48 protein-coding genes (1 of these 48 running past the window's edge) are annotated in these 57,671 nt (G+C 43.7%); 25 read left to right on the top strand and 23 right to left on the bottom strand.

Annotated elements, in window-relative coordinates:
• Together DVG78_RS28415 and araD1 are read left to right on the top strand one after the other, a co-directional pair.
• Positions 1 to 60 carry the 3' portion of an SRPBCC family protein gene (locus DVG78_RS28415; protein WP_114464397.1) on the top strand. Its footprint begins 372 nt before the window's first position, so the window shows 60 of its 432 coding nt (coding positions 373–432); its start codon lies beyond the left edge, outside the window; it ends in the stop codon at positions 58 to 60.
• A 124-nt stretch (positions 61 to 184) separates the two neighbouring features.
• Positions 185 to 1,141, top strand: coding sequence for an AraD1 family protein (gene araD1, locus DVG78_RS28410; RefSeq protein WP_114464406.1), 957 nt, complete (start codon positions 185 to 187; stop codon positions 1,139 to 1,141).
• A 234-nt stretch (positions 1,142 to 1,375) separates the two neighbouring features.
• Here araD1 and DVG78_RS28405 read toward each other — a convergent pair whose 3' ends face one another.
• The 3 genes from DVG78_RS28405 to DVG78_RS28395 all read right to left on the bottom strand — a co-directional run bounded on the left by DVG78_RS28405 (position 1,376) and on the right by DVG78_RS28395 (position 4,097).
• A complete protein-coding gene (locus tag DVG78_RS28405; protein ID WP_114464396.1) occupies positions 1,376 to 2,719 on the bottom strand; it encodes a Gfo/Idh/MocA family protein in 1,344 nt (447 codons plus the stop codon).
• A 62-nt stretch (positions 2,720 to 2,781) separates the two neighbouring features.
• On the bottom strand, positions 2,782 to 3,639 hold the full coding sequence (locus DVG78_RS28400; protein ID WP_114464395.1) for a sugar phosphate isomerase/epimerase family protein: 858 nt from the start codon (positions 3,637 to 3,639) through the stop codon (positions 2,782 to 2,784).
• Positions 3,640 to 3,857: 218 nt separating this feature from the next.
• A complete protein-coding gene (locus DVG78_RS28395) occupies positions 3,858 to 4,097 on the bottom strand; it encodes a DinB/UmuC family translesion DNA polymerase (protein ID WP_229598342.1) in 240 nt (79 codons plus the stop codon).
• 106 nt (positions 4,098 to 4,203) lie between these two features.
• Between DVG78_RS28395 and DVG78_RS28390 the strand changes: the two genes are divergently transcribed.
• A complete protein-coding gene (locus DVG78_RS28390) occupies positions 4,204 to 5,391 on the top strand; it encodes a tyrosine-type recombinase/integrase (protein WP_114464393.1) in 1,188 nt (395 codons plus the stop codon).
• 126 nt (positions 5,392 to 5,517) lie between these two features.
• On the opposite strand, the gene DVG78_RS28385 is transcribed toward DVG78_RS28390, so the two are convergent.
• From DVG78_RS28385 to DVG78_RS28370, 4 genes are all read right to left on the bottom strand, one after another.
• Positions 5,518 to 6,567 carry a sensor histidine kinase gene (locus DVG78_RS28385; RefSeq protein ID WP_114464405.1) on the bottom strand — a complete coding sequence of 350 codons (1,050 nt, stop codon included), beginning with the start codon at positions 6,565 to 6,567 and terminating at the stop codon, positions 5,518 to 5,520.
• Between the two features lie 20 nt (positions 6,568 to 6,587).
• A complete protein-coding gene (locus DVG78_RS28380) occupies positions 6,588 to 7,352 on the bottom strand; it encodes a LytR/AlgR family response regulator transcription factor (RefSeq protein ID WP_114464404.1) in 765 nt (254 codons plus the stop codon).
• Positions 7,353 to 7,508: 156 nt separating this feature from the next.
• Positions 7,509 to 8,570, bottom strand: a complete 1,062-nt coding sequence (locus DVG78_RS28375; RefSeq protein WP_114464392.1) for a response regulator — start codon at positions 8,568 to 8,570, stop codon at positions 7,509 to 7,511.
• Positions 8,548 to 10,140, bottom strand: coding sequence for a sensor histidine kinase (locus tag DVG78_RS28370; protein ID WP_114464391.1), 1,593 nt, complete (start codon positions 10,138 to 10,140; stop codon positions 8,548 to 8,550). Before DVG78_RS28370 ends, DVG78_RS28375 begins: the two co-directional genes overlap by 23 nt.
• Positions 10,141 to 10,315: 175 nt before the next feature.
• Here DVG78_RS28370 and DVG78_RS28365 point away from each other — a divergent pair, with 175 nt between their 5' ends.
• A complete protein-coding gene (locus DVG78_RS28365; protein WP_114464390.1) occupies positions 10,316 to 10,636 on the top strand; it encodes a YbbN family protein in 321 nt (106 codons plus the stop codon).
• Here DVG78_RS28365 and DVG78_RS28360 read toward each other — a convergent pair.
• Complete coding sequence (locus tag DVG78_RS28360) at positions 10,633 to 11,073, bottom strand: pyridoxamine 5'-phosphate oxidase family protein (RefSeq protein WP_114464389.1); 441 nt, start codon at positions 11,071 to 11,073, stop codon at positions 10,633 to 10,635. The genes DVG78_RS28365 and DVG78_RS28360 overlap by 4 nt on opposite strands.
• A gap of 33 nt (positions 11,074 to 11,106) precedes the next feature.
• Positions 11,107 to 12,771 (bottom strand): alpha-glucan family phosphorylase, encoded by a 1,665-nt coding sequence (glgP, locus tag DVG78_RS28355; protein WP_114464388.1) that lies wholly within the window; start codon positions 12,769 to 12,771, stop codon positions 11,107 to 11,109.
• A 517-nt stretch (positions 12,772 to 13,288) separates the two neighbouring features.
• On the opposite strand from glgP, the gene DVG78_RS28350 reads away from it, so the two are divergent.
• The 11 genes from DVG78_RS28350 to DVG78_RS28300 all read left to right on the top strand — a co-directional run bounded on the left by DVG78_RS28350 (position 13,289) and on the right by DVG78_RS28300 (position 24,659).
• Positions 13,289 to 13,918, top strand: coding sequence for an SDR family NAD(P)-dependent oxidoreductase (locus DVG78_RS28350; protein ID WP_114464387.1), 630 nt, complete (start codon positions 13,289 to 13,291; stop codon positions 13,916 to 13,918).
• A 197-nt stretch (positions 13,919 to 14,115) separates the two neighbouring features.
• Positions 14,116 to 14,922, top strand: a complete 807-nt coding sequence (locus tag DVG78_RS28345) for a sulfite exporter TauE/SafE family protein (RefSeq protein WP_114464386.1) — start codon at positions 14,116 to 14,118, stop codon at positions 14,920 to 14,922.
• A gap of 105 nt (positions 14,923 to 15,027) precedes the next feature.
• Positions 15,028 to 16,443 (top strand): MBL fold metallo-hydrolase, encoded by a 1,416-nt coding sequence (locus tag DVG78_RS28340; protein WP_114464385.1) that lies wholly within the window; start codon positions 15,028 to 15,030, stop codon positions 16,441 to 16,443.
• Between the two features lie 188 nt (positions 16,444 to 16,631).
• Positions 16,632 to 18,053 carry an MBL fold metallo-hydrolase gene (locus DVG78_RS28335; RefSeq protein WP_114464384.1) on the top strand — a complete coding sequence of 474 codons (1,422 nt, stop codon included), beginning with the start codon at positions 16,632 to 16,634 and terminating at the stop codon, positions 18,051 to 18,053.
• A 154-nt stretch (positions 18,054 to 18,207) separates the two neighbouring features.
• Complete coding sequence (locus DVG78_RS28330) at positions 18,208 to 18,804, top strand: class I SAM-dependent methyltransferase (RefSeq protein ID WP_114464383.1); 597 nt, start codon at positions 18,208 to 18,210, stop codon at positions 18,802 to 18,804.
• Between the two features lie 20 nt (positions 18,805 to 18,824).
• Positions 18,825 to 19,040, top strand: coding sequence for a hypothetical protein (locus DVG78_RS28325; protein WP_114464382.1), 216 nt, complete (start codon positions 18,825 to 18,827; stop codon positions 19,038 to 19,040).
• Positions 19,041 to 19,213: 173 nt separating this feature from the next.
• Positions 19,214 to 20,296: a c-type cytochrome gene (locus DVG78_RS28320; protein ID WP_114464381.1), complete on the top strand. Its 1,083-nt coding sequence runs from the start codon at positions 19,214 to 19,216 to the stop codon at positions 20,294 to 20,296.
• Between the two features lie 99 nt (positions 20,297 to 20,395).
• On the top strand, positions 20,396 to 22,066 hold the full coding sequence (locus DVG78_RS28315; protein WP_114464403.1) for a bifunctional metallophosphatase/5'-nucleotidase: 1,671 nt from the start codon (positions 20,396 to 20,398) through the stop codon (positions 22,064 to 22,066).
• Positions 22,067 to 22,179: 113 nt separating this feature from the next.
• A complete protein-coding gene (locus DVG78_RS28310) occupies positions 22,180 to 23,538 on the top strand; it encodes an OprD family outer membrane porin (protein WP_229598341.1) in 1,359 nt (452 codons plus the stop codon).
• 11 nt (positions 23,539 to 23,549) lie between these two features.
• Positions 23,550 to 24,125, top strand: coding sequence for a YeeE/YedE family protein (locus DVG78_RS28305; protein ID WP_114464379.1), 576 nt, complete (start codon positions 23,550 to 23,552; stop codon positions 24,123 to 24,125).
• A 30-nt stretch (positions 24,126 to 24,155) separates the two neighbouring features.
• Entirely contained in the window at positions 24,156 to 24,659 is a 504-nt protein-coding gene (locus DVG78_RS28300; protein WP_114464378.1) for a DUF6691 family protein, read from the top strand.
• A 95-nt stretch (positions 24,660 to 24,754) separates the two neighbouring features.
• On the opposite strand, the gene DVG78_RS28295 is transcribed toward DVG78_RS28300, so the two are convergent.
• From DVG78_RS28295 to DVG78_RS28265, 7 genes are all read right to left on the bottom strand, one after another.
• Entirely contained in the window at positions 24,755 to 28,606 is a 3,852-nt protein-coding gene (locus tag DVG78_RS28295; protein WP_114464377.1) for an ExeM/NucH family extracellular endonuclease, read from the bottom strand.
• A gap of 129 nt (positions 28,607 to 28,735) precedes the next feature.
• A complete protein-coding gene (locus DVG78_RS28290; RefSeq protein WP_114464376.1) occupies positions 28,736 to 29,974 on the bottom strand; it encodes an SGNH/GDSL hydrolase family protein in 1,239 nt (412 codons plus the stop codon).
• 110 nt (positions 29,975 to 30,084) lie between these two features.
• A complete protein-coding gene (locus DVG78_RS28285) occupies positions 30,085 to 31,068 on the bottom strand; it encodes a ThuA domain-containing protein (protein ID WP_114464375.1) in 984 nt (327 codons plus the stop codon).
• Positions 31,069 to 31,131: 63 nt separating this feature from the next.
• Complete coding sequence (deoC, locus tag DVG78_RS28280) at positions 31,132 to 31,899, bottom strand: deoxyribose-phosphate aldolase (RefSeq protein ID WP_114464374.1); 768 nt, start codon at positions 31,897 to 31,899, stop codon at positions 31,132 to 31,134.
• A gap of 53 nt (positions 31,900 to 31,952) precedes the next feature.
• A complete protein-coding gene (locus tag DVG78_RS28275; RefSeq protein ID WP_114464402.1) occupies positions 31,953 to 33,746 on the bottom strand; it encodes a PQQ-dependent sugar dehydrogenase in 1,794 nt (597 codons plus the stop codon).
• Between the two features lie 219 nt (positions 33,747 to 33,965).
• Positions 33,966 to 34,919 carry a ParB N-terminal domain-containing protein gene (locus DVG78_RS28270; RefSeq protein ID WP_114464373.1) on the bottom strand — a complete coding sequence of 318 codons (954 nt, stop codon included), beginning with the start codon at positions 34,917 to 34,919 and terminating at the stop codon, positions 33,966 to 33,968.
• 7 nt (positions 34,920 to 34,926) lie between these two features.
• Positions 34,927 to 35,883, bottom strand: coding sequence for a ParA family protein (locus tag DVG78_RS28265; protein WP_114464372.1), 957 nt, complete (start codon positions 35,881 to 35,883; stop codon positions 34,927 to 34,929).
• 1,065 nt (positions 35,884 to 36,948) lie between these two features.
• Here DVG78_RS28265 and DVG78_RS28260 point away from each other — a divergent pair.
• Entirely contained in the window at positions 36,949 to 37,896 is a 948-nt protein-coding gene (locus DVG78_RS28260; RefSeq protein ID WP_114464401.1) for a replication initiation protein, read from the top strand.
• 92 nt (positions 37,897 to 37,988) lie between these two features.
• On the opposite strand, the gene DVG78_RS28255 is transcribed toward DVG78_RS28260, so the two are convergent.
• Entirely contained in the window at positions 37,989 to 39,008 is a 1,020-nt protein-coding gene (locus tag DVG78_RS28255; RefSeq protein WP_114464371.1) for a zinc-binding alcohol dehydrogenase family protein, read from the bottom strand.
• A 265-nt stretch (positions 39,009 to 39,273) separates the two neighbouring features.
• On the opposite strand from DVG78_RS28255, the gene DVG78_RS28250 reads away from it, so the two are divergent.
• The 6 genes from DVG78_RS28250 to DVG78_RS28225 all read left to right on the top strand — a co-directional run bounded on the left by DVG78_RS28250 (position 39,274) and on the right by DVG78_RS28225 (position 47,183).
• On the top strand, positions 39,274 to 39,999 hold the full coding sequence (locus DVG78_RS28250; RefSeq protein WP_229598340.1) for a 3-keto-disaccharide hydrolase: 726 nt from the start codon (positions 39,274 to 39,276) through the stop codon (positions 39,997 to 39,999).
• Positions 40,000 to 40,064: 65 nt separating this feature from the next.
• Entirely contained in the window at positions 40,065 to 40,985 is a 921-nt protein-coding gene (locus DVG78_RS28245; RefSeq protein WP_114464370.1) for a sugar phosphate isomerase/epimerase family protein, read from the top strand.
• A 69-nt stretch (positions 40,986 to 41,054) separates the two neighbouring features.
• Positions 41,055 to 41,858 (top strand): carbohydrate-binding family 9-like protein, encoded by an 804-nt coding sequence (locus DVG78_RS28240; RefSeq protein WP_114464369.1) that lies wholly within the window; start codon positions 41,055 to 41,057, stop codon positions 41,856 to 41,858.
• Positions 41,859 to 42,044: 186 nt separating this feature from the next.
• Positions 42,045 to 44,099: an alginate lyase family protein gene (locus tag DVG78_RS28235; RefSeq protein ID WP_114464368.1), complete on the top strand. Its 2,055-nt coding sequence runs from the start codon at positions 42,045 to 42,047 to the stop codon at positions 44,097 to 44,099.
• Between the two features lie 27 nt (positions 44,100 to 44,126).
• Complete coding sequence (locus DVG78_RS28230) at positions 44,127 to 46,187, top strand: alpha-galactosidase (RefSeq protein WP_114464367.1); 2,061 nt, start codon at positions 44,127 to 44,129, stop codon at positions 46,185 to 46,187.
• Between the two features lie 240 nt (positions 46,188 to 46,427).
• Entirely contained in the window at positions 46,428 to 47,183 is a 756-nt protein-coding gene (locus DVG78_RS28225) for a ThuA domain-containing protein (RefSeq protein ID WP_114464366.1), read from the top strand.
• Positions 47,184 to 47,218: 35 nt separating this feature from the next.
• Here DVG78_RS28225 and DVG78_RS28220 read toward each other — a convergent pair whose 3' ends face one another.
• Positions 47,219 to 48,088 (bottom strand): AraC family transcriptional regulator, encoded by an 870-nt coding sequence (locus tag DVG78_RS28220; RefSeq protein ID WP_114464365.1) that lies wholly within the window; start codon positions 48,086 to 48,088, stop codon positions 47,219 to 47,221.
• Positions 48,089 to 48,299: 211 nt separating this feature from the next.
• Here DVG78_RS28220 and DVG78_RS28215 point away from each other — a divergent pair, with 211 nt between their 5' ends.
• The 3 genes from DVG78_RS28215 to DVG78_RS28205 all read left to right on the top strand — a co-directional run bounded on the left by DVG78_RS28215 (position 48,300) and on the right by DVG78_RS28205 (position 52,479).
• Positions 48,300 to 49,148: a fumarylacetoacetate hydrolase family protein gene (locus tag DVG78_RS28215; protein ID WP_114464364.1), complete on the top strand. Its 849-nt coding sequence runs from the start codon at positions 48,300 to 48,302 to the stop codon at positions 49,146 to 49,148.
• A gap of 1 nt (position 49,149) precedes the next feature.
• Entirely contained in the window at positions 49,150 to 50,730 is a 1,581-nt protein-coding gene (locus tag DVG78_RS28210; RefSeq protein ID WP_114464363.1) for an aldehyde dehydrogenase (NADP(+)), read from the top strand.
• 96 nt (positions 50,731 to 50,826) lie between these two features.
• Positions 50,827 to 52,479 carry a UxaA family hydrolase gene (locus DVG78_RS28205; protein ID WP_114464362.1) on the top strand — a complete coding sequence of 551 codons (1,653 nt, stop codon included), beginning with the start codon at positions 50,827 to 50,829 and terminating at the stop codon, positions 52,477 to 52,479.
• Between the two features lie 79 nt (positions 52,480 to 52,558).
• On the opposite strand, the gene DVG78_RS28200 is transcribed toward DVG78_RS28205, so the two are convergent.
• From DVG78_RS28200 to DVG78_RS28180, 5 genes are all read right to left on the bottom strand, one after another.
• On the bottom strand, positions 52,559 to 53,746 hold the full coding sequence (locus tag DVG78_RS28200; protein WP_114464361.1) for an NAD(P)/FAD-dependent oxidoreductase: 1,188 nt from the start codon (positions 53,744 to 53,746) through the stop codon (positions 52,559 to 52,561).
• Positions 53,747 to 53,956: 210 nt separating this feature from the next.
• Entirely contained in the window at positions 53,957 to 54,592 is a 636-nt protein-coding gene (locus DVG78_RS28195) for a hypothetical protein (RefSeq protein WP_229598339.1), read from the bottom strand.
• 105 nt (positions 54,593 to 54,697) lie between these two features.
• The gene (locus DVG78_RS28190; RefSeq protein ID WP_114464359.1) at positions 54,698 to 55,462 is read right to left on the bottom strand and encodes a LytR/AlgR family response regulator transcription factor; all 765 of its coding nucleotides are present in this window, start codon (positions 55,460 to 55,462) and stop codon (positions 54,698 to 54,700) included.
• Positions 55,463 to 55,492: 30 nt separating this feature from the next.
• A complete protein-coding gene (locus DVG78_RS28185) occupies positions 55,493 to 56,554 on the bottom strand; it encodes a sensor histidine kinase (protein WP_114464358.1) in 1,062 nt (353 codons plus the stop codon).
• A gap of 86 nt (positions 56,555 to 56,640) precedes the next feature.
• Positions 56,641 to 57,591, bottom strand: a complete 951-nt coding sequence (locus tag DVG78_RS28180) for a fasciclin domain-containing protein (protein ID WP_114464399.1) — start codon at positions 57,589 to 57,591, stop codon at positions 56,641 to 56,643.
• Positions 57,592 to 57,671: the final 80 nt, after the last annotated feature.

Here is a 57,671-nt window from a genome sequence, read left to right as displayed (position 1 = left end):
GACCTTGAAAAAGATATACAGTTTTGGCTAGAAATGCTCAAAAAAGAATGTGAAAAATAGGGCTGGCTTTAGACTTTGTAAATACCCGACTAAAAGGGTAAAGTTTTGGAATAATGAGTAATTTTTGGGTTAACCGACATTATGTAAAAAAATGGTAACCAACCCTTTAAATCTCAACATAACAATGCGATTAATTCAATTTATTCATTCCGATAATCAACCCCACGTTGGCATTGTCAAAGAAGACAAAATTCAAGTTTTGTCGGACATAAACTCTGTCTATGATTTGTTTCATGATGCTGCTAAAAATAATCTAAGTCTGGAGGAGAGAGCTACAGCGTTGGCTGGAGAACAGTTTGTTGAATACGAAACTTTAATAAAGACAAATAGACTTTTGCCGCCGTTAACCCACCCAGACCCGTATCATACGTGGATTTCTGGCACGGGGTTAACGCACTTAGGCAGTGCTGCTTCCCGCAACGCGATGCACGATAAAACCAACGTGACCGAGCTTACCGATTCGATGAAAATATTCAAGATGGGAGTGGAAAACGGGAAAATGCAAGCGGGTATTCCTGCCTCTCAACCCGAATGGTTTTTCAAGGGAAATGGCCTGATGGCGGTCAATCCAGGGCAGGATTTAACGTCGCCAGCGTTTGGAATGGACGGAGGCGAAGAGCCTGAAATGGTGGGTTTGTACATCGTAGATGCGCAAGGTACTCCGCAGCGCATCGGCTTTGCGGTGGGAAATGAGTTTTCAGACCACAAAATGGAGCGTATCAACTACCTGTATTTGGCCCATTCCAAACTGCGAAATTGCTCCTACGGGCCAGAGTTGTTGTTAGGCAACCTTCCCGAATCGGTCACTGGAATCAGTCGCATTATTCGTGATGATAAAGTGTTTTGGGAAAAAGAATTTTTGACGGGAGAGGCACACATGAGCCATAATTTGGCCAATTTGGAACACCATCATTTTAAACACAAATTGTTTAGACAGCCAGGAGATGTGCATGTTCACTTTTTCGGAACGTCGGTGTTGAGCTTTGCTGATGCCATCGAAACGCAAGAAGGCGATATTTTTGAAATCACGGCGGAAGGTTTTGGAAAGCCTTTACGCAACCGATTGATTATCGAAAAATAATGAGAATCGATTTTAGCTTACTTTGTTGAGTAAAATAACTTAATATATTGAGTAAAATGAATAAACCTGTGCAAATTATTGATAATCAAGTGCTTGATTGAGAGAGCCTTCAGCGCTTAAAGCCAGAATAACGAAAAAATACGACCTCCCTGATGTTCAAACTTTAACAACAAACGCGTCAAACCAAAGAAATTAGTCTTTGATTTGACGCGTTTTGTAATGGTGTTAATCTCCTTAAATCTTGGGTTCCCAGCCTTTTTCGTACTCACGTCCCCACAGTTTCATGGCGTCGCGGTCGCGGATGTGGCCGTTTTGTGGGTCAACTTCAAAAGATTTATTGGTACGATAAGCGATGTTGGCTAGGTGACAAAGTAAGGTACTTTTAGCACCTTCGTCAATGGGTGAGGCTTGTTTTGCCTTGCCCCGTACGGCGTCAAAGAAATTGACCACGTGGCGCGTGGTCATGTCGCCACCACCGCCCAAGGCCGTGCCTGCTTCCGAGCCAGTCGACTTGCTGTCTTTGATTACTTTGCCGTCGCGACTAAATAATTTATAGCCGTCGCGGTCAACGTATACACTTCCGTTGCTGCCATAGATGACCGTTCCACGGTCGCTTCCGTAGGTTTTGTGGCCGTTGCGGCTTTTACCATCCCATTTGATTACTTTATTTCCGGGAAAGCGGAACATGGCATCCATAGTATCGTACATGGTCCAACCGTCGTCCAAGAAAGAGCGTTTGGCGGCCTCCACCATGACAAATTCGGGAAATTCTACCTGTAAAGCCCAACGCGCCACGTCCAACTCGTGCGTGGCGTTGTTGCCACTTTCGGCAGTACCGTAATCCCAGCCGTACCAGTGCCAGTTATAATCCCAAGTATCGTGCGTGTATTCTCTGCGAGGTGCTGGCCCTTGAAACAATTCCCAATCCAAACCATCGGGAACGGGGGATTTTTTAGGAACAGGAACCTCCCCGCGTGAGGCGGCGTAGAAAGCCACGGCTTTGTAGGCCGTTCCGATGGCGCCGTTATGAATTTGGTTAATAATGTCAATCGACTCCAACGACGAACGTTGCTGATTGCCCATTTGAATCACTTTGCCGTATTTTTTCTGGCATTCCGCCAAAATTTCACCTTCACGAGGATTATGGCTACAAGGTTTTTCGACATAAACGTGCTTCCCAGCCTGCACGGCCATCCACGTACCGGGTGCGTGCCAGTGGTCGGGAGTTGCGTTTATGATGGCATCTACTTGTTTATCCGCGTATATCTTGCGAAAATCATTTTCTAATTTTGGCGCATAAGTAATGTGCTTTGAAAACTTTTGGGCCGCCGATTCGCGCTGTTTTTTCATGACATCGCACAAATAAATCAACTCTACGTTGCTGCTTTTGAGTCCAATAGGCTCATAATAAGCCCCTAAACGTCGCCCCAAGCCCAAAATGGCAAGGTTGATACGGTCGTTAGCCCCGATGATTTTGGCGTAACTTTTGGCCGACATGCCGTTTGCCAACCCGCCAAAGGTTAAGCCAGCGGTGCTGAGTGCGGCTTTCTTTATAAATTCTCTTCTCGAATTTTCCATTTTAAATTTGGTTAAATACTTGTCTGTTAGCAATATAGATTATTTGAACCCGGTGATTATGTCTACACTTTCCGTTTGCCTTTTTTAGAGGCCTCACAAACCCCTTTGAAATACCCTACCGACTCGGCAATGCCCGCCAACGGGTCTTTCATGTCTTTTTCGTATTCCAGACTGCAACAGCCGTCGTATTTTACTTTACGAAGCATGGCCACAAACGCAGGCACATCAATCACCCCACGGCCCAATTCGCAGGTTTTCCCGTCTTTTGAAGCGGCGGTTACGTTTTTAAGGTGAATATCAAAAATCCGTTTGTTGTATTTTTCCAAATCGGCAATGGGGTCATCTCCAAAGCGCATGTCGTGACCCATGTCAAAACAAAGGCCGATGCGCGGATCAAGATTTTTGACGGCATCAATCACCGACGAGGCATTGGGCCAAAGTTTAATGTCTGGGCCGTGAATGTGAATCGCATAACGCATGTCGTACTCTTTCACTTTCTTGTCAATGTAAGGCAAAAGGTCTTCATTGGGAACCCCAACGATGAGTTTTACCCCTACACGCCGCGCATAATCAAAGCCATTGTCGATTTCTTGCGTTGTTTTCATATAAATTGGACCCACGGCGTAGCCCGTTACCCCAGATTTTTTTAGGGTTTCGTGAAAAGCCGTAATCTGCTCGGCGGTACTATTAAAAGGCAAATGGAAGTCTTTGATACACAGGTAGTGCACGTCCACTTTTTTCATCATTTCGAGGGCTTGGTCCAGCTTGAAATGCACGAAACTGTAGCCAGCAATTCCCAATTTAAACAGGTCTTCGTTGGCCTGAGCGTTGGTTTGAGATGCGCCAAAGGAAGCCGCTGCTGGGCTCGCCAAAGCGATGGTCCCCACGGCATTTTTAAGGAATGATCTACGGTTGGTCATGAAAGTGGATTATTATGTGCCTGCGCACGGTTGATGGTTTTTTGGGTTCTTTAATCAATGCTTATAAAGTGTCCTTTTGGGGATATGCCGTTCGAGCAACTCCTTATTTTTTAAAGAAGGGGCTTGTTTTTCTCTACTTACTGGCATTTTCTATTAAAGGTTGAAAGGGTGAGGGAGCATTGGTTACGCAAACGTTTTCGTTAAAAGGTCAACGTAAGCTATTGACTATCTGCATGATGCGTAACTTGCAGATTATGAATGGATACCCCCAAGAATCGCATAGGCTTGTGTGTCGGGGATTTTTTTTTCAATAATTCAAAAATAATTTTTCCATAGAGTGCTTTATCCCTCATGGGTAGTAAAGCTGAGCGGCTGCGGGTGATTTGCTGAAAATCGTTGAATTTGATTTTCAGGGGAGCAGTAAGTCCGTAAATCTGCGGGTATGTACACCATTTCAATAGAAATATGTGGAACCATCAGGTTTTAATTTTCAACAATTTATGCAAAACATCATTTGTATAACGTTGAAAATATACATATCTTTAAAATGATTAAATCAGACCTATGAAGCTTCAACAAATTTCGCCCAAGCAAGAGATAGCGCCGTCAGTGGGTAAAGTGGTGTTAACCGTCAGTCAATTGATTAGTTATTTTGGGGCTTCTTTAAAAAAGCCCAACAACTACCCGCGCATTGCCCGCGCCTACGTTGAGTATTGCCTAAACAATCAATTTGGGATGGATGTCGTCAGTCTTAATTTCTACGCTGCTGGAAAAAAAGGGAATCTGGTTTCGCCTGTTCGTAAGTTTTTGAAGTTTTACGCCGAACAAGGCCAGCCGCAAGTGGTCTTGGACCCACCCACCACGAGCAAAATTTCGCCCGCTGCCAACGAGTTGATTCTGGGTTATCTCAACGATGCCACTCATTTGCGCGGCGATCAAAGTCGGGAAAACTATACCAAAGCCCTAAACGCTTTTTTTGAATACACCGAAACAGAAACCATGTCTGGTCGGCCCGCCTCTTTTTCCAGTCGCACCGTTGGGCAATACGTTAACTTTCTGCGAACCAAAAACTTATCGGCTTTTACCATCAATTTTTATTTATCAGTGATTAAACAATTGACGGTTTGGGTCATCAAAAATCGCTCTCGGTTGGGGCTGTCGGCAGAACAATTGGAAGACTTACACGAAATTTCGGGTATCCGTGGACTGAGAATTGAGCGGGGTTTCTACAAGGAAAGTTTGAACGAAACCGAGCGGGCCGACTTGCTTGCCTCCATCGAAAACCCCACCGACCGCGCCATTGTTGCGTTGTTGGGTATCGAAGGCCTCCGCACGGTAGAGGTATGCAGGTTGCAGGTTGGTGATGTTGATTTGGAGCGCGGTCAATTGTGGGTATTAGGGAAAGGAAAACATACCAAAAAAGTCATTAAACTTTTTGAAACTTGTGCGGAGGCATTGCGCCAGTATAGTATACATATAGGTGATCAAACCACCAAAAACACCCCGCTTTTTCCAGATTTAAAGACTGCCCAAATTCGCTATCGGGTTGATAAATACTTGAAAGCCCTGGGACTGAAAAGACCAAAAATATCGGCTCATAGTTTACGTCATACAGTGGGGCAATTGTTGATTGAAAAGGGGGTTGAACCGATTCACGTTCAGCGGCATTTACGGCATGAGTTGTTTGAAACCACTCAGTTTTATATAAAAAAACAAACGGAGAAAGAGTACCTAAACAAAATGCCTGATTAGGTATATTTAATCATCCCATGCTGTAAACGGTTTTATCTCTATTAAAGGAATTAATTTGTTGGTATTTTTTAATATAAAAACGGAATAAAAACGTTATAAAACCAATAAATGTCAGTTTACATACAATTAACAATGAACAAGCTCATACGTAAAATTGGGTTCAATAAGCGGAAGTATTACCTGAAACCTAGTTTCTTCCTGAAACACCGAAACGGCGGGCTGATTCAGAAGTTGATACTTCGCCATGATATTATTGAGACCGATTTTGTTAGAAGCCACGGCCAGACGTTTTTTTTGAAGGTTATTCTCAACACACAAAGTATTATCAGCCGCATAAATCCGAATATGCAGCGGTTTGGAAGCAGAAACAATATTGTGTTTTACGGCATTTTCAAACAATAATTGAAGCGTCAAGGGTGGAATGAGAAAGTACAAATACTGTTTTGGAATATCAATACTGAGTTCAATCCCTTTTCCATGACGGGTTTTGAGAAGGTTAAAATACGCTTTTATAAACGCTATTTCCTCCTCCAAGGCACACAATTCACGGTTGTTTTCCCGCAGTAAATAGCGATAAACCGACGAAAGTTCGTCAATAAAGTCACTCGCTTTTTCGGGACTCGAATGCACCAGAGACGAAATAGAATTTAAACTGTTAAACAAAAAATGTGGGTTAATCTGGGCCTTCAATGAATCAAGTTGACTCTGTAAATTGGCCTTTTTTAATTCCTGTGCTTCTTTGTAGGAAACCCGCCATAAACGATACAAATAAAAGCCCTCAAAGACCGTAGCAATCTGAATCGTGCCGACCAATGACACCAAAGCATTGAAAAAATAGGGCTTAAAATGGGTATAATCTACATAATCCCAGACGGCAAAAAGTTGATAAAAATATGTTTGTACCACCCTAATCGCAAAAGAGCCAATGGTAAACCAAACGGCTTGATACAAAATACGTTGCCGGGTATGAATGAGTTCTGGGAATTTTCGGCGGGAATAAATAATACCGATGCGGTTTACTTCCCACACAAAAACCGCCCCCAAAACAAAGAAAAAAGGGATTTTCCAGTCCTTTGGATAAGGAACATTGGTGTAACCGTACATGACCCACTGCCCAAAAAGAGCAATAAGCGGAACACCCGCCAAACGGGTCCATTTATCGTTTAATTTTTTCATCAATTTCCGATACGAATCCCCTATTTGCCCATCCATTCTTTAAAATCACCGACACGTTCACGGCTTACCGTAACTTCTTTCTCGACGGAAGGTTTTAGGTCCAGTTTTAGTTTTCCATTAAAATAATTATGAATCTGATCCACTGATTTTATTCCCAGAATATACTGACGATTGATTCTAAAATAGTATTTAGGGTCAAGTTGTTGTTCGAGTTCATCAAGGCTGTAATCAATCACATGTTTAACCCGGTCGCGGGTCATTAAAAAAGTAATCCCTTCATCTGTGTAAAAATAAGCAATATCCATGATTTCAACTGGAATCAGGCGTTGTCCGAGTTTCACCAAAAAACGGGAGCGATACTCACGGAGTTGGTTATGACGCTGCAACTCCGAAACCAATTTAGATATATCAATCGTCTGTGTCTGAGCACTGTTTATCTGCTCATATTTTCGCAACGCCCTTTCGAGTTCTTCTTTCTTTATGGGCTTAAGTAGATAATCGACGCTGTTTACCCGAAAAGCCTGAATGGCATATTCATCGTAAGATGTTGTAAAAATAACCGGGCTTTTTACCTCCATTTGGTTAAAAATCTCAAAACTTTGCCCATCGCACAGTTCAATATCCATTAAAATCAAATCAGGATTTGGGTTGGCTTCGAGCCATTCAACGGTGCTTTCAATACCGTCTGTTATACCAGAAATTCGGAGTTCAGGAGCAACTTCAAGCAGCAATTTTGATAATTTTTGTACTGCTAAGGGTTCATCTTCAACGATAAGCACGTTCATGGATTTGTTCATTTGAGAATGTAAAATGACACAAAATTACCGCAACAGTAAAGAGAGGAATGATTGAAGTGTTAAAAAATGCCAGTAAAATAAATGAAAACTCACTTGAATTGAAGGACCTGTAATACTTGATAGTCAGGAATGGCTAAAAATACGTTACCGAACGTTAATGCGCAGTTTATCTGGTTGCACCACCCGAAAACCCTGAGGGGTGACTTCAATAAAGCCATCATGCTTGAATTCACTGAGCGTTCGAATCAGCGATTCAGACGTCGTGCCAATCATCGCGGCCAGATTTTCGCGGGAAAGCTGAATTGCGCTTTCGGGTTGTTGGGCCTGTAAAACCAGCAACGTATCGGCCACGCGGCGGCGCAAAGAATTGTAAGCCATACCGAGCAGTTTTTTTTCGTGGTCATTTACACGGCTAGACATCAACTTGATAAATTTTAGGCTTACCTCCAAATCATCAGAAATCACTTTTAAGAAATCGGCTTTAGGAATATAGATTAATTCTGAGTCAACAATGGTCACGGCCGAATCGGTATAATCGGTGTGCATAAATAAGGAAAGATACCCAAAGAAATCGCCCGGCTGATAAAGCCCCGTAATAAACTCTTTGCCGTCACCATTGGTACGAACGGTTTTAACTTGCCCTGATTTGAGATAAAACAATCGAATAGGCTCATCGCCCTCCAAATAAACGTATTGCTTTTTGGGGATAACGTGCGGCTTTCTGTCGGTTGTGAAGCTTTGAAATTTGCCTTCATGATAAGTTTCCTGTAAAAAACGGTTCAGACTATCCTCCTGTACTCGGGGAGCTGGTACGAAATCAGCGGGTGGTGTGAGATGTAAAATCCTGTTTAAACGGACCTCAATAGACCTCAGCAAATCACTTTCATCAAAGGGCTTCATCAAATAATCATCCGCCCCCAAATCCATGCCTTTGCGCAAATCAGTGCGTTCAGTTTTGGCCGTCAAAAAGATAAAAGGGGTTCCAGTAAGTTGAGGATTTTTGTTAAAAATTTGCAACACGCCATATCCATCCAATACAGGCATCATAATATCACAAATCACCAAATCGGGCTTAACGGCAAGGGCTTTCTCAACCCCAATTTTTCCATTCTCGGCCACATGAACCTCATAACCAGCTAATTCAAGAATATCGGCGGTGTTTTCACGAATGATTTCGTTGTCTTCAATCAATAAAATTGTTTTCATAGGGTAAAGTTATGGTAACGGTCGTTCCTTGATTCAAGACACTCGCCAGTGTAATATGTCCCCCCAAAAGATTAACGTATTGATTTACAATATGTAACCCCAGCCCCGTACCCGAAATATTGGCGGCGTTTTTAGCCCTAAAGAAACGTTCAAACAAATGTTTTTGGTCTTCTTCCGAAATGCCAATACCGCTGTCCTGCACGATGAGCGTCAACAGACCGTCTTTACAAGTTCCCTCCACTGTGATGCTCGATTCAGCATCGGAGTATTTTACGGCATTTGTCAGAAGATTCAGGATGATATTACGCAACAACGTAACATCAATAATGATGACATCGGCGGAAGAAAAAAAGGTCTGAATCGTTTGTCCTGGCTTCAATATCCCTTGCATCACCTCCAGAATTTCCTCCACCAGTTGGGCCAAATTCACGCGGTTGGTATGAATTTCAACTTTTCCTTCTTCTAACCTGCCCAATGACAAAAACTCTTCTAGGATTTCGTTGAGGTGGTTTACCGACGCACGAATTCGCCCCAAATGTTTGTGGATTTTATCCTGCTGGGCTCCATCCACGTACTTTTCAACCAATGTGGTGGAGGTTAAAATCGCCGTAAGTGGTGTTCTGAACTCATGAGAAGCCAATGAAACAAAACGCGATTTTAATGCGCCCAACTCACGTTCTCTTTCCAAGGCTTTTGCGAGTTCTTCTTTGGATTTTTCAAGTTGTCGGAGCGTGTTAATGAGGGCGTGGGTTCGATTGGCCACCTTTTGTTCCAGCTCAACGTTAAGTTGATTAATCAGTTCATGTTGGGCCTTCAGTTGCAGCTTGGCTTCTTTCTTAAAGACAATGTTGTTGATAAAAGCGATGGCATAAAGTTCATCATTCAGGCGAAAGTAACTAAGACTTACTTCGACAGGAAAGTCAACGCCCTCTTTATTGACGGCTCTCAGGTCATACCCGTTACCCATTTCCCGCGTTTGGGGGTTGACGTTAAAATTTTTGCGGTGTTGCCGGTGAACATCAATGCGGTCGGCGGGTATCAATTGCTCAATGTCCATTGTCGTAAATTCAACCTCCGAATAGCTGAACAGCTTTTCCGCCATTTTATTGGCCGAAATAATCTGTCCATTTTCATTACAAACGATGATTCCAATGGTCGCATTCGAAACGATGGTTTCGTATTGACGAATGGATTGCAAAAGAGCAAATTCAGCTTCATACAACCGATTCAGATTGACAATACGAACCAAGGCAGTACTTGTACCTCGGATAAGGGTAATTGTAATACCTCCTCGAAATACCTGCCCCGAAAGGCACTTTACTTCAACTTCTTCATAATGATGCTCCGACTCCAAGAGCTTTGCTATTTTTGTAGTAATCTCTGTATCTTCATCATGCGTCGCACGAAACCAAGGGTCCCTAAAGTCTGAAAATTTTTGATTGCTCGAAAAACCCATTAATCTAATTCCTGACTGATTAATACGGAGAAAATGAAATCGCTGTAAATCATAAATTCCTAAGAAATCATTTTCCTGTTCAAACAGTAAATTCGATAAGTCATTAAAAAGCATATTACTCGGTTTTCAAGTGGTATTTTTCAGAAATTCCTGTTTAAAAATGATACTATAACGAAGAGGCTGCGGGTAAAACACAGGGGCAGAGTTGACGAAAATCAATTTCGGGGGGCGAGAAATCATTACCTTTGCCCAAGTTAATGATTCGTTTTTATTTTAAAAATAAGCAGGCATGGAGTTCACGGTTTCGCATCCGATTCAGATTCCCTCGCAGTCCGCTGATTTACTTATTTTCATACCTTCAGCCCCGGGAGAAAACACCTTAATTGCTTCGCTTCATTCGTTAGCCGATTTGCTGCAAAATCTGCTCGGTACGACTGTTCATGTCTTTAAAATTGATGAAATGACCTATCCTGGGATTGTTAAGAGTTTTGACATCTTCAAAACCCCCACCTTTGTACTAGTGCAGCGGGGCGTTGAAGTTTGGCGTCAAATTGGCATGACGGATGCCTCAACTATTATCAAAGCGGTCAAAAATCAGTTGACCGACTAAAGTCTGAGACTACGGCCTGCTTTGGATTTAATATGAATTCGGTACACGATAGGATGCACCGTTTTCTCGGCTTCCGTTGGATTTTGAGTTAAAGTTCCAGGTTTTTCATTGGCAAACACGGGCACTTTTCGGTTTTTGAGCAAATAAAGGGCGGAGTCGCGGACCTCACCTTGTAATTCCTCAAACTCTCCTTCAATCAACACGCTATGCCAAACGCCCGGGTTGACCATTTCATCAATTTCGAAAGCTACATTTGGGTTTTTTCTTACCATATCAATTTTGGTTCCTGCCCGCGTAATTCCGTAAATGTAGAGCCCATCGTAAAAAAACATGACTGGTTCAATCAAAATCCTATTTTCAGCCGAGCACCCAATTCGCCCGAAATATTGATTGTGCAGCATGTGGTCTATAATTTCCGTTGAAAGTTCAGTCAGCATGGTAGATGGTTTTTAGTAATAGGTTGTATCAAATTAGGACTTATAAAGCCGTTCGTAGTACTCCGTCGCCAACCGAAGCGCATCAAAACGCGGGCTTATTTCATTGATTCCAGCTTTTACTGTAGTCCACCAAGCATCGGGGGTTTCGTAATAAAGCGGCAAAATCTTGTTTTCAAGGTAATCAAACAGATTTTTGGCATCAAAATCATCTTGCTCGTGGGTCGGGGTGTCTACATCGGCTTCAGGTAATATAAAAGCATTCTGGCCGTTCATGGCAAATTCAGGTACCCAGCCATCATTTGTCGAACACAACAACGCACCATTCATAATGGCCGTCATGCCGCTGGTTCCAGAGGCCTCGTGGGTGATGCGCGGCGTATTCAGCCACACATCACCGCCTCTTTTTAGCATTTTAGACAACGAAAGTTCATAGCCTACCAAAACAGAGCAGTTTACGTAGCGCTTTGACAAATGCACAAGTCGGTCAAATTGGCTAATGCCTACATAATCATAAGGGTAAGGCTTACCCGCCCAAATCAGCTGAATGGGATAGCGGGTATTGGAAATCAAACGCTCGAAACGCTCCATGTCATTGAGCAATAAATCGGCGCGTTTGTACCCTGTCAGTCGTCTTGCCCAAACAATCGTCAGGATGTTTGGGTCATACATCTCGCCCGTTTGGTCGGCTACCACTTCAAACAACTCCTTTTTCCAATCAGATTTTTTATGCTTTAAGAATTCATCATTGTCCGTTTTTGCGGCTTCAATGAAAGAAGTATCCGCCCAATAAACCTGACTTTGGGCATTGGTAATGTGAATAATAGGACTGATATCAGGCGTATGTTTCCACATAGTGTTACTTATTTTCTCGTGCATCACTGAGACGGCATTACTGAGTCGAGCCAGTCGCAAAGCCCCCAGTGCATGGTTGAAAGCATCCCCCTCTACCCCCGTCAAACTTCTTACTTTGTCTAAAGGCAAATAATAAAAAAAGCCCATGCGGTCAAGCAAACGAATATCCGATTGCGGATTGCCAGCTTCTTCGGGCGTGTGCGTGGTAAAAACAACGCGCTCTTTGACCGCCTCAACACTGCTAAATTTTGAATACAAATAAAAAGCCAACGGCAAGGGGTGGCTTTCATTCAAATGATATACATCAGGGGTTAAATTGAGGGCATCCAGCAACTTTGCCCCCCCAATCCCCAGTACTGTATAAGCCGCAATTCGGGTTTCTGGATTGGGGTCATAAAGCCGGTGCGTAATGGTTTGGGCCAAATAATCATTTTGCGGCAAATCCGTGGTCAGCAGAAAAAGGGGCGCAGTTCCAAAGACCGAAGGAGGCAAATAGTACGCCCCCACCCACACGGGTGCATTGTTAATCAGCACCTGCACCGTAACGTTTAGTTTTATGAGAAAACCATAATGTTTCTCCATAAACAAAACATCCATGGTCTGGTCAGCTTTTCTGATTTGATCATAGTAGCCGTACTTCCATAGTATACCAACTCCGATGAGGTTTTGCTTAAGCGCATAGGCCCCCCGCAGGTGCGAGCCCGCCAAAAAGCCCAACCCTCCTGAGTACGTTTTTAAGGGTTGATGAATGGCAAATTCCATCGAAAAATACGCCACGCGCTTGGAATACTCGGCCGTAAAGCCACTGAAATCGTCGGCGAAACTTGATAATGAATATGTACTCATGCTATTTTGGCCCAGATTTGAAACTAGGAAAAGTGTCCAAACGCTATTTTTTAGAAAAGTAAAGTACTAAAAAAAGAACCTCCTTCACATGAAGCTAATCACTTAAAAAACTGACTTTTCTCACTCCTAAAAATCAGTTTTCTGAGGAGTACTAAATCCCATTGATCATTTATTTGACAGGGTTTTACGCTAAGCGTTCAAATTATTTTAGAGGTTAATTCAACATAGGATAGTGGCCTAATGTGGGAATTTTATTACGCAACGAGGAATATTTTACCCACTCTTAGATGATTCAAAAACCTTAAAATCAACCTTAATTAGCTGTTTTTAAGGTTTTTTTGGGTGAGTACAAAAATTTAAGTGGGGAAATAATCTCTAATGGGAAAACCCATCTTAAATCATATTAAACATAAAACCTCAATATTTATCGAACATTTTTTACGCCGCTTTTACAATGAGAAAGACTGGTTAGAAAAATAGATTTCTGGCCAATTGATAACTTTTAAACGGATTAAAAATGAATAACTCCACGTTAATATATGCACTCATCACCCGGGCTACGGGTAAAATTGGAGAATCTTTTGCGCGCATTCTGGCACGAGAAGGATACAGTTTGGTATTGGTAGACACCAAACCAGATTTATTACAAAGAGTACTTAACACCATCCAACAGGAATTTCCTTCCACCCACACGGTTTGCATTGACAAAGATTTAGCCCCTGAATCGGCCTCATACGAGCTTTATAAAGAGATAAAAAAGCAAAACTTGACCATTGAGTTATTAATCAATAACGAAGAAATCGAACACCTAAAACAAACTCCTGCCTTAAAGCATAACAATGGTTTTTATGGAAAGGATGGCATACCCACGACCAATACATTTTTAAAGCACCCCTTAACCATTCTTTTTCTAAAAGAAATGATGGCACAAAATACGGGGAAAATAATGCATTTTATGTCAACAATAAACCGCGCCCGAAACGTCCGATTTTCAACGCATAACTTTGATAAACCACTTATATTTTCGCTCATTGAGGTATTTCAAAATACCATCCAAGAAAGCCTCATTGAGCTCAATATCCTGAATTCGCAAAAGTATTCCCTGTCTTTTACGTCGTTGGATGATTTGGATTTAAGACATAATTAGGGGCCGTACTGGTATGGTATTTTAATTTCTTGATAAGGGCTAGCAATCCAAGCACACCATCACAACGCTCTTGTATCTACCCATAAAATCCCTCATTTTTCTTAAAACTTTCCTGACCTATGTGACAATTATCACGGTAAGGCCCTTTTTGACCTTCTACTTTTGCAGAGTCATTCAACAACTCACTGCAAAAGAAAATGAGCTCAATTGAAATTTTTGGTTTTTCAGCCTCCATTTTTATCGGAATAAGTCTCGGGCTTATCGGTGGCGGCGGTAGCATTCTTACTTTACCCGTTTTGGTTTATTTATTGGGCATCAACCCTGTTCTTTCAACGGCGTACTCCCTTTTCGTGGTCGGTACTACTTCATTGGTTGGTTCCGTCAATTATATGCGCAAAGAATTGGTCAATTATCGCGCCGCGCTGGTCTTCGCCGTTCCTTCTTTTATCACCGTTTTTCTAACCCGCAAATACCTCGTTCCTGCCATTCCTGACTCGTTATTTTCGGTGGGTGGATTTGAGGTCACCAAAAACATTGGCATCATGATATTCTTTGCCATTGTGATGTTGGCCGCTTCGTATTCGATGATTAAGGAGAAGAAAAAGAATAAAAACGAAGAAGCTGGCGAATTGAAATTCAACTATCCCATCATCGGGCTTGAAGGGGCCGTTGTGGGAGCATTAACAGGCCTTGTGGGGGCTGGCGGGGGTTTTTTAATTATCCCTGCCTTGGTGGTTTTAGCGCATTTGCCCATGAAAATGGCCGTGGGTACTTCACTGCTTATCATTGCGGCAAAATCACTCATCGGTTTTATCGGCGACGTATCCAACCTCCCCGTCGATTGGCCATTTCTGCTTGAATTTACGGGTTTCTCCGTCGTCGGAATCTTCGTAGGCTCTTACCTTTCAAAATTCGTTCCGAGCGAAAAACTCAAAAGAGCGTTTGGCTGGTTTGTACTCGTGATGGGAATCGGGATTATTTCAAAAGAAATTTTCTTTAAATAATCAAACAAAATGTGACTTATGTAATAATTGTCACAGTACGGAGCATCCCCTCAATCTAACTTTGTATCATTAATTCAACAATACTAATCTTAACACAACACAACCATGTTCTTTCAACACATTTATGACAAAACCCTAGCCCAAGCAAGTTACCTTATCGGTTGCCAAAGAACGGGTGAGTCCATGGTCATTGACCCCAAAAGAGATGTAGATACGTACCTTGAAATTGCCAAACAAAACGGTTTGCGCATCACCCATATCACCGAAACCCACATTCACGCCGATTTTCTTTCGGGAGCCCGCGAATTGGCCGCAATCACTGGCGCCAATATGTACCTTTCTGATGAAGGCGGCGAAGGTTGGGAATACGAATTTGACCACATCGGTCTAAAAAACGGGAACGTTATCAAGGTCGGAAACCTTACGTTTGAAGTCATTCACACCCCCGGCCACACCCCAGAAAGTATTAGTTTCTTACTGACCGACAAACCCGCAAGTGCCAAACCAGTGATGCTATTTACGGGCGATTTCGTTTTCGTAGGTGACATCGGTCGTCCAGATTTATTGGAAAAAGCCGCAGGCATGAAAGGAACACAAGACGCAGGTGCGCTTCAAATGTACAATTCCATCCAAAAATTTGCCGCTTTACCCGATTATTTGCAGGTATGGCCCGGCCATGGAGCGGGTTCGGCCTGTGGCAAAGCCCTCGGCGCGGTTCCTAGCTCAACGGTGGGTTACGAAAAAATCCGAAACTGGGCGTTTCAGCACGACGATGACCAAAAAGGATTTGTGGATTACCTGCTTGCTGACCAACCCGAGCCGCCCAAGTACTTTGCCATGATGAAAAAACTCAACAAAGTAGCGCGTCCGTTGCTTACGCAGGTACCCACACAAACAAAACTCTCAGGCGATGCTGTAAAAACCGCCATGGAAAAAGGCATCAAATTGATTGACACCAGAAATAAAGTTGATTTTGCCCAAGGTTTTATTCCTGGAAGCATCAACATTCAGGGCAACAATGCCTTTGCCACGTGGATGGGCTGGTTTGTGAATTACGAAGAGCCGTTTATGTTGGTAGCCAACGAAAGCCAAATCGAAGACCTCACCCGCAAATTGATGCGCATTGGTTTAGACAACGTACTTGGGTACATTGACGACGTAAACGCCCTCGAAATCCCGCTCCAAAAAAGCGAAATCATCGGAATCGACGAATTCAAATCTTACCTCGACCGCGAAGATACGCAGGTAATCGACCTGCGCGGGGTGTCGGAATACAATACCGAACACATCGAGGGAGCCGAGAATATTTTTATCGGAACGATTCTCTCCAATTTGGATAAAATCAGTAAAGATAAGCAAGTGGTCATCCATTGTCAGGGTGGAGACCGGGCCGCCATTGGGTATTCACTTTTGGTGAAAAACGGATTCAAAAACGTAAAAAACTATTCGGCAGGAATGAACGAATGGGTCGCTAAAGGAAACCCTACCGCAACCGAATTGGTCGAAGCCGCCGCTTGTTAACCCACTTTATTTTCACTAAATCCCCGTTGCTACCGCGTCGGGGATTTTTTTATGGGTTTTTGGTTCTATTAAATGACTTAAAAGCTGACATCAATCAGTATTTCTGTGTGCTAAAAGTTACAGAAAAGGCTACCAAAGGGCGGTAATTTTGTTCTATTAAATCAGCAAAAAAAACTTCCTCAAAAGACATGAAAGTAGAACAAATTTACACAGGTTGTTTGGCCGAAGCCGCCTATTATATTGAATCCAACGGCGAAGCCGCCGTCATCGACCCCCTTCGTGATACCAAAGCCTACGTAGAGCGCGCCAAAAAAGAAGGCGTTGACATAAAATACGTGTTTGAAACCCACTTCCACGCCGATTTTGTCTCGGGACACATTGATTTATCCAACGCTACGGGCGCCACCATTGTTTTTGGACCCACCGCCAAGCCCGCATACACGGCCTACGTTGCCAAAGATGGAGAAGAATTTCAGTTGGGCAATGTAAAAATCAAGACCATCCATACGCCCGGCCATACGATGGAATCAACCTGCTTTTTGTTGATTGATGAAAACGGCAAAGAAACGGCCATTTTCACCGGCGACACCCTGTTTATCGGGGATGTAGGTCGTCCCGATTTGGCGCAGCACGTCATCAGCGATTTGACGGAAGAAAAACTGGCGGGGCATCTTTACGATTCTCTCCGCACCAAAATCATTCCGTTGGCCAACGACATTATCGTCTATCCGGGCCACGGTGCGGGCAGCGCTTGCGGCAAAAAAATGAGTAAAGAAACCACCGACACCCTCGGCAACCAGAAGTTGTTCAATTATGCGCTCAATTTGAATCTGACCAAAGAGCAATTCATAAAAGAGATTTTGACGGGGTTGGTTCCTCCCCCCGCCTATTTCCCTCAAAATGTGTTGATGAACATTCAAGGCTACAAAAGCCTCGAAGATATCATGCAGCGCGGTAGTCAGGCGCTGACACCCGCCGCTTTTGAAGCCGCCGCCAACGAAACCGAAGCCCTGATTTTGGACGTTCGCGAAGCCCAAACTTTTGCCAAAGGATTTATTCCAAACGCCATCAATATCGGCCTTGACGGGCAGTTTGCGTCGTGGGTAGGTACGCTTATTCCCGATTTAAAACAACCGATTTTATTGGTGGCCGAAGCGGGCAAAGAGGAAGAAACCATCACGCGTTTGGCACGTGTAGGCTACGACAACTGCATCGGCTACTTGCAGGGTGGAATGGCCGCTTGGCAAGCGGCAGGTCTTGAGTTGGACAGCGTCACCTCTATTTTTGCCCAAACGTTTTCGGATTTATTTACCGAAAATCCATCGCTGACGGTGTTTGATGTGCGTAAAAAGAGCGAATACGACGCCGAGCACGTGGTGGGCATTGAAAATTTGCCACTTGATTTTCTGAATGACCACATGGCCCAAATTCCATCCGACAAGACCTGTTATATTCATTGTGCGGGTGGGTATCGCTCTATGATTGCCATTTCAATTTTGAAAGCTCGGGGCTTTGATAATTTGGTGGACGTAGCGGGTGGTTTTGCAGCCCTCAAAAACGCGGGAAAGCTCCCATTGACCGAATACATCTGCCCTTCTACTTTATTGTAAATCAACCACTTCCTTTGCAAGAGAGAGCGAATAATTCGTTCTCTCTTTTTTTGTGTAACATATATCACGATGTAAGAAAGTAATAACCCCGATTTTTGTGATAAAATCAACCTAATAGGTCTTTTCTGGCCTATTCAGTATACATTTAAATACCATGAAAGAGTTTTGGAATACGCGTTATCAGGAACCTCAATTTGCATACGGTACCCGACCCAATGAGTTTTTTCAGGAAACCATTGATAAATTACCCGCTGGAAAAATCCTGTTACCCGCCGAAGGCGAAGGCCGAAATGCCGTTTATGCCGCTCGCAAAGGCTGGGAAGTGACCGCCTTTGATTACAGTATTCAAGCCATGCTCAAGACCTTTCAGTTGGCCGAACGCCACGGTGTTACGTTGCAATACAGCGTTAAAGACGTTCAAAATTTCGAGCCTGAAACGGCGATTTACGACGCTATTGGCTTGTTTTATACCCATTTTCCCATTCAAATACGCCCCGAGTTTCATCAAAAACTGGTGCAAGCCCTCAAACCCGACGGATACGTTATTTTGGAAGGATTTCACAAAAATCAACAATACTACACCTCCGGCGGCCCCAAAGACGAAGCCCTGCTTTTTTCGTTGGAAGAACTGGAGGCTGAGTTTAAAGACCTGCGTATTTTGAGTCTGGAAGACAAAGTGATTGAACTCGATGAAGGGCTTTATCATCAAGGGAAAGCACACGTTGTTCGCATGATTGCGATAAAATCTTAAATCACCTTAACCATAGAACAATGAAAAATACGATCAACAATTGGCAACTTTGGCTCATGGCAAGTTTGACGTTAGGATTGGCTCCTTTTCTCCCCGAGCCGCACTTATTTGGTAAAATTCGGTGGATACTCGGCGGAGCCGTGGGTATGAAACCCATGGATTGGTTTGATTTTTTTTTACATTTAACCCCTTGGCTTTTGCTCCTACGAAGTATCGCGCTAAAATGGATAAAATAGCGCAACCTTAACCACTCGTTAGATGAAACTCCCTACATTTAACTAACTATTTTAACACTGTACATATTCATTTTTTTATTCAATTTTTTCATTGATATGTAACATATATCACATTGAAAGAGATTGAATACCGCTAATTTTGTCCCACCGCCTTTCACAACAATTTGGCAATCATGGAGTCCAACAACCTCGTAGAAACGTTATTACGCTCGCTCAAAATTCTATTAATCTTACTGCTGACCTCGGCCAGTTTAATGTTCTTTTTAGGATATATTCTGGTCGTTGGTGATTCCAATTCAAAAGATAATGCACCCATTGTTGAGCAAAACAATTATGTAAAGCCCGATTCAAACTTTGTGGGTCTTTGGCCTGGCCCCGCCGACTGGCAAAAGTCAAAATTCAACCCAGAACAACAAAAGTTAATCAATTATGGCAAAGAGCTCATTGCGCATACGGCTGATTATCTGGGGCCCAAGGGCAGCGTAAAGCCCATTTCTAACGGTATGAATTGCCAAAACTGCCATTTGCAAGCGGGCGCCCAGCCTTGGGGCAACAACTATTTTGCCGTACAGGCTACCTATCCCAAATTTCGCGAACGGTCGGGAACGAGCGAAAATCAAGTAAAACGCGTCAGCGATTGCTTTGAGCGTAGCCTCAACGGAAAAGCCCCCGACTCAACCAGCCGCGAAATGAAGGCCATATTGGCCTACATCGAATGGTTGGGCACCAATGTTCCCAAAAATAAAGCTCCCAAAGGCTCAGGAATTTATAAACTGAAAGGGCTCAAAAGAGCCACCGACCCCGTTTTGGGAAAAGTAGTGTATGAACAAAAATGCCAAAGTTGCCATCAGGCAAAAGGCGAAGGTGTGTTGGCCGCCGACGGTAAAAGCTATACATTTCCGCCGCTTTGGGGCCCCAACAGCTATAATATCGGCGCGGGTTTGTACCGCATTTCCAACTTTGCGGGCTATGTAAAATACAATATGCCTTTTGGAGTCACCTACAAAAACGCCCAACTCACCGACGAAGAAGCCTGGGACGTTGCTGCGTATGTCAATTCCATGCCCCGGCCTACCAAAGACCTAAGCAAGGATTGGCCCAACATCGACGGCAAGCCCTTCGACCATCCGTTTGGCCCTTACTCCGACCCGTTTACGGAAACCCAGCATAAATATGGCCCTTACAAGCCCATCAAGGATTGGAAAGAAAAACACAAAGCCAATAAATCCAAAAAGCCTAGCCTCGCCTTACTATAAAATCAGCCCTTTTTATTTTTACATTTACGGGTATTTTGTTTGTAAATGAAGGTTGGTGATACAGCAAAGCAGGGTCTTAACCTAAACTTCTATTATACCATGCCTTCTCGCCGCAAATTCCTCCAATCAGGTTTGTTTACAGGGGCCATTTTGGGAAGTACGCCTCCCCTATTGGCTTCTGAAGAAAACACAAATTCCGAAAAAAGTAACCACGCCAAAAGCGGAACAATTACATTCTTACAAACCACCGACGTCCACTGCCAGCTCCACCCTCACGATGAGCTTTTTTGGGAGAACAACCAACTTACTTTTCGTAAAGCAGGAGGTTACGCGCATTTGGCCACGGCCTTGGATGTATTGCGAAAACAAAACCCATCAAATACCATAGTCATGGATACGGGCGATATGTTTCAGGGCAGTATGCTTGCCATCAAAACCACGGGCAAAGCGTTTGTTCCGCTTTTGAATGCGCTCAATTATGACCTGTATCTTCCTGGAAATTGGGAAGTGGTGTACAACAAACAAAACATGCAGCACCTGATGGGCGGACTGCTGACGCCCAAAGTCTGCGCCAATATGTACCACGACGCGGGCGACGGCAAACGGGGAAATCTCATTTTTCAACCCTACCAGATTTTCAACCGATTGGGGATTAAAATCGGTTTTTTGGGATATACCGACCCGTTGGTTCCGATTCGTCAATCACCCATGTACAGCAAAGGAATTATTTACACCAAACCCGAAGAAAGCCTAAAAGAATACGTGACGTTGTTGAAAGAACAAGAACAATGCGATTTTGTAATTTTACTTTCTCATTTAGGGCTTAGCCAGCAAATTGCTTTGGGCAACAATCCTGACTGTAAAGGAGTTGACTATATTTTTGGGGCTGATACGCACGAGCGGGTACGAAAGCCCATTCAGGCAGAATACACCAAAATTGTGGAACCGGGTGCTTTTGGTTCATTCATCGGAAAACTCGACTTGCGCGTTGAAGACGGAAAAATCACGGGAGATTCTTACGAACTTATAGAAGTTGACCCTAAAAAATATCCCGCAAAAAAGGAAATACAGGAGTTAGTAGAACAAATTGAAAAACCGTATCGCGCCGAAATAAATCGCGTTATTGGGTACAGTACTTTACCCTTATACCGAAATTTTGTGGTCGAAAACACCATTGACACTTTAATCGTGGACGCCCTCAAATGGAAAGTTAATCCAGATATAGCCTTGTCAAACGGTTTTCGTTTTTGCCCGCCCCTAACCGCCGGCAAAGATGGAAAAGTGGCCATCACCGAAGGTTACCTTTTTGACATGCTTCCCATTGATTCTAACGTCAAAACAGCCAAAGCAACAGGCCAGCAACTCATGGAATGGCTTGAAAAAGAATTGCAAAACGTATTTGCCCAAGATGCATCCAAACGTTTTGGAGGCTGGTTGATACGGTTTAAAGGGATGCAGATAGAATTTAAAGCAAAGGAAAGAGTCGGTCAACGGGTGCAAAAAGTAACCATCGGCGGTCAGCCTCTCAATCTTGACAAAACCTACACCCTGTGCGCTTGCGAGCGCGACGGTGACCCCGATGATATGCTATGTCGCCTCAAAGGAGTGAAAGAAGCAAGGCTGACTTCCTATACCTTGCACACAGTAATGAAGGAATATTTGCGGGAATTTTCTCCCGTTACGCCCGCTTTACGCCACGATGCCACCATCCTAGACGCTCCTCAGAATCTTTTAAGTCAAGTTTTTGGGGTAGATTATACCTTTAGGTAACATTTGTCACGGAAGGGCCTTTTTCTAACCTGTACTTTTGTAATGTTATTTCAAAACACTAGGCAGAGAAGAAAATGAATCGCACTTTTTATAGTCTAATATTGTTGTCAGGTATGTTAAGTCGTGTTTATGGACAAGGCATACATAGTCACCGAGAAATAGAAAAAGATACCAATACGTTGAACCACTTTTTTGCCAACGGACGCTTTTACGGTCATGCCCGGTCTTATTGGTCAGGCACCGTAAACGACGGCAATCTGAGTGATGCTTATGCTTGGGGGGCGGGGGCGGGAATTGGGTACGAAACGCCCAAATTTTTCAAACGTTTTCAACTCGGTTTGAGTGGTTTTTTTATGTTTAACATCAAATCCACTGACCTCGCCAAAGCCGACCCACAAACGGGACAAGTCAACCGCTATGAGATTGGACTTTTTGACATTGAGCGCCCCAACGACCACGAAGATTTGGACCGACTGGAGGAGTTATTTATCAAAACCCACTTCGGTAAAAAATCGGTCGTGACCATCGGTCGGCAAATCCCACAGTCGCCCTTTATCAATCCACAAGACGGCCGAATGCGGCCCACCCTGACCGAAGCCGCCGTGGTAGACATCAATGAATGGTCAAACCTTAAACTCCACGGCGAATACATTTGGCGGATTTCTCCCCGCTCTACCGTTCGGTGGTTTGAGGTAGGTGAAAGCATGGGCGTTTATCCCGTGGGAGTCGATATAAACGGAAAACCCTCTCAGTACAAAGGAAATACGGAATCAAAAGGAGTTGGGATATTGGGTGCAACGTACCGTAAAAAACAATGGTCGATTGAGCTTTGGGATACCTACCTTGAAAACATAACTAACACGGGGTTTCTGAAAGTCGAATGGAAATCAAAAACCGAGGCAGGCAAAAACTGGTTTATAGGAAGTCAATTAGTTAGGCAAAATGCATTGGGTAATGGTGGTAATCCAGACCCTGCGCAGGCTTATACTCAACCTGGAGCAACGTCGACGGTGATTTCGGGCCGAGTTGGGCGGCAATCTGGCAAATTTGATTGGTACGTAAATGCCACCAGAATCACCGCCGAAGGTCGGTACCTCATGCCGCGTGAGTGGGGCCGTGAACCTTTTTATACGTTTATGCCCCGTGAGCGAAACGAAGGTTTTGGGGACGTAACGGCTACCAGTATCAATACTTTTTATAAGCCACGAAAGAACCTAAAAATTGAAATCAGCGGCGGGTATTTTCAACTGCCCGACACCAAAAATTTCGCACTTAACAAATACGGTATGCCTTCGTACGCTCAAATCAACATAGGCGTTACGTATCAATTTGAAAAATACCTAAGAGGATTAAACGCCCTGCTTTTGGTTGTTCGAAAAGATGAAATTGGCGAAACATACCAAAACGACCGCTATGTATTCAACAAAGTAAATATGTCTCACTTCAACTTAATTCTCAATTATCACTATTAATTAACATTCGCATGCAACAATTCATTGAACTGATTCGTCAACCTTGGCCGTGGTACGTGGCTGGGCCGCTGATTGGGCTGACTGTCCCCACATTATTATTGATTGGAAATAAATCTTTTGGTATTTCCTCCTCACTGCGTCACATTTGCGCCGCCTGTTTTCCAGCCAATATTTCTTTTTTTAAGTATGATTGGAAAAAAGAAATCTGGAATTTGGTCTTCGTACTCGGCGTGTTTTTTGGAGGAATGATTGCCACCAACTTTATGGAAAACCCCAACGCTTTCCAACTTTCAGCAAACACAATGGCTGATTTGCGGGCGTTAGGAATTCAGGATTTTTCGGGATTGATGCCCGCCGACTTGTTTAGCATGGAAGCGCTCTTCTCCCTGAAAGGATTCATATTCTTTGTTTTGGGTGGTTTTATGGTTGGTTTTGGCACGCGCTACGCGGGTGGTTGTACTTCGGGGCACGCAATCATGGGGTTGTCAAATCTCCAAGTTCCGTCCCTCATCGCAACCTGCTGTTTTATGGTCGGCGGTTTTACTATGACCCACTTATTAATGCCCTTTATTTTCAAATTATTTTAATTGAAATCCAACACATTAAAGCATATAACAATGAGTTTTCAACAAGTTTCTCCTCCCATTGAGCAAGATGAACAGCCCTTCGCCTGTGAAGCTCCCAACGACATGGCGCAGTCCGAAAGTTGGGTCAGTAATATCAAATACCTGATTGTCGGGGTTCTTTTTGGGATTGTTTTTGTCAAAGCCGAAATCATTTCTTGGTTCCGTATTCAGGAAATGTTCCGCCTGCAAAGTTTCCACATGTACGGCGTTATTGGTAGCGCGGTAGTGGTCGGAATGATTTCAGTATTTCTGATTAAGAAATTCAATATCAAGACATTATCTGGCGAAACTGTTCAGTTTCACCCCAAGAAATTCCAACGAGGACAAATCTACGGCGGCCTTATTTTTGGTTTGGGATGGGCCATTACGGGCGCTTGCCCTGGGCCTTTATTTGCCCAAATCGGCAGTGGTTATATGGCCGTGATTGTCACGTTGCTGAGCGCCGTGGCAGGCACCTGGGCCTATGGGTATTTTAGGGATAAATTACCCAATTAAGCCCTGAAAGAATTTACGTTAAAATAAGACAGCGAGTCTACGCCAAAATGTGCGCTAGACTCGCTGTCTTATTTTAACATTTAATTGATTGAAAGTTACTCTGCTTTCATCACTTTCAACGTCAAACTTTTACCGTTTGACTGAACGTTCAGCAGGTACGAACCCGCCGCTAATTGAGGAACCGAGAGGGTTTGACGATGGGCATTACTACCGCTCACAAATCGGCTCGATACAGCCACACTTCCCTGCACATTCAGCAATTGCCACTCAACTGTTTTTCCTGACATTCCCTTAATCAAAAGAGTCAATTCTCTTCCAATCACAGGATTGGGAGCAATCGCCGCCCATACGTTAGTATCAGCAGAATCATCTGAATCAAAAGTTTCTGCTCCTACTCTACCGTTGCAGTTTTTGGCCAAAACAACAGCAGAGCCGTTCATGTTAGCATCACAACCAGTAGCGGCGTTGATGGCATCAACTGTGTAAGTACCAGCAGGCTGCAACCCAAAACTAATCGCGTTTCCAGTTCCTGCCACCAGAATTCCCGTACTTACATTATTTTTTTTGAGCAAGTAATTGACCCCTGCTTCAGAATCCTCCATCCCTACTTCTACCCCAGCACTACCCACGCAGTAATTTCCACCACCCGACACCTTAAATTTATCGGGGCGACTGTTGGTGTAAATAATGGCCTCTCCCGTCATGGCCGATGTACAGCCAGTAGTTGAAGTAGCCGAAACCGTATAAGCACCTTGTTCGGTCTGAGTAAACGTCAACGAGCCACCTGTGCCCGCTACCGCGCTGCCCACTGGCGAGCCATTACGGAGGAGTTGATAATTCACATTGGTTTGCGAACCGCTCAGCGTAATTGTAAATGATGGCACAACTCCGTTTCCATTGTTGCCACTGCATTTACCACCGCCACCTGAAACACTGAATACGGAAGGTACAAGCGGAGCGGCATTAACCACAACGGGGTTGCTTGCATAGGTTGTAGAGCAAGATGTATTGGCTTTGGAGCGCACCACAAGGGTGTAATTTCCCGAAGTCAAACCGCTAAAAGTATTTGATTCCTGCCAACCTATATTATTCAGATTGTACTCCAACGTACCTGTACCCGTGGCGGTAATTACAACACTGCCCGTAGCGGTCAAACAAGTAGGTTGGGTTACTACTACGTTGGTGATTGTGGGCGGTGTGCACAAATTCAGTCCGACCAAAACAGGGTCGTGGTCGGAAGCCCGATAAGGCTCGGTGCTGTACAATGAAGACACAAGACCTGCTGTTTTAAATTCTGTATTGTAATCTAAAACCGTTGGCTCGTCGGCGTTGATGTGCCATTTTTCGGCCCCCGTTACCTGTGAGGCCATGGCAGAACTTCCAAGGGCGTGGTCCAACGAACCAAGTTGACCATCAAAAACGTATGAATACGAAGTCAAAGGAAGAAGACTTCCGAAACCCGCATTTGCAAAAGCGGTTAGTGGGTCTTCTTTGGCGTACGCATTCAAATCGCCCAAAATGAGGTAATCAGGGTCAGTCGTGCCCGTTGGGTTTGTTAACAACCACGCGGCTACATCCTGCGCCTGACGGGTACGTGTACCGTTGGAGAAACCTTGTCCGTCGCCCGAATCGGCATCTCCCACACCACCAGAACTGCTACCTTTTGATTTTAAATGGTTTACTACAGCCGTAAATACTTCATCCGTTGAAACCTGTTGGAATGTTTGCGCCAACGAACGTCTTCCTACCACTGTGAACGAACCAGAACCAAAATCAAAAGGAATGGCTTTAGCATCGCCAACGGGGCTGACCGCCGCTGGTTTATAAATCATGGCAACGGTTATTTCGTCGGTCGAAATGTTGCCTGAATTGATAAAACTATAAGTACCCACACCAGCAATACCGTTTAATCCATTCACTAAATCCTGAATGGCGCTCGTGGCTCCAAAACCGTCATTTTCAATTTCCATCAAACCAATTACATCGGCTCCTGAAGCAATGATTGCGTTCAGAATTTTATCCCGTTGACGATTAAATTCGGTAACATTGTCCGCTCCGCGTGAAGTAGGAAATCCACCGCCCAAACCGTTTCCGTTAAAATAGTTGAGTACATTAAAGCTGGCCACTTTCAACGTTCCTCCAAGCGTAGGAGGCGCAGCTGGGCGAGCATTGGTCGCCATGAAGTTAGGGCTGGTCAAGGTCTGGATTCGGTAGCCTTCAAAACGATGGTCCAACACGCCTACAACACTCGCCACCTCGTCGCCTGTGCGGAGGGTATTGGAAGCGCTGAGGGGATTTCCACCTCGGCCAAAAATGATAGGGTCAGGGTTTTGCGAACCAACTCCATCATCCAAATAAATCTTTCTTTTGGCAATCTGAGCCAGATAGTCTGAATAACCTGCTACGCTTGGCGTATTAAACTGCGTGTATTGATCCAAACGGGCGTCGGTGCCGGGCTGGTTGCTGTCACCATTTGCGGAGAGCACAAGTTGTCCGAAGCGGCCCAATTGAAACAGTTCTGTCACGGTAAGATTTCCCGTGGCGGCGCTCAACTCCACGAGCATTCCTTCGTAGCGCTCCAAGTCGTTCACGTCAGATACAGGTAATTGTACGTTGGTAATAGCAGGTAACGTCGCCGCGCCCGCATTTTGTACACTCACCAATTCGTTCAATTGGGTTAAGCTGCTGCCGCTTGAGGTAAATTCTGCCGCTTTACCCGTTACTTTTACTCTATCACCGATGTTACCGCTGAAAAGTTGGGCGGGGTCAAAAACAAAAATCCCCTCCGACGTGGCTGGATTGCCGTCGGTATCGGCATCTTCTTCCTGTACATAAAAACCGTTCAGACGCGTTGAATTAAGGAAAGTTCGCGTTACAATGCCTTCAATGGCAACCGTTGTGCCCGCAAAAGGTGTTGTTGTGCCACTTCCTTGAATTTCGTGTATTTTGGAAACCGCAATATCATCATTTTGAATGGTACCCTGCCCTTGTGTATCACCAGCAGTTGCACCAGTTACGTTGGTTACATTGACAAAAAAAGTTTCGTTTGGCTCGGTTGTTTCGTCGCCATTTACAACCACTTCAAAGCTGTAACTGTTTGAGCCTTGAGGGATGGTTTGCCCGGTCAATGATTTTGTTACATAATCACTGCCCGCACTAGCGGTATTATCGGCGGTTGCAATATCAAACGTCACTCCACCTGCTCCCGCAGCTACGTTCAAACTTACGGTGAATGAATAAGTAGTGGTGCCAGTGTTGCCTTCCACTTTAGAAACGTCATTGATGCTGAGCGTAGGCGTCACGGGACCGCAGGTAGCGGTGTGCGTTCCTAACCCATCAAATGTGTCGTTGGCAAAGCCATCCCATTCGGTGGCAGGATTAAATGCATCACTTCCGTTAACTTCACCACCACAGATGGATACTTTACGACGAAGGGTATTGTCGGCTGTAGAAGTGAGACCCGATCCCCATTCGGTACCAGGGTCATTTCCAATTATACCGATTACGTCAATAATTGTAGTGCCTTTGCGAAGCACAACGACATCGTCACCGTTGAACCATCCAGAGCCATTGGTTTGATCAGCTTGGGCCAGTATGGCCGCATTAGAAGAGGCCTGAGCAATAACAAACACATCATTACTAGCGACTGTCCCCGTTAAATTAATGGTTAATGTCGAAGCAGAGTTGCCGTTAAAATACATCTGAATATTGTACCCGCCATCCATTAAATTGATGGCACTACCCGTGCCGTTGTAAATTTCGATGGCTTTGTTGTTGCTGCTTCCTTCAATGTATTCAGAAATAAACAACTCCGTGGGCGCCTGCGACCATGCTACCGTTGAAACCGCTAACAATAAGACTAAAAGGCAAAAAGAGCCTAACCGCTGAAGCCAACGCACGGGATTTAAAGGTTGAAAATGGGTTTGAGGTGGTAAAATTGAAGTCATAAATGGTTTTTTAGAACGTTTGATTTGAGTGAAGTAAAATTATGTTGTCGCGAAAGTACGAACAGTAACATTATCAAAATGTGAATTTTAAAAAATAATATACCTAATAGTCATACCTAAAAGGCTTCATTATTTTACCAAAATCCCGCCTAAGTATAAAAACTTCTTCTCGTATAACTTAGGGTTGTTTATTTTGTTATTGCGTTTTTGCAAAATCGACGCTTTATCAAGCTTTTCAGGGGAAACTTTTATGGTTACCTCATGATTTCCTGCTTTCAAACCGTTAATAATCGTATAGTTCATCCGGTAGTAGGTCGCATACTCATCAAAACGATTGATGTAACGAGGTGGCTCATTGTCGATGTATACTTTGATTTGCCCACTACTCGGCCCTATCACATCCACGATTCCAAAACTTGTTCCCTTAAAACGTACCTTGATGGACTCCGAAGTGTCATCGGAAGCAATGACGGAGGTTAGGAGCGAGGCGTAAGCTTTTCCCACCACGACTGAATCGACTCGTTGCCAACCCGAACTTTTTTCGATATTATCCAGCGCCAAAAGGTTTGCTTTTTCTAAATTGTTAGACATTAATGCCTTTTTCAACGTGTGTTTACCTTTTTTTCCAACCGATTGAAGCTGAATTAGGTGCTTTTTTATGGCTTCTGCGTATACTGTATGCCCTGTTTCGGGGAAAGGATGTACTCCATCCGCCGAAAAAACCATGGGACCAGTGGTAGAACCAGCCTGGCCTTGAAGCACCATTTTTCCCGCGGTAATTAAGTTCACCGCAGGAAAAGCCATTGAAATTGAGGGAATTTGGTAATAATCGGCGACTTCTTCCATCGCCGACGCAGAAATAGGGAATGTACCCCGCTGATAAAATTCTAACTGCGGTCGGGAGAAAGTATACACAAAACAAATATCAATGGAGCGGTTTTGTCGCCAAATTTGGCGGACAATTCCTTCCATTGATTCTTTCACCTCCTGCGCCGATTTTCCATTGTCGTTGACGGCAAATTCCACAAAAACCAAATCAGGCGCGTGTTGAAGAACGTGGTTTTGCAAGCGATACGCGCCAAAATCTGAGCCTGTCCCGCCGATAGCGGCCATGATTTCCACAAATTGCGTTTGGGGATAGTTGCTTTGCAACCATTGGAATGTTTTTGTGCGCCATCCATTATCGGCCCGGGTAATGCTCCCACCCAAATAGGCCACTTTTACGGTTTGACCTTTCTGTATTTTATCAAAAAAATGAGGCAACCCTGCGCGATAGGTTGCCTCAACAGAATTAACTAAAGATTCGGTTTGTGCAATGGTGAGTGTAGCAAAAAATACCGAACATAGTACAAAAAGTAGTTTTCTCATTACGTTTGGGAAAGTACGGATAAATAACGGGTGAATTTTTATCCCAAAAGTACTTCTAACTTCTATTTCTATCCGTCTTTCTCCATTAATTGTTTCTCATTCTGGTTTGTTTAATCAACAAACTTGCGCTGACTCGTGGCGTTTTCAGTTGGGAAATCCCTTGGAATCGGAATATCGACCTTCCCCGTAGCGGCCCACTGAGCACCGCGTTGAAGACAAGTGATAAAACCGACGCATTCGACCGAATAATCAACGTGTCCGAGCGGCGTATGAAAAACGCGCCCCTTGCCGTATTTAATGGTCATCAACATAGGCTCATGGCGGTCGGTTCCACGGTTATCTTTGGGTGAAAAAGCCGTGGCCAATACTTCCATATCTTCGGCGGGCCCGCGCAAGCGGTCATACATTTCGTCTTTGGTGTGCATCCATTTCAGCGGCATTCCTTTCGTAATCGGGTGTTTGGAGTTTCTGACGGTGATTAAAAACTCCTTTTGTGCCCCATGAGAGCCTGCTTTGCCAGCCTGCATATCCTTGACCAACTTTCCATTTTCATCGTAGTAAACAAAAGGGCCGTCTTTTTCGCTGCGGTCGCCCCAGCCTCCTACCCCAATCATTCGGTTGTAGGCGGGCCATTTCGGAAATGAATTATCGGCGGCATGAACGACCACTAAACCGCCGCCATTGTTCATAAATTTCTCAAAATCAGCCTGCGTTTCATCCGACCAAGGGGCGGCGTTCCAACCAAAATTACAAACCACTAAATCATACTTAGAGAAATCAGGATGAAATGCGGAATCCATTTTGGCATTTGCCATTGCTTTGGTGGCAGGAAGTCCTTTGATTTTGTATTTATCAACGAGGTCGCCGCCGTTCCAAGTGTAATAAGTACGTTGCACATCCACCGAAAATTTACCCGTTTCTTCCAAGTAATCCTTCATCATGTACGTTATTTTGGGCCACTGCTCGTGGTTGTTTTGCCCGTCAACAATCAAGGTTCTGATGATTTTTGGACCTTTTTCTTTTTTGGATTGAGCTTGGGTATTTCCCCACCCCAGCGTGGTCAGAAGCACTAAAAAAACGTAAGTAGGTTTCATGAAAAAAGTGAATGGTTATAAGTTCTAATCGATTAAATCTTCCTTAAAAAACAGCATTTTTACTCAATACCCTTTACTTTCAGCAATGGGCCCCGTGGGCGCGCCACCATCGACTAATCCAAAACGACGATAAGCATCCTCCATAATGGCCGCCGTGGCGCTGGCTCCCAAACGCGCAACGCCCATTTCCTGCACTTTCAGAAGTCCGTCAAGGGTGCGTACCCCACCCGCGGCTTTGACCAAAACCCCAGGTCCCACATGGTCGAGCATCAAACGAAGGTCATGCTCCGTAGCGCCTTCGTAGCTGTACTTTCCGTCGCTGCCCTTCACAAAACCGTAGCCCGTGGAGGTCTTCACAAATTCGGCCCCGACCTCCGTACAAATTTCACAAAGTTTAATTTTGAAGGAATCTTCGGGCAGAAAATCATTTTCAAAAATCACCTTCAGAATGGCCCCGTGCTGCTTGCAAGCCGTTTTAACGGCCTGTATTTCCTCCTGTACATAAGTCCAATCATTGGCCAATACCTTGCCAATGTTGACCACCATATCAATCTCCACAGCCCCGTCCTTACAGGCCTGAACAGTTTCGGCGACTTTTATCAAAATGGTACTGTTACCATGGGGAAAACCAATCACCGTACCTACCAAAACATCCGTACCTGCCAGCAACTCCGTGGCCATTTTGACCGCATAGGGCTTGATACAAACCGAGGCAACATCGTATTTTATAGCCAGTTTACAACCTTCCAGTAGTTCTTCATCGGTCAGGGTCGGATGCAGCAACGAATGATCAATCATCTTTGCAAGGCTGCGAATCTTTGCGGTGTTCATAACAATCAAGTTTAATGTAAAATATCAATTAATGAGTCATTCCGACAAGACCTTCATTCATTTACCATACAAGCGCTGACTTTGTAAATTTTCCCGTCTGTTTTTGTGAAAATATACAATTCACCGTTTAGCCCCTCTCCCAATCGAGCGTCGGGTTTGGCATGGCCCGTAAGTTCTCGTAAAGTTGTCAACTTCTCATCAAGCATAAGCTCCAATTCTTGAATGGTGGTCTGCTGTCCGATGCGTAATTGATTATTTTCTACGTAGAAAATACGACCATTGGCAATGTCACCGAAAACATACTTGCCTTTAAGCGACGGTATGCTGTTTGAAGTATACACAAATCCCCCCGAAATGGCATTGCCTTCGTCGTGGTCGTATTGAGCTACTGGATAGGTGTACTTGGTCGGAGGCTCATTTTTGGGTAACTGATACACCAAGTTCATTTTTCCGCGTGCGTTCATTACAAAAGTACCTTCCCGTTCGGGCCATCCGTAATCGGCTCCTGGGTGGCCAATATTAACTTCTTCAATCTGGGTCTGGCCAATATCGGTAATCAACATTTTTCCATCTGGCGTCCAAATAATGCGATTGGGATTTCTAAAACCACGACAATACACTTCTCCAACCGCGTCTTTCACTTTAACAAATGGATTTGACGCAGGAATACCGTAGCGCCCGTTTTTACTATTTTTCCCTAGTGGATTGATGCGTAATACGGAGCTCCAAACGTGCGTTTTATCATTGCACAAAAAAGCGAAACCATTTTCCGTAGCGCCGCCATCCCCCACTCCAATGTACAATAAACCATAGTCAGCACTCCCCGCTTTGGCCAAAGGATTGAATGTTATTTCCTGCACTCCGTGGATGGGTGAAACCATATTTACCCGCATCAACTCACGACCTTTGCCCGAAAAAGACCTTGCATTAGGATTCTCCATTTTCCATTCTCGTAGTACCCATTGTAAGGTTACTTTTATGGAATCGGCGTAGCCAAAATCGGGCGTGGCAGCTTTTCCTTTTTCGGTATGCGTAGTGTAAAAAAGCCCATTACGGTAGAAATCAGGATGAAAAGCAAAGTTTCCAAATCCCGTTGCCAATCCCGGAGCGTGAATAAATTCAGGAATTTCTTTGGCAATGTCCATAAACTCTACAAGTTGATTATCAATCATTTCGTAGAGTTTTCCCCGCAAATCCACAATAAATAAACGGTCTTTTGCTCCCGCTAATTTCAACATCTTATTGATTCTGGCCAAGGGCAATTTTGCCGCTGTGGGGGGAGCGATCGCTATGTAATCTAATTTTAAACGTAACCCTGATTTTTCAATTTTTTGGGGAACTGGATTGCTCACAGGCGTTCCTAAATGACTCGAAACAGAAGCGGTAGTTTCGGTTTTTCGTTTAGAATGAATAAACGACATAATTGCCTTAATGTCGGCTTCTGGTAATGTGGTAAAGGCTGGCATTACCTGCTTATATTCATCAAAAAGCATAGACGCACGGGCATCACCGCTACTGATCATCTCAGGAGCATTTTGGATAAACTTTTTTAGCCATTCAGAAGGTACTACGGTTGTTATGGCCGAAAGTTCGGGGCCGATGCCCTTCTGCAAAAAGTTATGACACGCAGAACAGTTGTTTTCAAATAAAGTCTGTCCTTTGGCAACTATTTTCTTATCCGTTGAATATTCGTCTTCAACTAATCTCTTTTGGGTGGTTTTCGAGGTTGTTTTATTTCCCCCTGCGTAGGAGGTCACGCCCAATAATGCGGTAAAAATTGATATAAAAATGAGCACTCTTGTCGTAAGAATCGATGATGTAAAAGTGTTAGGGTTGGTAATTTTCATTGGATAATAAAAATAGTTGATTGAAGTATGGATAAAAAGGAGCATTTCTTATGAAAGAAGATTTAGCCAAAAATCTCCCGAAAACGATTGCAAGATATTATTGGCCGCGTACAAGAATGCTTGACATCATGCCTTACATAGCTTCGAAAAAACAAAAAAGCTCTCTCGTTTAGGGAGAAAGCCTTCGGTAGATGAATGTAAAAATGAGTAGTTATGGTTTTAGATGAGTTGTTTCAGTTTCTCAGCCCATTCAATCAATTTATCAATATCTTTCGTTTTAACATCCGACGATGTTTTGACTTTCTCAAATGCTTTGGCCAGCATTTTTTTGGTTGCTTCTAGTTCTGTTTTTGGCTTATTTTTTACGAATAGCGCGGGTTCTTTTTCAGTAAGTATACCCTCAAGTTTCTCCGTTGTGTCAATGAGTTCAGTTTCTTGTGTCTTGGCTAATTTTTGAATATCAGCTTTACCAATCTTGATTTCACCGCTTAAAACCGCATTTTTAAGGTCATTGTCTAGCTTATCAAGCCCTGCGGCAAATTCGGCATCCCTTAATATTGTATTTCTACCAACTTTATATTCTTTGGCTAACTTTTCAGAGGTTGAAAGTGAATTTTTATCATAAGTTCCATTTTGGGAATTATGCTTTTCTCCGTCATTTTCACCATAAGTCCCACTCTGGGACTTATGGTCATTTCGGTCGTATTTTCCTTTTTCAGTCTTCTCTAAATTATACCTAAGTCCCCTAAAATAGGACATTTGTTGGGGGCTTAGGTTTCGGCGGCCCAACTGCAAATCAATCATGTAATCTTTTACCTCTTTAAGAGACAAAAAGGGCATTAACTGAACGTTGAAATTAATGTTTCGGGCGGTACAAATACGATAGCGATTGTGCCCATCTACTAGTATATAGGCAGGAGCGTTGGGGGTGAGAGAAGCATCGTTAACTACGCCTTGGGTAGTTTCCCATAACAGTAGCGCGTCTTTGCAGCCGTTTTTGATGATATTTTGTTCCAGCTGATTGAGTTCATCCTCGGTAGGAGAGGGGATGAAACTGCGAAGCTCCTCCAGAATCTGAATGTTTTGTTTTATCTGTTCAGAAGTGATGTAGCTGTTATTGAGTGCCTGTTTGGTTTTTTCGCCAATGGCGTTTTTGATGTTGAGCTTAGCCATGGGGATATTATTTTACAATTTGCAGGTAATCAATAAACTCATCACAAAAATCACGGTAATTTTTCGCAGCCTCGGAGTTATCCGCAAATTTGGCAATGGGTCGTTGTAAAATTTGTGATTTCTGAAAGTCAACCAAGTGTTTGATTTCGGTTCTAAAGACCCGAATCGGCACGTTCTCTTTGACATTTTCTTTGATTCCGTCATGAACACTGTTTTTCTTCACCATTGTAAACACAATGCCATCAACCTTCAATTCCGAGTTGAGGTTCGTCTTCACCTCCATAACGCGCTGGAGAAGCGAATTAAGGCCCTTTACGGCCGACATTTCGGGTAACAGAGTAATCAAACAGCTGTTTGAGGCATTCATGGCTGAAATCGTAAGTTTATTTAGGGAAGGGGGGCAATCAATTAGCACGTATTCAAATTCAGTGAGTAGAGGTTGAAGTTTGTTTTTTAGACGTAAATCTCCTCCAACACTTAAAATGAGTTGAATCTCGGCATCGGCAAGCTCAATATCCGAGGGTGACAGATAAAGATTCTCCGATATTTCAATGATGGGCAGTGGTTGAGCATGATTTAGCAGCGCATGGGCTACCTGTACTTCGGGATTTTCTACCCCAAGAATTTGACTGAGATTACCTTGTGGGTCTAAGTCGATAAGCAGAACTTTAAAACCACGTTTTGCTAAAGCTTCTCCCAAGGACGATGTTGTGGTGGTTTTGCCTACTCCGCCTTTGTGATTAATGATAGATATGACTCGGGCTTTTTCGTATAGAGAAGATGAATAGCCGTATTTGGTTAATATGGGAAAAAGGGCGGTCAGATGTTTTTCCGCTAGATTGCGAGAACCCGCCAATGCTTGGGCAATGGTTCCCTTGGGAATTCCTGCTTCTTTTTCCAATGCCGATACGGTGAGAGCGGGGTTGTGCTTTAAAAAATTTTCTACTTCTTTTTGACTTATCATACGATTGTCGATTTTGTCATTCTTTTTTTACAAAAATACATAAAAAAAGAATGATTAGTAAAAGTATTTTGACAAACCACTTCTAAAAAGTAGTACAAGGTTTTTGATGTAGGGCCCAATACAGAATGTGGAATTGAAAAGGAGGGGAAGGAAGTGAAAAAGCAATGAACTAATTTTTTAGTTGACACCCAAACCCATTTTTGAAAGGAGTGATTCTTGTTTTTTGTTTTGTTTTTTCTGGTCCCATTTCTGTTTTTCCCTAGAAGAAAATTGCATTGATTTTGATTTAAAAATTGGTTATAACTTTTATTTAGAAATTGATGATTAAAATATTGATGATTTAAGGGGCTTGTAACGAGCTGATTATAAGATGGTTACGGGGTCGAATTCTGTCAAAATGTAGTCGAATTCTGTCAAAATGTAGTCGAATTCTGTCAAAATGTAGTCGAACTCTGTCAAAATGTAGTCGAACTCTGTCAAAATGTAGTAATCTATTCTGTCAAAATGTAGTCGAATTCTGTCAAAATGTAGTCGAACTCTGTCACTAAAAATGTCTGACAGAAATAGTTGACAGAATTAGAAGTCATTGATTTCTTAGTTGTGTTCTTTGAGTAAAAGATTTTAAATTTTAGGAGTGAAAAGTGATATTTTTTATTTTTTTTAAGAAGTTGTTGGATGTGTGTTTAAAAAAATGGGTCACCCTAAATTCTGCCTCTTCTGAAAAATTCTAATTCTGTCAAAATGTAGTCGAAAAACAAACTTAAATTTATGTAAGTGTCTGATTATTAGTGTTTTGTGACATAGAATGGTTTTGTATAGTTGGATTTTGGCCTAAAAAGTATAAAAAATGAAAGTTTTATGCGGGGATTAGTTCGCTAAAATGCGCTTTACAGTGAATAGAACGCGTTTTTAAGAGCTTGGCTGACTATGTTTTAGTTCTAATTCTGTCAAAATGTAGCCCAATTCTGTCAAAAAAATACAAATTCTGACACAGTTTTGTTTTGACAGAAAAGATTTTTACCTTAGCTTCCAGATAGTAAAAAAGCAGTCTGTTTGGCCAAAAGAATGAAATTAAAGCACTACAATCGACAGCCTAATGGGGCAATCATGACTCGTCAAAACTTTTCACTATTGGAAAAGCGCGTTTTTTACATCGTGATGAACCAAATAACGGAAACGGATGCCGAACTAAAGCAGAATAAATATTTCAAAATACCCGCAAAACTCATTACCAACAATTATCGTCAGATGCTTGCAATGACGCAATCATTGATGCGAAATTGTCAGATTTGGCTTCGTAATGATGAAGAAAAGGAATTCAGCGCCTACAATGTTTTTTCATCCGCCAAGTACAGTGCCAAGGAAGGTGTGTTTGAAATCGGAGTTTCGTACGAAGTGCTTCCTCACATTGCAAAAATCAAAAGTGGCTACACCGAATACGAGTTAGCGATTGCTTTGTCGCTCAACAAAACGTATTCCCAGCGATTGTACGAGATTCTTTCCCGCTGGAAAAATTTTAACGGTGGGGCTTGGTCTGAAATCGCGGTGGATGACCTGAGAGAGTTGATTTCGGCCACCGAAGAAACCTACGATGATTTTGGGCAATTTAAGCGGCGAGTGCTAGACCCAAGTCAGGAAGAAATCTCCGCCAAAACTGACCTCGCGTTTTCTTACCAAATCCACAAAACAGGCCGCAAAGTCACCCATATCTCTTTTTTGATTGTGACGCAAGAATCAAAAGCATTGGCCGAGTTGCAGGAAATACGGGATGAATTGGGGCAAATGTCGATGGACGACCGATGGAAATATTTTCAGGAACGGCTTCAGGCGTATGATTTTACCAAATCGCAGCAAAATAAAATTGTTCAAGACGAAGAAATTGCCAACCGATTTATCAACGCCGATATTGAAATACAAGCTGGCAAGCGCAGTCCCAATAATCCAACCGCCTACATGGCCGTGGTGCTGGGATTTAGTGAAAGCGGTAGGGTAAAAAAGACAAAGTTAGGTTAGTAGGAATGCTAAAACACAAGATTTTTGCGATTGCTCTCTTTCAGATGGTTACCTACTAAATATAGTACATAACCATCTGAAAAAGAGTGTTTTTAATCAAATTCAACAACGGCTTTTATCACGCGTTCTTCGGGCGAATATAGTTTTGTAAAGGTTTCGTGCAGTGTGTCAAAGGTTAATCGGTGGGTGATGTACCCGTCAATGTTAACCAATCCTGCTTTTAATAAGCGAATCAGTTTTGTAAAATCTGTTGCCACAGCGTTTCTGGAAGATTTAAGGGTAATTTCTTTGCGGTGAAAAAGCGGGTCGTGAAAAACTACGTCACCGATAAAAAGGCCGATGTATACAATCGTTCCTCCCTGAGCCACGTATTCAAAACACTTTTGCATCGATTCTTTGTTGCCAGTGGCATCCAAAATCACCGTTGGTAAATCACCATTTAACAGTTCTTTAAGCGAATTTTCAACAGCGTCATTGAGTTTGATGCAGGAGACCGACGGAAACTTTTCGGTGATGTAGTCCAATCGGTTTTGGTTTATATCCAGCACCAGCACTTTGGCGGCTTTGAGTAAAGCCATCGCCACCGTTCCAATACCAATGGGGCCTGCCCCCACAACGAGTACAATATCATCGGGTTGGATGTCGGCGCGTTCGACAGCATGACTGCCAATGGCCAAAGGCTCAATCATGGCGATTTGGTCGAGAGCGAGTTCATTGGCAGGAAAAACCTGCTGAGCTGGATAGCTGATGTATTCTTGCATGGCACCATCTTCATGAACCCCCAAAACACTCAGCGTGCTGCCGCAATTGGTTTTGCCGCGTCGTACGGCCTGGTCTATTTCCTTATTGCGGTAAGGCATCACGGCACACCTATCGCCGATTTTTAAGTGAGAAACATTTTCTCCCAACGCAATCACCTCGGCGGCGATTTCGTGCCCCAAAATTCTCGGATACGAAAAAAAAGGCTGGTTGCCTTTGTAGGCGTGGAGGTCGGTACCGCAAACCCCCAAACGTTTCATTTTCAGCAAAACATCGTTTGGTGCAGGAGGTTGGGGGGCTTCTAATTCAATCTTTTTGAGAACTTCGGGTTGTTCTAAAACAATTGCTTGCATACGTTATGAATGATAAACCGAAAGACCCTAAAAGGGCCTATCAGGGTTTGAAAAATGAATTTTGATTTTGGGTGTTTGGATTAGGGGCTTTAAATCTGCTGTAAATTACGGGCATTTTATTTATTTCAACAGCCTGTGATGAGTTCCTTTTTGTGAAATGATTATTGGCTAAACAATCCTGATTGGCGATAAAAATTACTTCAATAATTCTTAAATTGGTTAGAAGTAGGTAACTAATCCCTTTTCCAACTAAAAATCCGAAAGAATGAACCCACGTAAAATGAAAAACTTCGCTTCTTTATCCCTTCTGTTGCTGGTGTTTAATGTAAGTTTTGGGCAGCAGGCCCCTAATACCCTCTCCAAAAATGAGAAAAAACAAGGGGTGAAACTACTCTGGGATGGGCAAACTACCAACGGGTGGAGAGGTGCGGCTTTGGATAAATTTCCCGAAAAAGGATGGAAAATAAGCGATGGCGTCTTGAGCGTGGAGCCTTCTGAAGGTAAAGGCGGCGACATTGTGACTACCGAAGCGTTCAGTAATTTCGAGTTAAGCATAGATTTTAAGCTCACCGAACGCGGCAACAGCGGAATTAAATACTTCGTTGACCCCAATCTGCCCAAGTCTGGGTTGGGGCTTGAATTTCAGCTATTGGATGATGACAAACACCCCGATGCCAAAATGGGGCGCGATGGAAACCGTACCATTGCATCACTCTATGACATGATTCCTGCGGCTAAAGATAAACCCGTTAGAAAAATAGGGGAGTGGAATACGGCAAAAATTGTGTCGAAAGGGAATCATACCGAGCACTGGCTCAACGGTGTTAAAGTGCTTGAATATGAGCGCAACAGCGATGAATACCGTCGGTTGATTGCGATGAGCAAATACAAAGATTTGCCTAATTTCGGTACGGGCGAGCGGGGTAGAATTTTGCTGCAATACCACGGCGATCAGGCGTTTTTTAGAAATATCAAAATACGTCCTTTGTAACATACCAAGCCGTAATAAAAAGGCGATAATTCCTCTTAACATTTAGGCATTGACTAACAGAAGATATGAACAAGTTAATGAATTCTACCCGACGTGATTTTCTCCAATCAACTTCTGGGCTGCTGGGTTTAGCCTTTGCGGGCTTTTCATTTGAGGTCAAAAAAACAAACCCTCTTTTTTCGTTTTCGACTTTGGGGTGTCCCAAATGGTCTTTTGATACCATTCTTAACTTCGCGGCGGAGCATAAATACAAAGGGATTGAAATTCGGGGAATTCTTAACGAAATGGATTTAACGAAGTGTCCAGAGTTTAGCAACGCGACTCAAATCAAAGAATCGTTGAAAAAAGCAAATGACAAAGGGATAAAAATAGTGGGTTTGGGAGCATCTGCCAATATGCACATTGCTGATCCAGTTCTTCGTAAAACCAACCTTGACGAAGCCAAACGTTTCATTGATTTGGCCCAGCAATTAAACTGCCCCAACGTACGCGTATTTCCCAACGACTTGCCCAAAGAACAGGATAGAGACAAAACCATTGAGTTGATTATCAATGGCTTGTTGGAGCTTGGTAAATATGCAGAAGGAAAAAATGTGAATGTATTGCTTGAATCTCACGGTAAAGTGGTCGGCAAAGAAATTTTATCTCAAATCATGCAGGCGGCCAAACACCCACAGATTGGGCTTATTTGGGACGTGGTCAATATGTGGACGGTTACGAAAGAAACGCCGACCGAAGTACATGATAAATTGAAACAATACATCCGTCACGTGCACATTAAAGATGTTAAGATAGTAGACGAAAAATTGCACTATGTCAGGATTGGGCAAGGAGAAGCCCCGTTAGCGGAAGCGATAACGGCGTTGGAAAAAAATGGTTACAAAGGTTATTACAGCTTTGAATGGGAAAAACGCTGGCATCCAGAAATTGAAGAACCCGAAGCGGTTTTCCCAGACTATCCCAAAGCAATGAAAAAATATTTTTAGCCGTCAAAAACGCCCCAGAAATTGAATTGGGGTTGATTAAGTAAAACAGATAACCCATCTCTGTTCACCATGAATAGTGCCCCTGATTATCAAGCCCAAAAGATTTCAACGTCCATCATAATCGACGGAAACGTGACCAAGGATGTTTGGAAAAATGCCCAATGGAGCAAAAGATTGGTGGATATGGTGACGGGTGTCCCAGGAATGTACAACACCCAAACGGCGGTTCTTTGGAACGAGACCCATTTGTACATTGCCTTTGTAGCCGAGGAGCCTTTTGTGGAGGCTTACCAAACCCAGCGAGATAGTATTGTTTTTTTGGAAAATGACTTAGAAGTGTTTATCGACGGCGGCGATTGTTATTATGAGTTGGAAATCAACGCCGCAAACACCATTTACGAAGTATTTTTTATTTGGAAAGACGCCTACACCAAAGGCAGCAAATTTGATACTCCGTCCTTTGATGTCCACCAGCCACAGGCGTACACCTTTGGCGGTGATTATGATCGGAGCGGGGCTTCGTTTTGGAAAGGGACGAACCCGCGTGGGATTCGCTGGGCGTTTACCAATTTTGACCTGCCAGGATTGGAAACGTCGGTGTACATTGACGGAACATTGAACGATAACTCCGACGTTGACAAAGGCTGGAGTTTGGAGATTTCTATTCCTTGGAGCAGTTTGCATCTCTTGGCCAATGGGCGTTCTCTTCCTCCCACCAACGGGGATATTTGGAGGATGTTTTTGGGAAGATTTCAAAAATTGATGGTCGGGGGAAAAGAAGTGCAGCCCCACCCCGCCATGTCACTCACCTCGCATGGTATTTATGATACCCATTTACCCGAAAAATGGAGCCGAATTGCGTTTGTAGAATAGAAGTTTTTGGTAAAATAGGCTCTTAAAAGCCCTTTTGATATTGCTTATTGATATTAATGGGTTAACTCAATAAATCTTCTGCGATTGGTCAATCCAGTGGGTTTAGTACGAGTCACCTCCTATTTTGTTGAGTTTGTTTTCCATCGTTTTTATCCAAATTATCAGATTATTCAAACACTTCTACGGATGAAAATCAAATTTATCACCACCATTTTCCTTTGTTTATTTTTATTTTCAATTGTTTCATGGGCCCAAACCGATTGGAAAAAGCTTACCACCGTAGAAGAAGTATGTGCGGTCTATCCCGAACAAATTAACTTTATTTTTCAAAACCTGAATTTAGAATATCCAGGGTTAGAAGAGGTAAAAAAAGCCTATGTTTCAAATAATTTACCTTTGGCAGGCCGCCATTTGTTGGCGTATTATGCCAAATCGAAACGGGTACTTCCAAGCCAAAAACTACCCCTTAAATCACTGAAAACGAGGGCTGATGCCGACTCCATCGTGAAGGATGTTTTTACTTTTCAAGAGGTAAAGGGTAAGACACCCCGCCTACCCGACGGACATTTGAAATGGGCGCATACTGGCCCCGAAAATGATTTGGAATGGGCGTGGGCGCTCAACCGCCATTACCCCATACGGGACGTGATTGAGGCATATTTTGAAACGGGCAACCTTCAGTATCTGCAATATGTAGATTCATTTGTAAAAAGTTGGGTGATTAGTAGTTGGCCTTATCCTGCCAAAAACAGCCGAACAGCCATGTGGCGTGGTCTAGAAGTGAGCTTTCGGGAAAAAGTATGGGAAAAAGTTTTTTATGGATTATGGAATACGGAGCAAATCAGCCCCGCCACTCAATTGTTGATACTCAGCAGCTTGCCCCATCATGCGCACTACGCCCGAAATTTTCATGCGCAGGGAAATTGGCTCACCATGGAAATGTCGGGCCTTGCGGTAGTGGCAACGGCGTGGCCGGAGTGGAAAGAATCACCTTCGTGGCTCGACTACTCCATCAAAGCCATGACCGCAAGCATGAAAGAACAAGTGTATCCTGATGGTACCCAAACGGAATTATCCTCAAGTTATCATTATGTAGCGCTTTTGAATTTTAGTCAGTTTGCCGAAACCTGTCAAAAAGCGGGGGTGATGCTTTCTGAATATTACAACAAAACCTTGCAGGATATGTGGAACTACCTTGCCATGACAATCCGACCTGATGGTTTTGGGATATTGAACAACGATTCGGACTTGAACAATAATCGACAAAATGTACAAGCTGCAGCCCAAAAATACGAGCGTTATGATTGGACATACGTCGTATCAAACGGTGCCCAAGGGACAAAGCCCAACGCCGCGCCTTCGGTATTTTTCCCTTGGGCGGGGCAGTTGATTTCCCGCAGTGGGTACGGCGAAAAAGCGCATTGGTCGTTTTTGGACGTGGGCCCCTGGGGAAGCGGCCATCAGCACAATGACAAGCTACATTTATCAGTAGTAGCCTACGGCCGCGATTTGTTGGTGGATGCGGGTAGATTTGCGTATACGGGAAGCGTAGCGCAGAAATTTAGAAAATATGCCTTGGGTAGCCAAGGGCACAACTTGGTTTTGGTGGATGGAAAAGGGCAGGCCGCAGGCCCCAAAGTGACAACTGAACCTACCCCTGAAAACCATTTTTTTGTCGGAAAAGACCACGATTATGGCTCTGGAAAGATGAGCGCATTTGCCGATTTAGTGGGTACGTTTGAACATACCCGCTCGGTGGTGTACCTACGAGATAAGTTTTGGGTGGTAGCCGACCAATTGAAAACGGACCGCCCCCGCACCATCGAAACCCTTTGGCATTGGCACCCTGATTGCACCGTTGAAATTGATGCCAATGGAAATATGTTCACAAAAAACGACTACGGTAATCTTCAAATAATCCCTGTTGATACGCAAGGGTGGCAGATGACTTTGGTAAAAGGACAGGAAAGCCCCACGATTCAGGGGTGGTATAGCCGAGTTTACAATGCGTATGTGCCAAATCCTACGGGCATTTATTCGCGTAAATTACCCGCCGATGACACTTTCGTCTGGATTTTATGGCCTTCTGAGGGTAAAGGGCCCAAGTTAAAAACCTCGATTTTATCAAAAACCAACGACCATGTCATGGTGAAAATCACCGAATCTGGCAAAGGTTCGTGGGTGGTGCGCGTTCCGTTTTTGGACCGCAATGGCGTCGTGATAAAATCAGAAAAAGAGTAAGTGCTTTCGACAAAAAACAGAATAGTAATGAGAAACCTCGTCGTATTGTGTTTCATGATAAGCACTGGGCTGATGGCGCAAGGCGTAAATACTTGCCGGGCCGAACTTAAAAATGATACGTTGATTGTTGAAAATCAATTAATTGAGCGAAAATATTTTTGGAATGGAGGAAACCTGATAACCTGCTCTTTGACCGACAAAACCAGTGGAAAGGTATGGAAAACGACCACAAAAAAAGCAGATTTGGACTTTCCAGGACAATCTGAAGTAGGTGAAAAAGCCCAGTTTTCTGTCAAAATAGTCCCTGAAAATGCCGTAGCACCTGCACATTTGGAAGCTGAAATTACCTATACGTTGGATAGGTTAGAGATAAAACGTGTGTTGCGGTTGTATCCCAACTGCGCGGTCATTGCCTGTGATTTGTACTATCGAGGCTCTACGATTGCGTTTTGGCTGCAACCCGGCATTAATTTGGCCGATATGGTTAATCTCGAACAGCTCATCTCCAACAACACCGTCACCAATGCGCCGGTCATTGAAAAACTAGAACTTCCCGGCAAACATTGGCAACTCAGTACCGTTGAGTTTTCGGACATCACCGACCGCTTCAATAATCTCGTCCATAAGGAAGAATCTATTTCGTACCGCCCAAATCTGTACCGGGGCAATTTACTTTTTGCCCACGACAAAGTGAGCGATGAAGGGATATTTATCCTAAAAGAAGCGCCTACTTCCAATGTTCAGTTGGCGTATCCGGGGGGTGATTTTCTTACTGAATTTGGCACATTCCGGGTCATTGGGGCGGGGCTAAATCCCACAGATTTGCACCCAACCGAATGGCGGCGCGGCTATGGATATGTCACGGGTGTTTACTCGGGCGACGAGTTAAACCGCTACAAAGCCCTGCGTTTGTACCAACGTAATCTTCGTACGCACAAGCTGGGGCGGGATGAAATGGTGCTGATGAATACTTGGGGAGATCGGGGGCAAGATACGCGGGTTCGGGAACAATTTGCGTTGGCAGAATTGGAAGCAGGGGCTAAGTTAGGCATTACCCATTTTCAGTTGGATGACGGCTGGCAATCGGGGCGCTCTTCCAATTCGGCGCTCAAAGGTGGCTCTTTAAACAATATTTGGGACAATAAAAATTACTGGGAGCCTCATCCTGAAAAGTTTCCCAACGGGCTTACGCCCGTTCTAAAAAGAGCCAAAGAGCTGGAAATTGAAGTGTGCCTGTGGTTCAATCCAAGTAAAGACAACAGCAATCAATACTGGGAAAAAGACGCCGATGCGCTGATTGGGTTGTATCAAAAATACGGAATTCGGACTTTCAAAATCGACGGGGTAAACTTGCCCGATAAATTGGCCGAGGTAAATTTTAGGAAGTTTTTGGATAAAGTAAGCCTCAATACAAATCATAACGTAGTGTTTAACCTTGACGTGACGGCGGCGCGGCGCGGTGGGTATCATTATTTTAATGAATACGGGAATATCTTTCTCGAAAATCGCTATACCGATTGGACCAACTATTATCCCTATACAACCCTACGTAATTTATGGATGCTTTCTAAATACGTTCCCGCGCAAAACCTCCAAATCGAGTTTTTGAATAAATGGCGAAACGTTGATAAATATCCAACGAATGACCCTTTTGCTCCCAAAAATTATTCGTTCGATTACCTATTTGCCATCACGATGTTTGCGCAGCCGCTGGCGTGGTTTGAAGGTACAGGCTTGCCAGAAGAAGCCTTCGCTACGGGAAAACTAATCAAGACATACCTTCAGCATAACACTAAAATTCACGCAGGGCAAATCTTTCCAATCGGCAACGAACCCAACGGAAAGCAATGGACAGGTTTTCAGTCTATTGGAAATGTAAAAGAAGGTTATATCTTAGTGTTTAGGGAAGACAATGGAGCCGTAAAATCGTCGGTAAAAACGTGGTTTTCGGCGGGCCAACGCGTCACTTTTACAGCGGTGGCGGGTAGCGGAAAATCGTTTGAGGGACAAGTTCTCTACGGGGGTTATGTTGAATTTGAATTGCCTCTCAAAAATAGTTTTGCTTTATACAAGTACGTGGTAAAATGAAAGAGAATCTTTCAGAGCGCTGGTATAAATGTGCTGATAAAGGAAGTTTGAAAAACAATAAAGGATTTTTTGGGAGAGATTCTAAAACTTTTGCCTTTGCATGATGTTTATTGCTGGGGTCATTATCCGAAATATTATCTCAATTGAGGTTGAATGAGAGAATGAAATTGCACTATAGTACTGTAAATGAGATGATTGTAAGGCTAAGATTTAAAAAACAGTATAACATTCTAAAAAGCTATGAGACAATATGTTACTTTATTCCTCTTGTTTTTTAGCTTCATTATAAAAACCAATTCTCAGGAGGTCTTGATTGTAGCCGACGAAATTCCTGCTATGCAGGTGTTGGCAAAATCATTGAAAGTACAGGAGGGAATTACGACCAAAATTGTTTTTCAAACCAGCTTGCCGCGCTCATTGGAAAGCTTTAGGGCGGTGATTGTGTACATTCACAAAGACCTAGATTCGGGACCAGAAAAAGCGTTTATTCAATACGCAAAAAATGGCGGTAAACTTATCATCCTTCACCATTCTATCAGCTCGGCAAAACGAAAAAACAACGAATGGTTTACCTTTTTAGGCGTAGATTTACCAAAAAAAGAAGCGGGGGAGGGCGCTTACAAATTCGTTGGCGACATTGCAATGGAGGTGGTCAATCTGGCGCCCAATCATTTTATTACTACCCATAAAATCACCTACGATACTCAAATCCTTTACACCTCCGAAGGTCAGGCACAAGAGAATACACTACCAGGGTTTGTTTTGCAAAATACCGAAGCTTTTCTAAACCATAATTTTCAAACCCCGCGCACGGTTTTAATGGGTTTTAAAATGAAAGATACCACGGGCAAAGTATGGATGCAAGACCGCTCGGCGTGGTGTATGCCCGTAGAAAAAGGCTGGGTTTTTTACAGTCAACCGGGGCATTCTTACACCGATTTTGAAAACCAAATTTATACCCGCATCATTGCCAATGCCGTGATTTATAAGCTGTAATGGGTGGTGGAAATTAAAGTAAAATTGCTTCAATTCTATTCACTAAACGCCGCTCGATACGAAGTGGGGTTCTGATTTTTAAGCATTTTGAAGGCGCGGTTGAAATTAGAAAGATTATGAAACCCGCAGTCGAAGGCGATTTGCTGAATGCTTTTTTTGTTTTCAATCAACATCCGACAGGCATAACCGATGCGTACTTCAGTCAGGAATTGAACGTAGGTTTTTTGGGTGCGGTTTTTGAAATACCGACAAAAATTAGCCACCGACATATGCGCTAGGGCGGCGGCTTCTTCAATCAAAATTTTGCGATTAAACTGGGAAAGCGTAAACTCATACACACGGTTGATGGTATCAGTATCAAACCTATGATATGAATCAAGAAAACCTTCGCTGCTCAAAAAGGCCACTTCTTCCGATTCGGCCAAGGCTTCGAGAATGTTTAAAAATAACCCTATTCGCTGTATTCCGCTGGGATTCTCTACGAGTTGCGCCATCAACGCACCTACTTTTTCCTTCGTTTTTCCCATCACTCTCAGCCCCCTTTTTGCTTTTTCAAACAGGCGGCGGATGTTCTCCATTTCCTTTAATTTTAGAAAATCTAGGCCAAAACAATCGGGCAGAAACTGAACCACCCGGGCTTTGGCCCGTAGGGTTGAATCGGGCAAAAAATAGTTGTTGTCGTTTTTCCAAACGTGAGGTAAATTGCTCCCCACAAAGGTTAAATCGCCTTCTTCAAATTCCTCGATACTATCACCCACAAACCGCGTTCCTCGACTTTCAAGTATATGATTTAACTCAAATTCGGGATGGAAATGCCATTTCTCGTACAAAAAAGGAAGATTATCAATTCGAGCAATGAACGAATAATCGGCCGAAGGATTTACTTTTCGAAGAATTGCCTGCATAAAACTGTATGATATAATTGTATTATTAAATCAATGTAGATGTAAAATTGCTATTATTTCACCGGAAGTAAATAATATTTCACAACTAATGTATTCACTAATCTCTTTTCTTTGCATACGATTATTCAACTTAAGCGGGAGTTTGTTTTTACAAAAAATATCCCGATTTTAACTTAAAGGAATCCCTTACCAATCAACCAAAAAACTGACCATGAAGCTGTATCCAACGTCGCAGGGCATTGTCATCGAAGCTGACGCAAATTACTACCTTTCGCCCCAAAAAGACTGGGACGCTTATATTAATCGCGACGATTTATTTGACGCCATTACGGCCGAAATCAGTACCCTTTCTGCCGATGCGTCGTTGGCTGAAACTCTCAAAATGGACATTTTGCCCCCCATTCGCCAACAGGAAGTCTGGGCTTCTGGGGTTACGTACATGAAAAGCCGCGAAGCGCGCATGGAAGAGTCCAAAGATGCGGGTGGCGGTGATTTTTACGCCCGAGTTTACGACGCCGACCGGCCGGAGCTTTTTTTCAAAGCTACCGCTGCCCGAACCGTCGGAACTGGCGCAGAAGTACTGATTAGACGTGATTCAAAATGGAATGTTCCTGAGCCTGAATTGACACTTTTTGCCACTTCGAATGGTAAAATTGTGGGTTATACCTGTGGCAATGACATGAGCTCGCGCGACATCGAAGGCGAAAACCCATTGTATTTGCCCCAAGCCAAAAGCTACGATGGTGCCGCAGCCATTGGGCCGTGTTTGTACGTACCGGCCCAACCCATCAACCCAGACGCCCAAATTAACATTGCCATAGTACGAAACGGAACCAACGTTTTTGAAGGAAATATTTCTATCAATCGCATGAAACGTACTCATACTGAACTGATTGGTTATTTATTCCGTGAGACCTCTTTTCCGTATGGGGTGTTCTTGATGACGGGTACAGGCTTGGTTCCACCCAACGAATTTACGTTGAACGTGGGTGACGAAGTCAGAATAACCATTGAACATATTGGGACTTTGGTCAACAAAGTCTCACAAAAACCACTTTAAGATGATTTTAGAAGGAAAACAATTGATTGGGTTTGCCGTTTCGGCCGAAGGCGGAAGCGTATTTCAAGCCCCAAATCCCACGACGGGCGAAACGCTTCCTACCCAATACCATAAGGCCACCAAAGCAGAATTGGAGTTGGCGGCCCAAAAAGCCTACGACGCTTTTAAAGTTTACCGTAAAAAATCAGGCGTTGAAAAAGCCTTGTTTCTCGAAACCATTGCCGAAGAAATTGAAAATATCGGTGACGCTTTGGTAGAAATTGCTACCTCCGAAACGGGTTTACCCGCGGGGCGTATTCAAGGCGAGCGCGGTCGCACCACGGGGCAGTTGCGCTTGTTTGCGCAATTATTGCGGGAGGGTTCGTGGGTAAACGCCCGCATCGAAACCGCCATTCCTGACCGTCAACCATTGCCAAAAGTTGATTTGCGTATGATGCAGCGTCCTTTAGGCCCAGTGGGCGTATTTGGCGCGAGCAATTTCCCGTTGGCCTTTTCGGTAGCGGGCGGAGATACTGCTTCCGCGTTGGCGGCGGGGTGTCCCGTGATTGTCAAAGCACACTCGGCGCATCCGGGCACTTCTGAATTGGTCGGCAAAGCCATTCAGCAGGCGGCGATTAAATCAGGTATGCCCGACGGTGTTTTCTCGTTGTTGCACGGAAGCGGTACCGAAGTGGGCGCTGCTTTGGTACAACACCCTCATATTAAGGCCATTGGATTTACGGGTTCGTATCAAGGTGGCATGGCGTTGGTTCAATTGGCGGCCAATCGCCCCGAGCCGATTCCTGTTTATGCCGAGATGGGAAGTACGAACCCCGTGTTTATTTTACCCCAAATCATGAAAGAAAAAGGGGCACAGATTGCGCAGCAATTTGCCGCTTCGGTGACCTTGGGTGTGGGGCAGTTTTGCACCAATCCGGGCATGATTATTGCCAATAAAACAGAAGACTATCAGCCCTTTTTGGCGGATTTGGAAACCCAATTTCAAAATGTTTCGGGTGGGGTGATGCTCACGGGAGGAATCCAAAAGGCTTATACACAAGGAATTGCAAAACACCTTGAAAATGAAAGTGTATCCATCGTTGCAAAGGGAGTAGAGGCAAATGGCTTTACGGCGGTTCAACCGATTTTGTTTAAAACCGACGCCAACGCCCTTGCCCAAGACCATACGCTTTCGGAAGAAATATTCGGTCCAACCAGCGTGTTGGTAGAAGCCGATAGCAAAGAAGAAATGTTGCGCATTGCCGAAACCATGGAAGGCCACCTCACGGCTACCGTTCATGGTACGCCCGAAGAATTGGCTGAGTATGCGGATTTAATCGATTTATTGGAACAAAAGGTGGGACGTTTACTCATCAACGGTTTCCCAACAGGCGTGGAAGTTTGCCACGCGATGATGCACGGTGGCCCGTTTCCCGCTTCTTCCGATTCTCGAAGTACTTCGGTCGGAACGGCTGCTATTTACCGTTTTACCCGTCCCGTCAGTTACCAGAATTTTCCTGAAAATCTGTTGCCTGATGAATTAAAAAATGCTAATCCTTTGGCTATCTGGCGTTTGGTAAACGGTGATTTTCAAAAAGCTTAAAATTTTAATAGGTTAAAAATGAGCAGTTAAAGGGCTTCTACATTGTAGAAGCCCTTACTTAACTTCCTCAAAATCATTCACTCAACTTTTTTTACAATGCACACCTATTTGAGTGTACATCCCAAAGACAACGTTTTAGTTGCGTTACAAAATCTGCCGAAAGGTACTAAAATTGATTTCAATGGTCGGTCGTTTGAATTGGTCATGGATATTCCAGCCAAGCATAAATTTGTGACCGAAGACTTGCCAACGGGCGGCCACGTGACCATGTACGGCGTGTTGGTAGGCAAAGCGACCCAGCCCATTCAAACGGGCGAGCAGGTCACTACCTTCAACCTTAAACATGATTCGGACGAATATTCGGTTAAGAAGCGCAAACCGCAGTTGGATTGGCATATTCCTGATGTTTCAAAGTGGGAAAACCGAACTTTCATGGGCTACTATCGGTCGGATGGACAAGTTGGGACGGCCAATTATTGGCTGGTATTACCTTTGGTTTTTTGCGAAAATCGGAATATCCTGAAGCTCAAAGACGCGTTTGACAAAGCCCTTGGCTATGCCTTCCCAGATATTTATCTCCAGCAAACGCAGGAATTGGTCCAACTTTTCAAGGCCAAAGGTTCGGATGGCTTAGGGGAATATACCCCTGGGTATACTTCAGAAAAACCAACGATTCAACCGCTTTTCCCTAATTTGGACGGGATTAAATTCTTGACGCACGAGTCGGGTTGTGGCGAAAACAACCAAGATTCGGCGCTGTTGGCGGCGTTGTTTGGGGCGTATGCCAACAATGCCAACGTAGCAGGAATTACGGTGTTGAGCTTGGGTTGTCAGAAAACGCAGTTTGAAGATTTAACGCAGGAAATCAAGAACCGCAATCCGCAGTTTGATAAACCCATTTTGTTTTACGAACAGCAATCCTACGGGACTGAATTCGAGATGCTTTCGGCGGCCATCAAGGGTACATTTCAGGGCTTGATTGAAGCCAATAAATCAGAAAGACAGCCCGCACCGCTTTCTAAACTCAACATCGGACTCAAATGCGGCGGCTCCGACGGCTTTTCGGGGATTTCGGCCAACCCCGTTTTAGGGCATTTGTCCGACATTGTTGTGGCGCTGGGCGGCAGAACTTATCTGGCCGAATTTCCTGAATTGTGCGGCGTGGAGCAGGAACTCATTGACCGTTGCGTGGATGAAGAAAAAGCTCAAAAATTTGAAACCCTCATGCGCGACTACGCCGCCAAAGCCGAAGCCGTAGGCGCAGGTTTTGACATGAACCCGTCGGCAGGAAACATCAAAGATGGCTTGATTACCGACGCCATCAAATCGGCAGGAGCAGCCAAAAAAGGCGGTACAGCGCCCATCGCCGACGTATTGAATTATACCGAAGTTTCAAAAGTGCCGGGTTTGCATTTGGTTTGTACGCCCGGTAACGACGTGCTGGCCACCACAGGACAGGCGGCTTCGGGCGCTACGATTACGTTGTTTACGACGGGATTGGGCACGCCTACTGGAAACCCCATTTGTCCAATGGTGAAGGTTGCAACCAACACAAAATTGGCCCAGAAAATGTCAGATATTATTGATTTTGACTGCGGACCGATTATCATCGGTGAGAAAACCATCGAACAAACCGCTGAAGATTTGTTGGATTATTGTATTGATTTGGCAAGCGGAAAATTCAAAACTAAAGCGCAACTGCTTGGCCAAGACGACTTTATGCCGTGGAAACGGGGCGTAAGTCTGTAAGATTTTCAATTATTAACTTTCAAAAAGAGGCTGCTTTGAATATTCGAAGCAGCCTCTTTTTTTATCTCATCAAACTACGCTATAACCTAAAAAATCCTTGCGAAAATTCAAATTCGAAATCCAAATTTTGCACGCAGTTTGCGCCTAATCGGCCCATGGCATCTGAACACATGGCCCCGTAGCCGTTGCCACCCGTGCAAATGTATTGTTCACGCCCGATTTGGGCAATCAGCGGGCGGCGCGATTGGGTGTATTCAATGATGCAGTGTTTGATTTGAAACGATAAGAAATCAATCGTTGGACATAAATCAATTGCCATTTGTTTTAACACCTCAAATTGTTCGGGTAACGGCTCTCGGCAAAACCAGTTTTTTATGTCCTCCAAATTTGTTAAAAAACGGTCGTCGTTCAAGTTTGCACCGAGTTTTAAATAGTATTTTCCATCGGGATAAAGTACGGGTTGGATGCCGTAAATTTCGTCGTAAGTATCTGTTTTGCAGGTGTATAATATGGAAGGCATCTGCCGTAATTCTTCGGCTTGTTTTTTTGAAACCTCGGCCAAAATGATGGTTTCTGTTTTTATTTCTAACGGAACGGGAGGCGTGTTGAACTGAAAAAAAGGATGAAAAACGCCCGTGGCGTACAGCACTTTTTTCGCCCGAAAGATTTGCGCTTTTCCCGTGGTTATTTCATAAAAATCGGTTTTGTCAATAACGGTTTCTACCACATCGTCGACCCATTTTCCGCCCGCTTTGGCAAAAATAGCCAACTGGGCTTCAATCAATAAACGCGGATTCAAATGCCCCGACAATGCTTTTTCAAAGTATGCAACCGACGGTTTTTGAAACGAAAAGTAGGGAAAAAGCTGTTCAAGTTGAGCTTCATTCAAGACCTGAAAATCGTTCTCTTCTTTTGCTAATAGTTGATAATCAATGGCTTTATTGTAATGGTCGTCGGGCAGTAGGTCGCTTACGTAAAGGCATCCTTCATTGCCGAAAAAGTTGATGCCTGATTGGTCAACGATGGATTTAAACGCCGCTTGGGTTTGGGCGTTTAGCTTACTCCAATCTTTGGTTTTGCCGATTTTTCGGGTTACTCTTCCTGAGTCATAGTGGCTCGAAAACACCTTTGCCTTCTTAAAATCACTTGGTTGTGGTTCTGCGGGCCCAATCAAAAGCGTTTTTAAACCGTCCGTTTGCAGGTACTTCGCAGCTGGACAACCAAACAAACCGCGTCCAATCACAATCACATCGTATAGTTCTGCCATAGCATTTATTAAGTAATCAAGTAAAAGAAATCGGATGTTTTTCCAAAATGGAAATGCAAGTGCGCTTGGTTGCTTACAACCCAACCCAATGCGGGTCAAACACATTGAAATTTATGCCCAAACGCTTAAAAACCGCCCAATAAAGCAGCAAAATAAGCCCTTTTGACCAAAGATGTGAAACTAGTTTTGTTGGAAAATAACGAAGACGAATTAAAACGAGAAGCCAGCGCGGAGGGTTAATCGGTTAAAATCCTCGGTTTTTTCAATGTTTAACTGTGTTACTGACGACCGTTGAAACCGATAGCCTGCCCCGATGACAAAACCTGTATTGTTGGTAAATAATATTTTTAAGCCAATGCCCCCCGCAAAGGTAGTGCCACCACCAAAGCGGAGATTGTCGACGTCGTTAGAGGTAGCATTGAAACCGTAGCCACTTTCCAGAAAATAGAAAGGTATTTTATCGCCAGTGTTGCTAAAATCTCCCCGGAGGCTGAGAACAACTGGCACAAAAGTTTGGACGGCGTACAAATCCGCGCCAATCCCCAAGCCAGTGTAAAACCACTGATTAAACTTGTAACCGTTGGTGGTTTGAAATGAAAATGCCGAAGTAGTGACGCCATTGGAGGCGCGGTTGCTCATCGCCAGCGGGCCGAGTTCAGTGTAGTGCACAAAGCCTTTTTCTTTGTACTTGATATTTGGGTTGGGCGATTTTAAAGGGATTGCTTTTTCAATTTCAGAAGGCTGAAAAACCCATTGGCTTTGGTCGTAGGTTTCAATTCTATAAACGGGGCTTTCTTGCAACACTTTGCCGCGAATGATAGAGCCATTTTTGAGGTAAAGGCTCACATTTTTGGGAGATTGTCCAAACGTTAACGTGCTGTAAAAGAGAATTATAACGAAAAATTTTTTTTGAGGAAAAGGCTTCATTGCAATAACAGAATTAAAGGGGTCTTAATTATCCAGCCAGACTTTAAACTCTGGACTTCTTTCTTTGCTGACGTAGGTTTCTTGTTCAAAAGTGGGTTTGAGATAGACCTGAAGGCGGCTGTTGAGGAGGGTTTTTACTTTTTGTACGGCGTCAATTCCAACAATTAATTTTCGGTTGATTCTAAAAAACAACTGTGGGTCAAGGATTTCTTCCAAACTCTCCAAATTATAATCAATCAGGTACTTTCGGCCTTCGTTGGTGACCAAGTAAACCACCTTGTCGTCGGCAAAAAAATACGCTACTTCGTTGATGTTTTTAAACTGAATGGTATCACCAAACTTAACCAAAAATCGATTCTTATATTTTTTACTCAGGGATTGTATAGTTTGCTTAATACGCTGAATATCAAAGGAAGAAATGCTTTTTCGGTCTTGCATCAGGGTGTGATACTTGGCGAGGGCATTGTTTAATTCGTGTTTATCAATGGGTTTTAATAAATAGTCAATGCTGTTGATTTTGAAGGCTTGCAAGGTGTATTGGTCATAGGCGGTCGTAAAAATAACGGGGCTTTTGACCGATACGTGCTCAAACAGATTGAAGCACAAACCATCCGATAAGTGAATATCGAGCAGCATCAAATCGGGTTCGGGGTTGTGTCGAAGCCAGGCGGCGGCATCTTCGACCGACTCTAGCGTTTCAACCACCTCAATGGAAGGGTCAAATTCGTTGAGCAGTTGTGAAGCTCTCTTAGCAGAAAGTGCTTCATCTTCTAAAATCAATACTTTCATGGCTTGTCAATGGCTAAAAGTGGAAAGAAGCTAGTCAATACGTTCAATTTCGGACGAAAAAACGGTTTTTTTGAGGCGTATCAGCGGAATCGTGACGCTGAATTGTTCGTTGGTTTCCTCAATGAGAATGCCTTTTTGCCCCAAAAATTCGTAACGTTTTGAAATGTTGCTCAATCCCAATTTTGTGGATTCTTCTTCATCAACTATTTTCCGTTGCAAATTGTTTTTGACGGTCACCGAAGCGCCGTCGGCGCTGAAGATGTCAATGTGCAATGGTTTACTCTTAGCAATTACGTTGTGTTTGATGGCGTTTTCAACCAGCATTTGCAGCGACACTGGTACGATGTACGCCGAAAGGCCCGAAGGTGAAATTTGAATATTAATTACTAAGCCCGTTTGAAAACGGGTTTTGAGTAAATAAAGATACGATTCGATAAAATTGAGCTCTTCACTCAATTCGATAATTTCCTTTTCATGGCTCTTCAACAAGTACCGGTACACCCTTGAAAACTGCCGCACAAACTCCACGGAAGCATTGGCGTCGGTCGGAATTAAAGCACTTAAAACGCTCAGATTATTAAATAGAAAGTGGGGATTAACTTGGTTTTTCAGGGATTGAAGTTGGGCTTGAGTGCTGATTTTTTTGTAGTTCTCAACTTCCTTGTAGCTGTGTTCGAGTTGAAGATGGTATAAATAAATGATGTGTATAGTGTTCAGAAAGAGATTGATACGAAAACAAACCATCAGAAAAAGCTTCATCGATAATACCCAATCCTGCCAACGGGAAGAAACGGTCAAATAACAGACGATTCCGCCCAACACAAGGGTGATGAAAGATGTAATGAGAATACTGCCCGTAAAATTGTAGGCGATTCTTTTCCAGAATTCTTTGATATTTTTCTCGGAAATGTAATTGTCCCACAGGCGGTTTCCTTCCCAAATTCCGATGACTACCAAGACAAAAAGGGCTAAAATTACTGACTTTGGGGTGCTAATCGGATAATGGTCAAATGCCTCTACTAAAAGCGTATTCAGAAATGAATATAGCCCTAGCAAAATCATGTAAACAAACCGATTGCGAATGGAAAACATAGCAGTTAAAAGGGATTTTGGAATTAAAAAAAGGGCAAACCCCGTTTGATAAAGAAACGAAGCCTGCCCGTTGGTTATTCCTTTGATTAGGGGAGCAATACCTTATCAATTACGTGGACAACTCCGTTGGTAGCCAGAATGTTTGCCGCTGTAATGTTGGAAGCACCGCTGGTTTTGCCTACCACTTTAGCGCCACCCGCAAGGTTAAACGTAACTTTACCCGTAGGGTTGGCGGTAGAGACCTCTCCTGAAACGTTTGGCAAATCGGTTGAGAAAACGCGGCCTGGTACGACGTGATAAAGCAAAACATTGGTCAAAAGGGCTTTGTTGGCAGGATCCAATAAAGCTGACTTAGGCGTAGTCTTGTACAGTTCAGTAAATGCAGCGTTGGTTGGCGCAAAAACCGTCAGGCCGTTGGCCGAAGCTGATGCAAGAGCCGTAGCTACTGCGGGGTCGGCGGCCAAAACAAGCGATACCAACTCTGTAAAATTGCTATTGCCCTGTGCCACCTGCACCAACGATTGCGTAGGGGGGACAATCACGTTGTCAATCACGTGGATTACCCCGTTGGATGCACTTACGTCGGTAGCAATCACTTTGATGTTGCCATTGATAAACACACCGTCGGCATTCTTTGAGAGATAAATGTCGTTGTTTGTATTCACGGTTTTTACCGCACCGCTTTTTACATCAGCCGCTTTTACGTTGCCACTTAGTACGTGAGCGGTCAAGATGGGTGTGAGAGCCTCTTTGGTCAAACCGTCCAGGCTGGTGATACCCGCCTTGGTAAAAGCAGCGTTATTTGGCGCAAAAACCGTGAAAGGGCCAGTTCCCTGCAAAGTAGTCACCAATTCTGCCTTGGATAAGGCACCAACAAGGGTGGAGAACTGCGGGTCGGCCGAGGCTACGCCAGCGATGTTGCCGAGTGCTGGGGTTGACGGAGCGTCGTCGTCATCGTTGCAAGCCGTAAATGAAAGCGCCAGCACTGCCGCTGCGAGGTAGATTTTGAGGGTGTTACTTTTGAGGGTAGTTTTCATGATTGGATGATATTTAACGTTTGAAAAATGGTTGATTAACTGCCTAAAAAAGTCTCGTAACACCCAAATCGTTTTTTTTT

This window comes from Runella aurantiaca (genome assembly GCF_003339505.1).
Classification (GTDB): domain Bacteria; phylum Bacteroidota; class Bacteroidia; order Cytophagales; family Spirosomataceae; genus Runella; species Runella aurantiaca.
The sequence above is the reverse complement of the archived record's forward strand: the minus strand, read 5'-3'. Positions and strand labels throughout refer to the sequence as shown.

What these genes read in the sequence shown, in the direction of transcription:
- araD1 (WP_114464406.1), top strand. Translation starts at nt 185, where the DNA reads ATGCGATTAATTCAATTTATTCATTCCGATAATCAACCCCACGTTGGC.
- DVG78_RS28405 (WP_114464396.1), bottom strand. Translation starts at nt 2,719, where the DNA reads ATGGAAAATTCGAGAAGAGAATTTATAAAGAAAGCCGCACTCAGCACC.
- DVG78_RS28400 (WP_114464395.1), bottom strand. Translation starts at nt 3,639, where the DNA reads ATGACCAACCGTAGATCATTCCTTAAAAATGCCGTGGGGACCATCGCT.
- DVG78_RS28390 (WP_114464393.1), top strand. Translation starts at nt 4,204, where the DNA reads ATGAAGCTTCAACAAATTTCGCCCAAGCAAGAGATAGCGCCGTCAGTG.
- DVG78_RS28385 (WP_114464405.1), bottom strand. Translation starts at nt 6,567, where the DNA reads ATGAAAAAATTAAACGATAAATGGACCCGTTTGGCGGGTGTTCCGCTT.
- DVG78_RS28380 (WP_114464404.1), bottom strand. Translation starts at nt 7,352, where the DNA reads ATGAACGTGCTTATCGTTGAAGATGAACCCTTAGCAGTACAAAAATTA.
- DVG78_RS28375 (WP_114464392.1), bottom strand. Translation starts at nt 8,570, where the DNA reads ATGAAAACAATTTTATTGATTGAAGACAACGAAATCATTCGTGAAAAC.
- DVG78_RS28370 (WP_114464391.1), bottom strand. Translation starts at nt 10,140, where the DNA reads ATGCTTTTTAATGACTTATCGAATTTACTGTTTGAACAGGAAAATGAT.
- DVG78_RS28365 (WP_114464390.1), top strand. Translation starts at nt 10,316, where the DNA reads ATGGAGTTCACGGTTTCGCATCCGATTCAGATTCCCTCGCAGTCCGCT.
- DVG78_RS28360 (WP_114464389.1), bottom strand. Translation starts at nt 11,073, where the DNA reads ATGCTGACTGAACTTTCAACGGAAATTATAGACCACATGCTGCACAAT.
- glgP (WP_114464388.1), bottom strand. Translation starts at nt 12,771, where the DNA reads ATGAGTACATATTCATTATCAAGTTTCGCCGACGATTTCAGTGGCTTT.
- DVG78_RS28350 (WP_114464387.1), top strand. Translation starts at nt 13,289, where the DNA reads ATGAATAACTCCACGTTAATATATGCACTCATCACCCGGGCTACGGGT.
- DVG78_RS28345 (WP_114464386.1), top strand. Translation starts at nt 14,116, where the DNA reads ATGAGCTCAATTGAAATTTTTGGTTTTTCAGCCTCCATTTTTATCGGA.
- DVG78_RS28340 (WP_114464385.1), top strand. Translation starts at nt 15,028, where the DNA reads ATGTTCTTTCAACACATTTATGACAAAACCCTAGCCCAAGCAAGTTAC.
- DVG78_RS28335 (WP_114464384.1), top strand. Translation starts at nt 16,632, where the DNA reads ATGAAAGTAGAACAAATTTACACAGGTTGTTTGGCCGAAGCCGCCTAT.
- DVG78_RS28330 (WP_114464383.1), top strand. Translation starts at nt 18,208, where the DNA reads ATGAAAGAGTTTTGGAATACGCGTTATCAGGAACCTCAATTTGCATAC.
- DVG78_RS28325 (WP_114464382.1), top strand. Translation starts at nt 18,825, where the DNA reads ATGAAAAATACGATCAACAATTGGCAACTTTGGCTCATGGCAAGTTTG.
- DVG78_RS28320 (WP_114464381.1), top strand. Translation starts at nt 19,214, where the DNA reads ATGGAGTCCAACAACCTCGTAGAAACGTTATTACGCTCGCTCAAAATT.
- DVG78_RS28315 (WP_114464403.1), top strand. Translation starts at nt 20,396, where the DNA reads ATGCCTTCTCGCCGCAAATTCCTCCAATCAGGTTTGTTTACAGGGGCC.
- DVG78_RS28310 (WP_229598341.1), top strand. Translation starts at nt 22,180, where the DNA reads ATGTTAAGTCGTGTTTATGGACAAGGCATACATAGTCACCGAGAAATA.
- DVG78_RS28305 (WP_114464379.1), top strand. Translation starts at nt 23,550, where the DNA reads ATGCAACAATTCATTGAACTGATTCGTCAACCTTGGCCGTGGTACGTG.
- DVG78_RS28300 (WP_114464378.1), top strand. Translation starts at nt 24,156, where the DNA reads ATGAGTTTTCAACAAGTTTCTCCTCCCATTGAGCAAGATGAACAGCCC.
- DVG78_RS28295 (WP_114464377.1), bottom strand. Translation starts at nt 28,606, where the DNA reads ATGACTTCAATTTTACCACCTCAAACCCATTTTCAACCTTTAAATCCC.
- DVG78_RS28290 (WP_114464376.1), bottom strand. Translation starts at nt 29,974, where the DNA reads ATGAGAAAACTACTTTTTGTACTATGTTCGGTATTTTTTGCTACACTC.
- DVG78_RS28285 (WP_114464375.1), bottom strand. Translation starts at nt 31,068, where the DNA reads ATGAAACCTACTTACGTTTTTTTAGTGCTTCTGACCACGCTGGGGTGG.
- deoC (WP_114464374.1), bottom strand. Translation starts at nt 31,899, where the DNA reads ATGAACACCGCAAAGATTCGCAGCCTTGCAAAGATGATTGATCATTCG.
- DVG78_RS28275 (WP_114464402.1), bottom strand. Translation starts at nt 33,746, where the DNA reads ATGAAAATTACCAACCCTAACACTTTTACATCATCGATTCTTACGACA.
- DVG78_RS28270 (WP_114464373.1), bottom strand. Translation starts at nt 34,919, where the DNA reads ATGGCTAAGCTCAACATCAAAAACGCCATTGGCGAAAAAACCAAACAG.
- DVG78_RS28265 (WP_114464372.1), bottom strand. Translation starts at nt 35,883, where the DNA reads ATGATAAGTCAAAAAGAAGTAGAAAATTTTTTAAAGCACAACCCCGCT.
- DVG78_RS28260 (WP_114464401.1), top strand. Translation starts at nt 36,949, where the DNA reads ATGAAATTAAAGCACTACAATCGACAGCCTAATGGGGCAATCATGACT.
- DVG78_RS28255 (WP_114464371.1), bottom strand. Translation starts at nt 39,008, where the DNA reads ATGCAAGCAATTGTTTTAGAACAACCCGAAGTTCTCAAAAAGATTGAA.
- DVG78_RS28250 (WP_229598340.1), top strand. Translation starts at nt 39,274, where the DNA reads ATGAACCCACGTAAAATGAAAAACTTCGCTTCTTTATCCCTTCTGTTG.
- DVG78_RS28245 (WP_114464370.1), top strand. Translation starts at nt 40,065, where the DNA reads ATGAACAAGTTAATGAATTCTACCCGACGTGATTTTCTCCAATCAACT.
- DVG78_RS28240 (WP_114464369.1), top strand. Translation starts at nt 41,055, where the DNA reads ATGAATAGTGCCCCTGATTATCAAGCCCAAAAGATTTCAACGTCCATC.
- DVG78_RS28235 (WP_114464368.1), top strand. Translation starts at nt 42,045, where the DNA reads ATGAAAATCAAATTTATCACCACCATTTTCCTTTGTTTATTTTTATTT.
- DVG78_RS28230 (WP_114464367.1), top strand. Translation starts at nt 44,127, where the DNA reads ATGAGAAACCTCGTCGTATTGTGTTTCATGATAAGCACTGGGCTGATG.
- DVG78_RS28225 (WP_114464366.1), top strand. Translation starts at nt 46,428, where the DNA reads ATGAGACAATATGTTACTTTATTCCTCTTGTTTTTTAGCTTCATTATA.
- DVG78_RS28220 (WP_114464365.1), bottom strand. Translation starts at nt 48,088, where the DNA reads ATGCAGGCAATTCTTCGAAAAGTAAATCCTTCGGCCGATTATTCGTTC.
- DVG78_RS28215 (WP_114464364.1), top strand. Translation starts at nt 48,300, where the DNA reads ATGAAGCTGTATCCAACGTCGCAGGGCATTGTCATCGAAGCTGACGCA.
- DVG78_RS28210 (WP_114464363.1), top strand. Translation starts at nt 49,150, where the DNA reads ATGATTTTAGAAGGAAAACAATTGATTGGGTTTGCCGTTTCGGCCGAA.
- DVG78_RS28205 (WP_114464362.1), top strand. Translation starts at nt 50,827, where the DNA reads ATGCACACCTATTTGAGTGTACATCCCAAAGACAACGTTTTAGTTGCG.
- DVG78_RS28200 (WP_114464361.1), bottom strand. Translation starts at nt 53,746, where the DNA reads ATGGCAGAACTATACGATGTGATTGTGATTGGACGCGGTTTGTTTGGT.
- DVG78_RS28190 (WP_114464359.1), bottom strand. Translation starts at nt 55,462, where the DNA reads ATGAAAGTATTGATTTTAGAAGATGAAGCACTTTCTGCTAAGAGAGCT.
- DVG78_RS28185 (WP_114464358.1), bottom strand. Translation starts at nt 56,554, where the DNA reads ATGTTTTCCATTCGCAATCGGTTTGTTTACATGATTTTGCTAGGGCTA.
- DVG78_RS28180 (WP_114464399.1), bottom strand. Translation starts at nt 57,591, where the DNA reads ATGAAAACTACCCTCAAAAGTAACACCCTCAAAATCTACCTCGCAGCG.